Annotated in this window: 56 protein-coding genes and 1 tRNA gene (1 of these 57 running past the window's edge); 28 read left to right on the top strand and 29 right to left on the bottom strand. The window is 68.6% G+C overall.

Annotation, left to right across the window (positions count from 1 at the left end; translation table 11 throughout):
- Positions 1–394, top strand: the 3' portion of a protein-coding gene (locus IT40_RS02925; protein WP_036750348.1) for a copper chaperone PCu(A)C. It extends 53 nt beyond the left edge of the window; only the last 394 of its 447 coding nucleotides appear in the window; the start codon falls outside the window, past its left edge; its stop codon occupies positions 392–394.
- Here IT40_RS02925 and IT40_RS02920 read toward each other — a convergent pair.
- From IT40_RS02920 to IT40_RS28270, 3 genes are read right to left on the bottom strand one after another with little or no spacing between them, the layout of a single operon-like run.
- Entirely contained in the window at positions 391–1,032 is a 642-nt protein-coding gene (locus IT40_RS02920) for an arylesterase (RefSeq protein WP_052095691.1), read from the bottom strand. The two genes, IT40_RS02925 and IT40_RS02920, sit on opposite strands and share 4 nt — an antisense overlap.
- Positions 1,029–3,452, bottom strand: coding sequence for a heavy metal translocating P-type ATPase (locus IT40_RS02915; RefSeq protein WP_036750341.1), 2,424 nt, complete (start codon positions 3,450–3,452; stop codon positions 1,029–1,031). The genes IT40_RS02920 and IT40_RS02915 overlap by 4 nt, the downstream gene beginning before the upstream one ends.
- Before the next feature lie 36 nt (positions 3,453–3,488).
- Positions 3,489–3,743 (bottom strand): hypothetical protein, encoded by a 255-nt coding sequence (locus IT40_RS28270; protein WP_036750338.1) that lies wholly within the window; start codon positions 3,741–3,743, stop codon positions 3,489–3,491.
- Positions 3,744–3,880: 137 nt separating this feature from the next.
- On the opposite strand from IT40_RS28270, the gene IT40_RS02905 reads away from it, so the two are divergent.
- On the top strand, positions 3,881–4,465 hold the full coding sequence (locus IT40_RS02905) for a L,D-transpeptidase (RefSeq protein ID WP_072461056.1): 585 nt from the start codon (positions 3,881–3,883) through the stop codon (positions 4,463–4,465).
- Positions 4,466–5,563, top strand: coding sequence for a tRNA 2-selenouridine(34) synthase MnmH (gene mnmH, locus IT40_RS02900; protein ID WP_052095690.1), 1,098 nt, complete (start codon positions 4,466–4,468; stop codon positions 5,561–5,563).
- An 18-nt stretch (positions 5,564–5,581) separates the two neighbouring features.
- On the opposite strand, the gene IT40_RS02895 is transcribed toward mnmH, so the two are convergent.
- From IT40_RS02895 to IT40_RS02855, 9 genes are all read right to left on the bottom strand, one after another.
- Positions 5,582–6,385, bottom strand: a complete 804-nt coding sequence (locus IT40_RS02895; protein WP_036750335.1) for a purine-nucleoside phosphorylase — start codon at positions 6,383–6,385, stop codon at positions 5,582–5,584.
- A complete protein-coding gene (locus IT40_RS02890; RefSeq protein WP_036750333.1) occupies positions 6,369–7,334 on the bottom strand; it encodes an ABC transporter permease in 966 nt (321 codons plus the stop codon). Before IT40_RS02890 ends, IT40_RS02895 begins: the two co-directional genes overlap by 17 nt.
- On the bottom strand, positions 7,334–8,428 hold the full coding sequence (locus IT40_RS02885; RefSeq protein ID WP_036750330.1) for an ABC transporter permease: 1,095 nt from the start codon (positions 8,426–8,428) through the stop codon (positions 7,334–7,336). The genes IT40_RS02890 and IT40_RS02885 overlap by 1 nt, the downstream gene beginning before the upstream one ends.
- Positions 8,429–8,489: 61 nt before the next feature.
- On the bottom strand, positions 8,490–10,061 hold the full coding sequence (locus IT40_RS02880; RefSeq protein ID WP_036750328.1) for an ABC transporter ATP-binding protein: 1,572 nt from the start codon (positions 10,059–10,061) through the stop codon (positions 8,490–8,492).
- Positions 10,062–11,048, bottom strand: a complete 987-nt coding sequence (locus IT40_RS02875) for a BMP family lipoprotein (protein ID WP_036750325.1) — start codon at positions 11,046–11,048, stop codon at positions 10,062–10,064. It lies immediately after the preceding gene.
- Positions 11,049–11,139: 91 nt separating this feature from the next.
- On the bottom strand, positions 11,140–11,541 hold the full coding sequence (locus IT40_RS02870) for a GNAT family N-acetyltransferase (protein WP_036750322.1): 402 nt from the start codon (positions 11,539–11,541) through the stop codon (positions 11,140–11,142).
- Complete coding sequence (gene tsaB, locus IT40_RS02865; protein WP_036750319.1) at positions 11,538–12,131, bottom strand: tRNA (adenosine(37)-N6)-threonylcarbamoyltransferase complex dimerization subunit type 1 TsaB; 594 nt, start codon at positions 12,129–12,131, stop codon at positions 11,538–11,540. Before tsaB ends, IT40_RS02870 begins: the two co-directional genes overlap by 4 nt.
- Positions 12,124–12,678, bottom strand: a complete 555-nt coding sequence (locus tag IT40_RS02860; RefSeq protein ID WP_036750316.1) for a NifU family protein — start codon at positions 12,676–12,678, stop codon at positions 12,124–12,126. Before IT40_RS02860 ends, tsaB begins: the two co-directional genes overlap by 8 nt.
- Positions 12,679–12,865: 187 nt before the next feature.
- Entirely contained in the window at positions 12,866–13,321 is a 456-nt protein-coding gene (locus IT40_RS02855; protein WP_036750313.1) for a universal stress protein, read from the bottom strand.
- A gap of 157 nt (positions 13,322–13,478) precedes the next feature.
- Here IT40_RS02855 and IT40_RS02850 point away from each other — a divergent pair, with 157 nt between their 5' ends.
- The 3 genes from IT40_RS02850 (at position 13,479) to IT40_RS28265 (ending at position 16,066) form a co-directional block, all read left to right on the top strand.
- The gene (locus IT40_RS02850) at positions 13,479–14,228 is read left to right on the top strand and encodes a sugar transferase (RefSeq protein ID WP_083538983.1); all 750 of its coding nucleotides are present in this window, start codon (positions 13,479–13,481) and stop codon (positions 14,226–14,228) included.
- Between the two features lie 121 nt (positions 14,229–14,349).
- The gene (locus IT40_RS02845; protein WP_036750311.1) at positions 14,350–15,288 is read left to right on the top strand and encodes an NAD-dependent epimerase/dehydratase family protein; all 939 of its coding nucleotides are present in this window, start codon (positions 14,350–14,352) and stop codon (positions 15,286–15,288) included.
- Between the two features lie 547 nt (positions 15,289–15,835).
- Positions 15,836–16,066, top strand: a complete 231-nt coding sequence (locus IT40_RS28265; RefSeq protein ID WP_139293896.1) for a hypothetical protein — start codon at positions 15,836–15,838, stop codon at positions 16,064–16,066.
- Here IT40_RS28265 and truA read toward each other — a convergent pair.
- From truA to IT40_RS02830, 3 genes are all read right to left on the bottom strand, one after another.
- Positions 16,059–16,865 (bottom strand): tRNA pseudouridine(38-40) synthase TruA, encoded by an 807-nt coding sequence (gene truA / locus IT40_RS02840; RefSeq protein WP_036750310.1) that lies wholly within the window; start codon positions 16,863–16,865, stop codon positions 16,059–16,061. The two genes, IT40_RS28265 and truA, sit on opposite strands and share 8 nt — an antisense overlap.
- Before the next feature lie 2 nt (positions 16,866–16,867).
- Positions 16,868–17,851 (bottom strand): 5-bromo-4-chloroindolyl phosphate hydrolysis family protein, encoded by a 984-nt coding sequence (locus tag IT40_RS02835; protein WP_036750309.1) that lies wholly within the window; start codon positions 17,849–17,851, stop codon positions 16,868–16,870.
- 297 nt (positions 17,852–18,148) lie between these two features.
- Positions 18,149–18,222 (bottom strand) — tRNA-Gly (locus IT40_RS02830).
- Positions 18,223–18,308: 86 nt separating this feature from the next.
- Between IT40_RS02830 and IT40_RS02825 the strand changes: the two genes are divergently transcribed.
- The gene (locus IT40_RS02825; RefSeq protein ID WP_036750307.1) at positions 18,309–19,757 is read left to right on the top strand and encodes a TrkH family potassium uptake protein; all 1,449 of its coding nucleotides are present in this window, start codon (positions 18,309–18,311) and stop codon (positions 19,755–19,757) included.
- Here the strand turns inward: IT40_RS02825 and IT40_RS02820 are convergent.
- The gene (locus IT40_RS02820) at positions 19,754–21,034 is read right to left on the bottom strand and encodes a peptidoglycan-binding domain-containing protein (protein ID WP_244273986.1); all 1,281 of its coding nucleotides are present in this window, start codon (positions 21,032–21,034) and stop codon (positions 19,754–19,756) included. The two genes, IT40_RS02825 and IT40_RS02820, sit on opposite strands and share 4 nt — an antisense overlap.
- Before the next feature lie 86 nt (positions 21,035–21,120).
- Here IT40_RS02820 and IT40_RS02815 point away from each other — a divergent pair, with 86 nt between their 5' ends.
- From IT40_RS02815 to glmM, 8 genes are all read left to right on the top strand, one after another.
- On the top strand, positions 21,121–22,071 hold the full coding sequence (locus IT40_RS02815) for a glycine--tRNA ligase subunit alpha (RefSeq protein ID WP_036750389.1): 951 nt from the start codon (positions 21,121–21,123) through the stop codon (positions 22,069–22,071).
- Entirely contained in the window at positions 22,068–22,550 is a 483-nt protein-coding gene (locus IT40_RS02810) for a DUF6446 family protein (RefSeq protein WP_011746884.1), read from the top strand. The genes IT40_RS02815 and IT40_RS02810 overlap by 4 nt, the downstream gene beginning before the upstream one ends.
- Entirely contained in the window at positions 22,550–24,766 is a 2,217-nt protein-coding gene (glyS, locus tag IT40_RS02805) for a glycine--tRNA ligase subunit beta (RefSeq protein WP_036750304.1), read from the top strand. Before IT40_RS02810 ends, glyS begins: the two co-directional genes overlap by 1 nt.
- Before the next feature lie 160 nt (positions 24,767–24,926).
- Positions 24,927–27,488: a putative PEP-binding protein gene (locus IT40_RS02800; protein WP_036750302.1), complete on the top strand. Its 2,562-nt coding sequence runs from the start codon at positions 24,927–24,929 to the stop codon at positions 27,486–27,488.
- 308 nt (positions 27,489–27,796) lie between these two features.
- Entirely contained in the window at positions 27,797–28,255 is a 459-nt protein-coding gene (locus IT40_RS02795) for a cell wall hydrolase (protein WP_240540279.1), read from the top strand.
- Between the two features lie 91 nt (positions 28,256–28,346).
- Complete coding sequence (locus IT40_RS02790) at positions 28,347–29,129, top strand: dihydroneopterin aldolase (protein ID WP_036750297.1); 783 nt, start codon at positions 28,347–28,349, stop codon at positions 29,127–29,129.
- 45 nt (positions 29,130–29,174) lie between these two features.
- Entirely contained in the window at positions 29,175–30,137 is a 963-nt protein-coding gene (gene folP / locus IT40_RS02785) for a dihydropteroate synthase (RefSeq protein WP_036750295.1), read from the top strand.
- Positions 30,138–30,156: 19 nt separating this feature from the next.
- The gene (glmM, locus tag IT40_RS02780; protein WP_036750292.1) at positions 30,157–31,500 is read left to right on the top strand and encodes a phosphoglucosamine mutase; all 1,344 of its coding nucleotides are present in this window, start codon (positions 30,157–30,159) and stop codon (positions 31,498–31,500) included.
- Positions 31,501–31,680: 180 nt separating this feature from the next.
- Here glmM and IT40_RS02775 read toward each other — a convergent pair whose 3' ends face one another.
- Both IT40_RS02775 and dksA read right to left on the bottom strand, forming a co-directional pair.
- Positions 31,681–32,859, bottom strand: a complete 1,179-nt coding sequence (locus IT40_RS02775; protein ID WP_275600388.1) for an FAD-dependent oxidoreductase — start codon at positions 32,857–32,859, stop codon at positions 31,681–31,683.
- The gene (gene dksA / locus IT40_RS02770; RefSeq protein ID WP_036750287.1) at positions 32,846–33,268 is read right to left on the bottom strand and encodes an RNA polymerase-binding protein DksA; all 423 of its coding nucleotides are present in this window, start codon (positions 33,266–33,268) and stop codon (positions 32,846–32,848) included. Before dksA ends, IT40_RS02775 begins: the two co-directional genes overlap by 14 nt.
- Positions 33,269–33,429: 161 nt before the next feature.
- On the opposite strand from dksA, the gene IT40_RS02765 reads away from it, so the two are divergent.
- Both IT40_RS02765 and IT40_RS02760 read left to right on the top strand, forming a co-directional pair.
- Positions 33,430–34,269, top strand: a complete 840-nt coding sequence (locus IT40_RS02765) for an AAA family ATPase (protein WP_036750285.1) — start codon at positions 33,430–33,432, stop codon at positions 34,267–34,269.
- Positions 34,266–34,706 (top strand): GNAT family N-acetyltransferase, encoded by a 441-nt coding sequence (locus tag IT40_RS02760; protein WP_036750282.1) that lies wholly within the window; start codon positions 34,266–34,268, stop codon positions 34,704–34,706. The genes IT40_RS02765 and IT40_RS02760 overlap by 4 nt, the downstream gene beginning before the upstream one ends.
- Before the next feature lie 48 nt (positions 34,707–34,754).
- On the opposite strand, the gene IT40_RS02755 is transcribed toward IT40_RS02760, so the two are convergent.
- The 11 genes from IT40_RS02755 to mdh all read right to left on the bottom strand — a co-directional run bounded on the left by IT40_RS02755 (position 34,755) and on the right by mdh (position 46,952).
- Positions 34,755–35,249, bottom strand: a complete 495-nt coding sequence (locus tag IT40_RS02755; protein ID WP_036750279.1) for a lytic transglycosylase domain-containing protein — start codon at positions 35,247–35,249, stop codon at positions 34,755–34,757.
- Positions 35,250–35,396: 147 nt separating this feature from the next.
- Complete coding sequence (gene lpdA, locus IT40_RS02750; protein WP_036750277.1) at positions 35,397–36,791, bottom strand: dihydrolipoyl dehydrogenase; 1,395 nt, start codon at positions 36,789–36,791, stop codon at positions 35,397–35,399.
- Between the two features lie 50 nt (positions 36,792–36,841).
- Entirely contained in the window at positions 36,842–37,234 is a 393-nt protein-coding gene (locus IT40_RS02745) for an MAPEG family protein (RefSeq protein WP_036750274.1), read from the bottom strand.
- Complete coding sequence (locus tag IT40_RS02740; protein WP_036750271.1) at positions 37,234–37,491, bottom strand: hypothetical protein; 258 nt, start codon at positions 37,489–37,491, stop codon at positions 37,234–37,236. Before IT40_RS02740 ends, IT40_RS02745 begins: the two co-directional genes overlap by 1 nt.
- Before the next feature lie 144 nt (positions 37,492–37,635).
- Entirely contained in the window at positions 37,636–38,844 is a 1,209-nt protein-coding gene (gene odhB, locus IT40_RS02735) for a 2-oxoglutarate dehydrogenase complex dihydrolipoyllysine-residue succinyltransferase (RefSeq protein WP_036750268.1), read from the bottom strand.
- Position 38,845: 1 nt separating this feature from the next.
- Positions 38,846–41,812, bottom strand: coding sequence for a 2-oxoglutarate dehydrogenase E1 component (locus tag IT40_RS02730; protein ID WP_036750265.1), 2,967 nt, complete (start codon positions 41,810–41,812; stop codon positions 38,846–38,848).
- A 20-nt stretch (positions 41,813–41,832) separates the two neighbouring features.
- Positions 41,833–42,996: a glycosyltransferase family 2 protein gene (locus IT40_RS02725; protein ID WP_036750263.1), complete on the bottom strand. Its 1,164-nt coding sequence runs from the start codon at positions 42,994–42,996 to the stop codon at positions 41,833–41,835.
- Between the two features lie 179 nt (positions 42,997–43,175).
- On the bottom strand, positions 43,176–44,060 hold the full coding sequence (gene sucD / locus IT40_RS02720) for a succinate--CoA ligase subunit alpha (protein ID WP_036750260.1): 885 nt from the start codon (positions 44,058–44,060) through the stop codon (positions 43,176–43,178).
- On the bottom strand, positions 44,061–44,399 hold the full coding sequence (locus tag IT40_RS02715) for a hypothetical protein (protein WP_157034047.1): 339 nt from the start codon (positions 44,397–44,399) through the stop codon (positions 44,061–44,063). It lies immediately after the preceding gene.
- A gap of 31 nt (positions 44,400–44,430) precedes the next feature.
- Positions 44,431–45,624, bottom strand: a complete 1,194-nt coding sequence (sucC, locus tag IT40_RS02710) for an ADP-forming succinate--CoA ligase subunit beta (RefSeq protein WP_036750254.1) — start codon at positions 45,622–45,624, stop codon at positions 44,431–44,433.
- Positions 45,625–45,989: 365 nt separating this feature from the next.
- On the bottom strand, positions 45,990–46,952 hold the full coding sequence (gene mdh, locus IT40_RS02705; RefSeq protein ID WP_036750251.1) for a malate dehydrogenase: 963 nt from the start codon (positions 46,950–46,952) through the stop codon (positions 45,990–45,992).
- A 187-nt stretch (positions 46,953–47,139) separates the two neighbouring features.
- Between mdh and IT40_RS02700 the strand changes: the two genes are divergently transcribed.
- The 11 genes from IT40_RS02700 to IT40_RS02650 all read left to right on the top strand — a co-directional run bounded on the left by IT40_RS02700 (position 47,140) and on the right by IT40_RS02650 (position 55,098).
- On the top strand, positions 47,140–47,874 hold the full coding sequence (locus IT40_RS02700) for a sulfite exporter TauE/SafE family protein (RefSeq protein WP_036750248.1): 735 nt from the start codon (positions 47,140–47,142) through the stop codon (positions 47,872–47,874).
- Between the two features lie 80 nt (positions 47,875–47,954).
- Entirely contained in the window at positions 47,955–48,794 is an 840-nt protein-coding gene (locus IT40_RS02695) for an HpcH/HpaI aldolase/citrate lyase family protein (RefSeq protein WP_036750245.1), read from the top strand.
- 45 nt (positions 48,795–48,839) lie between these two features.
- Positions 48,840–49,382 carry an NnrU family protein gene (locus tag IT40_RS02690; RefSeq protein ID WP_036750242.1) on the top strand — a complete coding sequence of 181 codons (543 nt, stop codon included), beginning with the start codon at positions 48,840–48,842 and terminating at the stop codon, positions 49,380–49,382.
- Between the two features lies 1 nt (position 49,383).
- Positions 49,384–49,590 (top strand): DUF1737 domain-containing protein, encoded by a 207-nt coding sequence (locus tag IT40_RS02685; RefSeq protein WP_036750239.1) that lies wholly within the window; start codon positions 49,384–49,386, stop codon positions 49,588–49,590.
- A gap of 9 nt (positions 49,591–49,599) precedes the next feature.
- Positions 49,600–50,634 (top strand): MaoC family dehydratase, encoded by a 1,035-nt coding sequence (locus IT40_RS02680; RefSeq protein WP_036750237.1) that lies wholly within the window; start codon positions 49,600–49,602, stop codon positions 50,632–50,634.
- A gap of 313 nt (positions 50,635–50,947) precedes the next feature.
- Positions 50,948–51,340, top strand: a complete 393-nt coding sequence (gene sdhC, locus IT40_RS02675) for a succinate dehydrogenase, cytochrome b556 subunit (RefSeq protein WP_036750387.1) — start codon at positions 50,948–50,950, stop codon at positions 51,338–51,340.
- 15 nt (positions 51,341–51,355) lie between these two features.
- Positions 51,356–51,745 (top strand): succinate dehydrogenase, hydrophobic membrane anchor protein, encoded by a 390-nt coding sequence (gene sdhD, locus IT40_RS02670; protein WP_036750234.1) that lies wholly within the window; start codon positions 51,356–51,358, stop codon positions 51,743–51,745.
- Positions 51,746–51,754: 9 nt separating this feature from the next.
- Positions 51,755–53,557: a succinate dehydrogenase flavoprotein subunit gene (gene sdhA / locus IT40_RS02665; protein ID WP_036750231.1), complete on the top strand. Its 1,803-nt coding sequence runs from the start codon at positions 51,755–51,757 to the stop codon at positions 53,555–53,557.
- Entirely contained in the window at positions 53,557–53,922 is a 366-nt protein-coding gene (locus tag IT40_RS02660; RefSeq protein ID WP_036750228.1) for a hypothetical protein, read from the top strand. Before sdhA ends, IT40_RS02660 begins: the two co-directional genes overlap by 1 nt.
- Positions 53,922–54,248 carry a hypothetical protein gene (locus IT40_RS02655; protein WP_052095694.1) on the top strand — a complete coding sequence of 109 codons (327 nt, stop codon included), beginning with the start codon at positions 53,922–53,924 and terminating at the stop codon, positions 54,246–54,248. The genes IT40_RS02660 and IT40_RS02655 overlap by 1 nt, the downstream gene beginning before the upstream one ends.
- Positions 54,249–54,318: 70 nt before the next feature.
- Positions 54,319–55,098: a succinate dehydrogenase iron-sulfur subunit gene (locus IT40_RS02650; protein WP_036750226.1), complete on the top strand. Its 780-nt coding sequence runs from the start codon at positions 54,319–54,321 to the stop codon at positions 55,096–55,098.
- The last annotated feature ends 39 nt before the right edge of the window (positions 55,099–55,137 follow it).

The raw sequence follows: 55,137 nt of genomic DNA, 5'->3' as shown, positions 1-55,137 counted from the left end.
GGCCCAGGATGCGGCGCTGGTCGTCCGTGACGGCTATGCCCGCGCCGCCAATCCCCGTTCCGGCGCCGCCTTCATGGTGATCGAGAATCGCGGCACCGAGGCCTGCACGCTTTCCTCGGTCGCCTCGGACGCGGCCGAGCGCGTCGAATTGCATACCCATCGCGACGAGGGCGGCGTGATGCGGATGGTCAAGGCGGATCCGATCCGCATTCCCGCCGGCGAGTGGCACGAACTGGCGCGAGGCGGCGACCATGTGATGCTGATGGGGTTGAAGCAACCGCTTGCGGATGGCGACCAACTGGCGCTGACGCTGGATTTCGGCCCCTGCGGCAGGGTCGAAACCCGCCTGCCGGTGGATAACGGGCGCATGCCCGGACCCGCTGCGGGGCATTAGCGCCGGCCTTCGGCCTTTTCGATCAGCGCCTCGACCTTGGGGCCCAGCGATTGCACGATCAGCCCGACGCCTTCGGCCGAGGCATGCAGCCCGTCGGCTTGCAGCATGGTCCTGTAGCCTTCGTCCGGCAGGTCGAAAAGCGGCTGATACAGGTTCTCCATCAGCAGCGCGTCGTGCTGCGCGGCCATGCGTGGCCAGATCCCGGCCCAGTCGCGGCTGAGCGGCTCGTCATGGTCGGGCGAGGCGATGCCGACCAGCAGCAGCGGCCGGCCGGTCTTGCCGGCCTGGCCCAGGATCGAATCCAGGTTGTCCTCGACCATGGCGGGGGAAAAGCCCATCAGCAGGTCGTTGCCGCCCAGCTCGACGATCACCGCGTCGGGCTTGTGGCGGGCCAGCGAATAGCCGATCCGCACCCGCCCGCCGGCGGTGGTGTCGCCCGAAAGCCCGCCGTTCAGCACCAGCACGTCATGGCCGCGCGCCCTTAGCCAGTCCTGCAATTGCGGCACCAGCCCGTGCTTGCGCGGCAGGCCGTAGCCCTCGGTCAGACTGTCGCCGAAGGCCAGGATGCGCAGCGGCGTCGCCGTCGCCATCGGTGCGGCCGCAAGGGCCAGGATCAGGACAAGGGCTTTCAGCTTCATGCGGCACGCCTCAATCGCAACGCGTTACTGACCACGAAGACCGAGGACAGCGCCATCGCCCCGGCCCCCAGCATGGGTGACATCTGCGGCCCGCCAAAGGGCACCAGCGCCCCCATGGCCACGGGAATCAGGGCCACATTGTAACCGAAGGCCCAGAACAGATTCTGCCGGATATTGCGCATGACGCTGCGTGACAGGCGGATGGCCCGCGCCACGCCCATCGGATCGCCGCCGACCAGCACCACCTCGGCCGATTCGATGGCGACGTCGGTGCCGGTGCCGATGGCGATGCCGGTTTCGGCCGCGGCCAGCGCCGGGGCGTCGTTGATGCCGTCGCCGACAAAGACCGTGCCCGGCCCCATCTCGCGGATGGCGGCCAGCTTGCCTTCGGGCAGCACGCCCGCGGTCACGCGGTCGATGCCCAGCTTGCGGCCCACCGCCTCGGCCGTGGCCTGCACGTCGCCCGAGATCATCTCGGTTTGCAGGCCGAGCGCGTGCAGCTCGGCCACGGTCTGGGCCGCCTCGGGGCGGATCGGATCGGCCAGTGCCATGGCGGCGGCGTGCCGGCCGCCCACGGCCAGATGCACCGGGGTCGCGCCGTTCGCCGCCCAGCCCTCGGCCGCGGCGATCAGGGCGGGGGCGGCGGGAATGCCCGCCTCGGCCAGCGCGGCGGCATTGCCGATCAGCAGCGCGCGCCCCTCGACCCGCGCCGAAAGCCCGCGCCCGGCATTGGCCGCGACCGCCTCGGCCGGGGGCAGGTCCAGCCCCTTGTCCCGCGCGGCGCCGACGATGGCGGCGGCCAGCGGATGCTCGGAACGCGACTCGGCCGCGGCGGCAAGGCGCAGGGCGTCCAGGGGGGCGATGTCCTCGGCCTCGATGGCGGTCAGGGCGGGCGCGCCCTGGGTCAGCGTGCCGGTCTTGTCGAAGCCGACGATGCGCGCCTCGGCCAGCCTTTGCAGCGCATCGCCGCGCCGGAACAGCACGCCCAGCTCGGCCCCGCGCCCGGTGCCGACCATGATCGAGACCGGCACCGCCAACCCCATGGCGCAGGGGCAGGCGATGATCAGGACCGAGATCGCCGCAACTAGTGCCTGTCCCAGCGCGCCGGTGAAGATCATCCACAGCACGAAGGTCAGCAGCGCCAGCCCCATCACCAGCGGCACGAAGACCGCGGTGATGCGGTCGACCAGTGCCTGCACCGGCAGCTTGGTGGCCTGCGCGTCCTCGACCATGCGGATGATGCGGGCGAGCACCGTGTCGCCGCCCGTCGCGGTCACGCGATAGGCCAGCGCCGCATTGCCGTTCACCGTGCCGCCGGTCACGGGATCGCCGGGCTGCTTGGCGACGGGCACCGGCTCGCCCGTCAGCATGGATTCGTCCACCGCGCCGCTGCCCTCGGTCAGCACGCCGTCCACCGCCACCCGCTCGCCGGGGCGCAGATGCACGATGTCGCCGGGGCGCAGCTCGGCCACCGGGACTTCCACGATCTGGCCGCCGCGTTCCACATGGGCGCTGTCGGGCGCAAGTTCGATCAGCCGGCGGATGGCGTCGCCGGCCTGGCCCTTGGCGCGCGCCTCGAGCCAGCGGCCCAGCAGGATCAGCGTCACGATGACGGCGGCGGCCTCGAAATAGACATGGACCGAATCCGGCGGCAGCACGCCCGGCGCAAAGGTCGCCACCGTCGAATAGAGCCAGGCCGCCGAGGCGCCAAGCGCGACCAGGCTGTTCATCTCGGGCGTGCGGCGCATCAGCGCCGGAAAGCCGATGCGGAAGAACATCCGCCCCGGCCCGGCCAGGACCGCCGTGGTCAGCAGGAACTCCAGCACCCACAGCGTGCGCTGGCCAAGCGCCATGTGCAGCCAATGGTGGAAGGCCGGGAAGGCATGGCCGCCCATCTCGGCGACAAAGACCGGCAGGGTCAGCGCAAGGGCGATCAGGAAGTTGCGCTTCAGCGCCGCCGCGTCGCCGCCATGGTCGTGCATGTGATGGCCGGCCTCGGCCTGCACCTGCGCCGGATAGCCCTTGGCGGTCACGGTGTCGGCCAGCGCCTGCGGCGCGACGGCGGGGGAATGGCGGATGGTGGCGCTGGCGGTGGCCAGGTTCACCTGCGCCGAATCCACGCCGGGCAGCGCGGCCAGCGCCTTTTCGACCCGGCCCACGCAAGAGGCGCAGCTCATGCCCTCGATCGCCAGGCGGGTTTCAAGCGGCTCGGCCGGGTAGCCGGCGCTTGCCAGCGCCTCGACGGCGCGGGGCAGGGCCTCGGGCGCGGCCAGGCGGAAATGCGCCCGGCCGGTGGCCAGGTTGACCCGCGGCTCCTCGACCCCCGGCACGGCGGCCAGCGCCTTTTCGACGCGGGTCACGCAAGAGGCGCAGCTCATGCCCGAGACGGTCAGCTCGGCATCGTTTGGGTGATGTTTCATCGTTTTGTCCTGTCAGAATGGCGGAAAAGACGCGATTCAGACAGGATGGGGCGGGGCCTGCGGATGTTGCGGCACGTGGTTCAGGCCGGGCTGCCGGGGCGGCCCCTCGCCCGGCGTGGGGCGCCAGCGCAGCGGGTGGCCGTCGCCCGCCAGCACGGGGCGGGCCAGGCGCGGACGGGCCGCGACATGGCAGCGGCAACCGCGACCGCCCCGGCCCCGGCACAGATGCGGGGCGCGCGTGGGCGCGCGGCGCGGCGGGCGGCGGATGGAGGCACAGGTCGCGCAGGTCATGGCGGGGCGGTCCTTTCCCGATGCAAGCTAGGCACGTTTGCCGCGCGTTTCAACCGCGTCACGGCGCTTTGAGTTGATCCCGGACGCCCAAGCGGTTAGGCGCATGGTCAAGAAACGCAAGGATTCAGGACGGACAGATGAACCGCAGACAGATGCTGATGGCCGCCTTGCCGCTGGTGGCCGCGCCTTCGCTGGTTTTCGCACAGGGACAGGCGCAGCCGGCGGCGCTGACCACCCAGGCCGAGCCCAAGCGCGACCCCTATGCCCCGACCGAGGTCTCGATCCGCAACGATTTCGAGGTCGGCAGCATCGTCGTCGTCTCGAAGGACTTCTTCCTCTACCACGTCGTCGCGCCGGGCCGGGCGGTGCGCTATGGCGTCGCCGTCGGCAAGGCCGAGCTGGTCTGGAAGGGCCGCGCCACCGTCGGGCGCAAGACCGAATGGCCCAGCTGGACGCCGACGCCGGCGATGATCAAGCGCAATCCCGGCCAATATGCCCGCTGGGCCGACGGCATGCCGGGCGGCCCCGGCAACCCGCTGGGCGCGCGGGCGCTGTATCTTTACGACGCCAAGGGCAACGACACCTCGATCCGCATCCACGGCACGACCGAGCCCAATTCGATCGGCCGCGCCGTCTCGAACGGTTGCATCCGCATGCGCAACGAGGCGGTGATGGACCTGTTCGAGCAGGTGCCGATCGGAACCCCCGTCTACGTCTACTAGGTGGACATCCGCCTGACATCGCTGTCGGACCCGGCGCTGTCCGGGTTCGATACCGTCATCGATACGCGCTCTCCCTCGGAATATGCCGAGGATCACCTGCCGGGCGCGATCAACCTGCCGGTGCTGTCCGACGAAGAGCGCGCGCAGGTCGGCACGATCTACAAGCAGGTCTCGCCCTTCGACGCCCGCAAGCTGGGCGGCGCCATGGTCGCCGCCAATGCCGCGCGCCATATCGCCGGGCCGCTGGCGGGGCTGGGCGGCGGCTGGCGGCCGCTGGTCTATTGCTGGCGCGGCGGCCAGCGCTCGGGCGCCTTTGCCGGCATCCTGTCGCAGATCGGCTGGCGCGTCGGGCGGCTCGAGGGCGGCTACAAGGCCTGGCGGGCGCTGGTGGTGGCGCGCGTGGCCGCGCCCGTCGCCGCGCCGGTGCTGGTGCTGGACGGCAATACCGGCAGCGCCAAGACCGAGATCCTGGCGCGCCTTGCCGCGCGCGGCCATCAGGTCGTCGACCTGGAGGGGCTGGCGAACCACCGCGGCAGCCTGTTCGGCGCCATGCCGGGCGGCCAGCCGTCGCAGAAGCGCTTCGAAAGCCGCCTTGCCATGGCGCTGGAGGCGCTGGACCCCGCCCGGCCGCTGCTGGTCGAGGCCGAAAGCTCGCGCATCGGCGATCTGAACCTGCCGCGCGGCATCTGGCAGGCGATCACCGCGGCGCCGCGCATCCGCCTGGCCGTGCCGGTCGAGGCCCGCGCCGCCTATACCGCCCGCGCCTATGCCGAGACCTGCGCCGACCCCGAGGCGGTGGCACGGATCGTGGGCCTGTTGCGCCCGCTGCACCCGGCCGACCGGATCGAGGGCTGGCTGCGCATGATCGACGTGGCCGACTGGGGTGGATTGGCCGAGGGGCTGATGCGCGACCACTACGACCCGCGCTATGAAAAGCACCGCGCGCGTCATGACGACGGGCGCGGGCCGGTGGTGGCGCTGGACGGGCTGGAAGACCTGGAAGCCGCCGCTTCGGCGGTCGAGCCGGCGCTGGCCGGGCTTGACCCTGCCACGCCGGCGCCGGTGGCGCGGCCGGCGGCCTCCGGCGGGGATATTTGAACACGAAAGAAGCCGGGGTCAGGTGCCCTGGGCGAGAAAGCGGCGCAGGATGCGTTCCAGCTTGGCCGCGCCCAGGGGGGCCATGGCCTTGGTGTGTTCATGGCTGATCGATTCGTCCGAGAGCCCTGCGCCCATATTGGTGATGACCGAGACGGCGGCGCAGCGCAGGCCGAGGAAGCGCGCCAGGATCACCTCGGGCACGGTGGACATGCCGACCGCATCGGCGCCCAGGATGCGGGCGGCGCGGATTTCGGCCGGGGTTTCGAACGAAGGCCCCGAGAACCAGCAATAGACCCCCTCGGGCAGCGCGATCCCCTCGGCCTCGGCGGCGGCTTTCAGCCCGGCGCGGATGCCTGGGTCATGGGCTTCGGTCATCGGCACGAAGCGCGCCTCGGAAGGCTCGCCGATCAGCGGGTTGGTGCCGGCGAAGGCGATGTGGTCCGACAGCAGCATCAGCGAGCCCGGCGGCATCGCGGCGCGCAGGCTGCCGGCCGCATTGGTCAGGATCAACCGTTCTGTGCCGAGCGCCTTGAGCACCTCGAGCGCGGGGCGCATGACATCGGCGCGGCCGGATTCGTAGTAATGCGCCCGCCCGCCGAGGACCGCGACGCGCCGGCCCTCCAGCGCTCCGACGACCAGTTGCGGCACATGGCCCGACACCCCGGCATGGGGAAAGCCCGGCAGGTCGGAATAGGGAATGGCCACGCCCTCGACCGCTGCCGCCAGATGCCCGAGGCCGGAGCCGAGGACCAGCCCGTATTCCGGTGGCGCCGCGCCGGCGCGGTCGCGGATCAGGCGGGCGAGTTCAGCGTTCCTTGACATAGGGCTCTCCTCCCGCACGCGGCGGTATGGCGCGGCCGACGAAACCGGCCAGGATGACGACGGTCAGGATATAGGGCAGGGCGTTCATGAACATCGAAGGCACGGTGACGAAACCCAGATCCAGGTTCGGAAAACGGTTCGCCACCGCCTCGAGCAGGCCGAAGAGGAAGGTCGCCCCCAGCGCCCCCCAGGGCCGCCACTTGGCAAAGATCAGCGCCGCCAGCGCGATGAAGCCGCGCCCGGCGGTCATTTCCTTGACGAAACCGGCCGAGATGCCGGTGGCGAGATAGGCCCCGGCGATGCCGCAAAGCACCCCGCAGATCATCACCGCGGCAAAGCGCAGCCGGACGACCGAGACGCCGGCGGTATCGACCGAGGCCGGGTTCTCGCCCACGGCGCGCAGCCGCAAGCCGAAGCGGGTGCGGTAAAGCACCCACCAGGTCAGCGGCACCATGGCGAAGGCGACATAGACCAGGACGGTGTGGCCCGAGACCAGCTCGGCATAGATCGGACCGATCACCGGCACCGGGCGCAGGCTGTCGGCGAAGGGCAGGGTGATCTCGCCGAAGCGCGCCGCGCCGGAAAGCGAGGGCGTGCGCCCGCCCAGCCCGAAGATCTTCTGTCCCAGCAGCACCGTCAGCCCCGAGGCGAGGAAGTTGATCGCCACGCCCGAGATCAGCTGGTTGCCGCGAAAGCCGATCGAGGCCACCCCGTGCAGCCCGGCCATGGCTGCCGCGCCGGCGATGCCCGCCAGCAGCCCCAGCCAGGCGCTGCCGGTGGCATAGGCGACCGAGGCCGAGGCGAAGGCCGCCATCAGCATCTTGCCCTCGAGCCCGATGTCGAAGACCCCTGCGCGTTCCGAATAAAGCCCGGCCAGGCAGGCCAGCAGCAGGGGCGTCATCAGCCGCACCGCCGAATCGAGGATCTGGATCAGCGTCGCGAAATCCATCACGCCCCCTTCCGGCGCAGCGCCGCGAACAGCCGCTCCAGCGGCATGCGCACCATGTTGTCGAGCGCCCCGGTGAACAGGATCACCAGCGCCTGGATGACCACGATCAGCTCGCGCGGGATCGAGGTCCACAGCGCCAGCTCGCCCCCGCCCTGGTAGAGGAAACCGAAGAGCAGCGCCGCCAGCAGCACGCCAAGGGGATGGTTGCGCCCCATCAGCGCCACGGCGATGCCGATGAAGCCGGCGCCCTCGACCGCGTTCAGCACCAGCCGCTCGGCCTCGCCCATGACGTTGTTCACCGCCATCAGCCCGGCCAGCGCGCCCGAGACCAGCATGGCCAGCACGGTGATGCGCACGGGCGAGATGCCGGCGTAAAGCGCGGCGGGCTCGGACTTGCCGAAGGCGCGGATCTCATAGCCCAGCCGCGTGCGCCAGATCAGCAGCCAGACCAGCAGGCAGGCGGCGATGGCCAGAAAGAAGGTGACGTTGGCGGGTGTGTTGCGGCCCCATTCGACGCCCAGCCCCAGCGCCATCTCGGAAAGTTTCGGCAGATGCGCCGCCTCGGGGAAACGGGCCGAGGCCGGATCCATGCTGCCCACCGGCCGCAGCACGTTCACCAGCATATAGTTCAGGGCCGCGGCGGCGATGAAGTTGAACATGATGGTGGTGATGACGATATGGCTGCCGCGCCGGGCCTGCAACCAGGCCGGGACCAGCGCCCAAAGCGCGCCGAACAGCGCTGCCCCCATGGCCGCCGCCGGCAGCGCCAGGGCCCAATGCGGCCAGGGCAGCGCCAGCACCACCAGCGCCACGCCCAAGCCCCCCATGGCGGCCTGCCCCTCGCCGCCGATGTTGAACAGCCCCGCATGATAGGCAACCATCACCGCCAGGCCGGTAAAGACGAAATTCGTCGTGTAATACAGGGTGAAGCCCCAGCCATAGCTGGACCCCAGCGCGCCCTGCACCATCACCTTCAGCGCCTCGGCCGGGCTTTCGCCGATGGCCAGGATCACCAGCGCCGAGATGGCAAAGGCCAGCACCAGCGAGATCAGCGGCGTCAGGATCACATCCGCCCATTTCGGCATTCGCTCCATCAGCCCGCCTCTCCCGGCTTTCTCCGTTTTCCAAATACCCCCGCCGGAGGCATGCGACGCCTCATCCCGCACCGCCGCCGGCATCGGCGCGCGCCGGTTCCACCCCGGCCATCAGGCAGCCCAGGTCGCCGGTCGTCGCCTCGGCGGGCAGCCGCTCGCCCATGATGTGGCCGTCGAACATCACCAGGATGCGGTCGGACAGCGCCATGATCTCGTCCAGTTCGACCGAGACCAGCAGCACCGCGCGGCCGGCGTCGCGCAAGGCGACGATGCGCTTGTGGATGAATTCGATGGCGCCGATGTCCACCCCGCGCGTCGGTTGGCCGATCAGCAGCAGCTCGGGGTTGCGCTCGACCTCGCGCGCCACCACGATCTTCTGCTGGTTGCCGCCCGAGAAGCTTTTTGCCGCAAGGTCCGGGTTCGGCGGGCGGATGTCGAAACGCTGGATCTTGCCCATCGCATCGGCGCGGATGGCGGCATTGTCCATCAACGGGCCGCGCTGGAACTCCGGCGCATGGTGATAGCCGAAGGCGATGTTTTCCCAGGCGGTGAAATCCATGATCAGCCCCTCGGCCTGCCGGTCCTCGGGGACATGGCCGATGCCGGCGCGGCGGCGGGCGCGGCCGTCGGCCCCCGGACCCTGCAGCGGCAGGGGCCGGCCGCCAAGCCGGATCTCGCCCTGCAGCCGTGCCCCCGCCTCGGGAAAGCCGCCCAGGATCTCCAGCAGCTGCGTCTGGCCGTTGCCGGCGACGCCGGCGATGCCCAGGATCTCGCCGGCGCGGATCTCCAGGTCGATGCCGCGCAGCCGCTCGACGCCCTCGGCATCGACCATGCGCAGGCCCCGCACTTCCAGGACCGGGGCGCCGGGCCGGGCGGGGGGCTTGTCCACCCGCAGCAGCACCTTGCGGCCCACCATCAGCTCGGCCAGCTCGGCCGGGCCGGTCTCGGCGGTCCTGACCGAGGCCACCATCTCGCCCCGCCGCATGACCGAGACATTGTCGGTGATCTCCATGATCTCGCGCAGCTTGTGGGTGATCAGGATGATGGTCTTGCCCTCGTCCTTGAGCCCGCGCAGGATGCGAAACAGGTGGTCGGCCTCGGCGGGGGTCAGCACGCCCGTCGGCTCGTCCAGGATCAGGATGTCGGCCCGGCGATACAGCGCCTTCAGGATCTCGACCCGCTGCTGGTGGCCGACCGACAGCTCCTCGACCAGCGCGTCGGGATCGACCTGCAACCCGTATTCGGCTGCCAGCCGCTTCAGCTCGCCGCGCGCCCGCGACAGCGAGGGGCGCAGCAGGCGGCCGTCCTCGGCACCCAGGACCACGTTTTCCAGCACGGTGAAGTTCTGCACCAGCTTGAAATGCTGGAACACCATGCCGATGCCGGCGCGGATCGCGGCCTGGCTGTCGGCGATGGCGACGGGCTTGCCGCCGACCAGGATCTCCCCCGCATCCGGGCGATAGAAGCCGTAGAGGATCGACATCAGCGTCGACTTGCCGGCGCCGTTCTCGCCGATGATGCCGTGGATGGTGCCGCGCGGCACCACCAGGTCGATGTCCCTGTTGGCCTGCACCGGCCCGAAAGCCTTGGAGATCCCACGCAATTCGATCGCCGGGGCGGGCGTGGCCGTCATTCACTGCACCGGGCAGGTGTTGTCGGCCATGTAGTCGTGAACCGTGATCTCGCCCGCCTCGATGGCCTTGGCGGCGGTATCGATGGCGCCGGCGATCTCGTCCGAGATCAGCGGCTTGTTGTTCTCGTCCATGGCCAGCGACACCCCGCCCGAGGCCAGGTCCATGACCCTCACGCCCGGCTCGACCTCGGTCCCGGCCTTGAAGGCCTCGTAGACGGAATTGTCCACGCCCTTGACCATCGAGGTCAGCACCTTGCCCGGATGCAGGTGGTTCTGGTTGCTGTCCACGCCGATCGACAGCACGCCGGCATCCGCCGCCGCCTGCAGCACGCCGATGCCGGTGCCGCCCGCCGCGGCATAGACCACGTCCGCGCCTTGCGAGACCTGCGCCTTCAGCAACTCGCTGCCCTTCACCGGGTCGTTCCAGGCCGCCGGCGTGGTGCCGGTATAGTTGATGATCAGCGTGCCGTCCGGCCGGGTGGCCTTGAAGCCCTGGGCATAGCCGCATTCGAACTTGTGGATCAGCGGGATGTCCATGCCGCCGATGAAGCCGACCGTGCCCGATTTCGACGCCAGCGCCGCCGCCACGCCGGCCAGATACGAGCCCTGCTCTTCGGTAAAGACCACGGATTGCACGTTGGGCTGCTCGACCACCATGTCGATGATGACGAATTTCGTGTCGGGATAGTCCGGCGCGATCTTGGCCAGCACCTCGCCAAAGGCAAAGCCGGTCATCACGATGGGATTGGCCCCGGATTGGGCCAGCCGGCGCAGGGCCTGTTCGCGCTGCGCCTCGGACTGCATCTCCAGTTCCTTGTAGGTGCCGCCGGTCTCGGCCTTCCAGCGCTCGGCGCCGTTATAGGCGGCCTCGTTGAAGGATTTGTCGAACTTGCCGCCGAGGTCGAAGATCAGCGCCGGATCGGCCAGGGCCGCGACGGGCAGCAGGGTCAGGCAGGCGCCGGCGAGCAGGGATTTCATCAGGGACATGTCGGACCTCAGGACGGTTTGCGGGCGAGTCGGCCCAGGATTGTCGGATTAGGGCGCATGGGCCGGAATCCGTCAACAATCTTGTCTGGGGTCAGAGCGCCTGCCGCATCAGCACCGCATCCAGTCCGGGGGCGTAATAATTCCGCCGCTTTCCAAGGGTTTCCCAGCCTGCGCCGGCATAAAGCGCGATGGCGGCCGCGTTGTCCGCGGCGACTTCCAGGAAGGCTTCGCGCGCGCCCCGCGCCTGTGACGTCGCGGCGAATTCGGCCAGCAGCGCCGAGGCCAGCCCGCGGCGGCGCGCCTCGGGGGCGATGGCCAGCGTCAGCAGCTCGGCCTCGTCGGCGATGGCACGGCCCAGCAGGAAGCCCTGCGGCCGGGTCAGCAGGAAATTCGGCGGGCCGGCCAGCAGCGCCTGGAACTCGGCCGCCGTCCAGGGCCGCGGATGCGCGGCAAAGCAGCGGCCATGCAGCGCTGCCAGATCCTCGGGCGTCATGACAGGATCAGCGGGCCGCGGTCGCGCGCCGGCGCGGCATCGGCCGGGCGCAGATAGATCGGCGCCGGGCGCGGCAGGTCCGGCTGGTCGCGCCGTGCGGCGGCGATGCGGGCGATGGCTTCGGCCAGCGGCATGGCCGCGGACAGCGGCGCGGGGCCGGGCGGCAATTCATGCGCGGGGGCCTGTTGCGGCCGGGTGGCGGCGCCGGTGCCGAAATCCTGCCAGATCACCTCGCCCATGCGCGAGGGCACGGCGACGCGGCAGGGGCGGGGCAGGCCATGCGCGGCCGCCTCGGTCACGCTGACGCCGACGGCGGGGATGCCCAGCGACAGCGCCAGCCCGCGCGCCGCCGCCACCGATATGCGGATGCCGGTGAAATTGCCCGGCCCGATGCCGCAGCCGATGACGGAAAGGTCGCGCCAGCCGACGCCCGCCTCGGCCAGCACCTGGCCAAGCAGCGGAAACAGCCGCTCGGCCTGGCCGCGGGCCATGTCCTCATGGCGCTGGACCAGCAGGCGGTCGCCTTGCAGCAAAGCGGCCGCGCAATGCGCGGCCGATGTGTCGAAGCCCAGCGAGAGCGGCTCAGCCAACGGGACGGACCTCGGTCACTTCCGGGATGTAGTGGCGCAGCAGGTTCTCGATCCCCATCTTCAGCGTCAGCGTGGACGAGGGGCAGCCGGCGCAGGCGCCTTGCATGTGCAGGTAGACCACGCCGCGGTCGAAGCCGTGGAAGGTGATATCGCCGCCGTCCTGCGCCACGGCCGGGCGCACGCGGGTATCCAGCAGCTCCTTGATCTGGCTGACGATTTCCGCATCCGGTCCGTCCTGGTCGTTATGGCCGCCGGCGGATGCGCCCTCGATGGCCGGGGCGCCGGACTGGTAATGCTCCATGATCGCGCCCAGGACCGAGGGCTTCAGGTGGTCCCAGACCGCGTCGTCGGCCTTGGTCACGGTCACGAAATCCGAGCCGAGGAAGACCCCGGTCACGCCCGGCACGGCAAAGATGCGGCGCGCCAGCGGGCTGGTGGCCGCGGCTTCGGCTGCGGGGAAATCGGCGGTGCCGCTGCCCAGGACGGTTTCGCCCGGCAGGAATTTCAGCGTCGCGGGGTTCGGGGTGGTTTCGGTCTGGATGAACATGGCGCGGGGCTCCTTTGAGGCGGATATGGGGATCGAAGGGCGGACAAGTCAAGTCGGAGGCCGCCCCCATCCCCGACGGGCGGCCTTGAAAATGCGGCGCAAACCATCGGCGCATGACCCAGAGCCGCGGCCGGGGGGCGGCGGCGGCATTCGCCAGGTGCCGCGACCATCCGCCGCAGCGGGCGGCTCAGGTGATCTGTTCCAGCCGCTCGCGCGAGATGTCGCCGGGCACGATGGTGACGGGGCAGGGCAGGTTCGCCACCTCGCGCATCAGCCGCGTGACCAGCGGCCCCGGCCCCGCGCTTTCGGTCGAGGCGGCCAGCACCACCACGCCGATCTCGGGGTCGTCGTGGATCTGGGCCAGAAGCTCGGCGCCCGGCTCGCCCTCGCGCACCACCAGCTCGGGCTCGATGCCGGGGCGGTCGCGCATCCATTTGGCGAAGACCTCGTAATGCGCCTCGATCCGCTCATAGGCTTCGGCGCGCATCACGTCGGCGACGCCCATGCCGTGCTGGATGGCCGTGGTGGGGATGACCGCCAGCACCTGCACCCCGCCTCCGGTCTTTGCCGCGCGCAGGGCGGCATAGCGGATGGCGTTCAGGCATTCGCGGGAATCGTCCAGAACCACCAGAAATTTCCGCATGAATCCCGCCCCGGTTGCCTTGGAATGAGCAAAGACTGGCCGAAAGGACACGCTTGCGCAAGTCCGGCACAGTTTTCGCCCTTGCGCTCATTCAAAATTAACGAGTGCTATGGTAGGCGGGAGAAGTAGCCACAGCGCCAAAACGCGGGACGGAATTGTGACGATTCACCAGGACTGGGAAAAAGCCGATATCGCACGGCTCGCCACAGTGGCCCAAGCCGAGATGTCGTGGTTCAAGGACCAGGCGCATGCGCCCGCCATGGCCACCATGCCCCTGTCGAAGCGGGTCTTCGACATCACCCTGGCGCTGGTGGCCCTGGTGCCGCTGTCCATCGTCATGGCGGTCTTTGCCCTGATCCTGCTGGTCTTGCAGGGGCGGCCGATCTTTTATGCGGCGCCGCGGATGGCGGCGCCGGGGCGGACCTTCACCCATCTCAAGTTCCGCACCATGCTGTGCCAGCAGGACGATTTCGGCGTCACCGGCGCGCACAAGGCCTGGCGCATCACGCCGCTCGGCCATTTCATGCGCCGCACCCGCATCGACGAATTGCCGCAGCTGTTCAACATCCTCAAGGGCGACATGAGCTTTGTCGGCCCGCGCCCGACCATCCGCGAATATGTCGAACGCTATCCCGCGGTCTATGGCCAGGTGCTGAAAAGCCGGCCCGGCGTCACCGGGCTGGCGACGCTGATCTATCACCGGCACGAGGACCGCATCCTGCGCCGCTGCAAGAGCGCCGAGGCAACCGAGGCCGCCTATGCCCGGCGCTGCCTGCCGACCAAGCTCAAGATCGACCTGATCTACCAGAAGAACCGGACGCTGGCGCTGGACCTTTGGATCATCTGGCGCACCGTGCTGATCGTGCTTTACAAGGACGAGCGGCCTCGCCGCCGCGGCCGCAAGTAAGGCCCCGGCGATTTTTCCGATGCGCGCGGATCCCCCGCCCCCGCCGGGCGTTATGGCGGTATATCCATCCTAGGCCTACAGGATTCTGACGCCACCGGCGCGGAAACGGAAAGGGAAATGCTTGCAGCGTAAGGCTCTCGTCACCGGAGGGGCAGGGTTCATCGGCAGCCACCTCGTCGACCGGCTGCTGGCCGGCGGAGAGGAGGTCGTCGTCCTGGACGATCTCTCCAGCGGCAGGATGGACAATCTGCCCGCGGAGGTGCGGCTGGTCCGGGGCGACGTCTGCGATGCCGATCTGGTCGGCAGGCTGCTGGCCGGGGTGGACTGCATCTTTCACCTTGCCGCGCGGGTTTCGGTGCAGCTTTGCATCACCGACTGGATGGCCGCGCATCGCGTCAACCTGGGCGGCACCATGGCCGTGCTGCACGCCGCGCACCGGGCCGGCAATATTCCCGTGGTCCATGCCTCGTCCGCGGCGGTCTATGGCAACCGCGCCGGCGCCACCTGCCGCGAAAGTGACCTGCCCCTGCCGATTTCGCCCTATGCCGCCGACAAGCTGGCCGCCGAGCATCAGGCCGGCGCCATGGCGGCGGTGAACGGCCTTTCTTCGGTCGGGCTGCGGTTCTTCAACGTCTATGGCCCGCGCCAGGACGCGGCCTCGCCCTATGCCGGGGTGATTTCGCGATTCTGCGCCAACCGGCTGGCGGACCGGCCGCATGTGATCTTTGGCGACGGGCAGCAGAGCCGGGATTTCATCTATGTCGCCGATGTGGTGGAGGGCCTGCTTTGCGCCCGCGACCTGGCCGGGAGGGCGCCGGGCGCCCAGGTCTTCAACCTCTGCACCGGGGTCGAAACCACGCTGCTGGATCTGGTGCGCCAGATCGACGGGGTCGCGGGGCGGGGGGCCAGCGCCATCGAACACGCGCCGGCGCGCCCCGGCGACATCCGCGCCTCTTGCGGCTGTCCGCAGGCCGCGCGCGACCGGCTGGGCTTCGTCGCCGCCACGGACATGCGATCGGGGCTGGACATGCTTTGGGACAGGCTGGGTCCGGCCGGCTAGAGGGCATCTGCATCTGGGGATGCCCACCTTGCCCGAACTCTGTTTCAGGATCGAGAACCGGGGCGATCTTGAGCAGGCGAGCCCTGATCGATGGGCAATGGGGGCGAATTGGACCACCTCTGCCGGGCAAGGCGGGTGATCGGGGCGGCAGCGGGACCGACAACCGGCTCCCGCATCGACGCGGTTCTGCGGCTGGCGCGTCGCGTGTCGCGACCTGCCGCCGGAGCCGGGGCGCTGGAGGGGTGCTTGCCCCGATTCCGCCGCGGGCCTCGCGCCAGGGTGTGGGGTTGTCTTTTCAAGGAGTTGAGAGCCGATCTCCGTCGATCGATGCCCCGATCTCAAGGGTCCATGCCGATGCGATCTCGCAGATGGTGCCGCGGCGGGCTGACCACGAGAGTTCATGCCGCGGTGGATGCACCCTGCCCGGCAAGGTTCCCAGTGACGCCTAGCCATGGCGCCGGTAGCCCGCAGGCCAAGGGATTGCTCTGCGGCCTGGCCGGCCCCTGCCAAGCCATCGCCGATGCCGGATGCGGCAGGGATTTGCCGGATGCGGCAGGGATTCCTGCGCCGGTTCATTTTTGGCGATCTGCGCGCCACCGCAGCCGGGCTGGAAGGCACCCCCCCGGCCGGAGTCTCCGTAAGAAGCGCCGCACGGTGGCATGTTTTCTTAAACCGGATCAAACCCTTCCGCCGCATCGCGCCCCGCTGCGAGGAAACCGTCGCCTCGTCAAAGGCATTCCCCGACAGCGCCGGCGCAATCGCATGGTTTCCTAAATGAAGGCGCCGGCTTGGTTCAGCGCCTCGGGGAAGGGCGGGGTGCCATAGCCGACCCCGGTCAGGTAAAGCCCCTGCGGCGGGCAGACCGGCCCGCAGGCGGCGCGGTCGCGGGCGGCCAGCGCCTCGGCCACGCGTCCGGGCGGCCAGGCGCCGGCGCCGACCCGCTCCAGCGTGCCGACGATCGAGCGCACCTGGTTGTGCAGGAAGGACCGCGCCCGCAGGGTAAAGCGGTATTCGCGGCCCTGCGGGATCGGGGTTTCCTGGATGGTCAGCTCGTCCAGCGTCTTCACCGGGCTCTGCGCCTGGCACATGGTCGAGCGGAAGGTGGTGAAGTCGTGCCGGCCCAGCAGATGCGCCGCGCCCGCGCGCATGGCGGCCAGGTCCAGGGGGTGCTGCACCTGCCAGGCGCGGCCGCGGTCATGGGTCAGCGGCGCGCGGCGCGCGACCAGCCGGAACAGGTAGCGCCGCTCATGCGCCGAGAAGCGGGCGTGAAAGTCGTCCGCCACCCGCGCCGCGGCCAGCACGGCGACGGGGGCGGGCTTCAGGTGCCAGTTCAGCGCCTCGGACAGCCGGAAGGGATCCCAGTCGCGCTGCAGGTCGGCATGCGCGACCTGGCCGGTGGCATGGACCCCGGCATCGGTGCGCCCCGCCGCGGCGATCCGCGCCCCGGCCGTGAAACCGGGATCGAGCCGGCCGAGCGCCGCCTCGATGGCGCCCTGCACGCTGGGCCGGTCGGCCTGGGCCTGCCAGCCGGCAAAGGGGCTGCCGTCATATTCGATCAACAGGGCGAAACGGGGCATGGCTAGCGGCGCGGCTTGTCGGATTCGCGCGGGATCAGCAGGTCGTCGAGCGTCATCGAGCGCGGCAATTCGGCGGGCTCGGCCGGCTCGGCGGGCGCGGGCCGGGGCCGCACGCCTTCCCGTGCCAGCCGGTCGCGCAGCACGCCGATCTCGATGTCCAGGTCGCTGCGGCCGCCTTCCAGCAGCTTGGCGCTGCGGGCGGCGAACTCGGTTTCCAGGTCGTCCAGCAGCGTCTCGTAATCCTGGCGCGCGCGCGGGTCGCGGGTCTGGGCGTAGAGGTCGGCGAACTTGACCGTCGCGTCGCGCGCGCCTTGCAGGTAGACGCTGAGATAGCGGCGCAGGGCGGCGATGGTGTCGGGATTGTCCTCGACATGGGCGAAGAGTTCGCGCGCGGTGGCGGCGAACATGCCGACACGGGCCTCGAGCCGGCGGTCGCCGCTGCGCAGGATGGCGTCCTGCATGGCCTTCAGATGCGCCTCGCCCTCGGCGACGATGCGTTGGGCGCGGTCCTGGCGGACGCCGTCGATGCCCTCCATGCCCTTGTCGCGCATCGGGTCGCCGCCGAAGGCGAGCCAGTGCAGCATGGCCCCGGCGACGCCGATCACCCCGGCGCCGGCCTCGGCGCCCGGCACATAGGCGCCCAGGGCAAGGCCGAGCCCGGTCAGGATGCCGCCGAAGAGCTTGCGCGGGATCGCCGGGCGGCGGGCGATGCGGCGGGCGTCATAGGCGGCCTCGGCCTGCAGCCCCTGGCGTGTCATCCACATGCCCGAGGCGATGGTGCCGAAGGCGATCAGATGCAGGGCGAGCCCGGCCGGATCCTGCCAGAAGGCGCTGATGAGAAAGGGGGCCGCCATGATCGTGACCCAGCGCGTTCGCGATTCCAGCGGATGCCGGATCTCGCCCGGTGCGGGGCGCGCGGGCGGGCGCGGGCCGGTGCCGTCCGGCCGGGGCTGCGGCGAGAAGCGGCCGCCGAAACGCCTTGCCATCGCCGCGCCCTCAGCCCGCGCCCAGGAAGGAGGCATAGAGCGTCAGGCCCATCAGCAGAAAGAAGGACAGGCGCTGCATGGCTTTCCGGGACATGGGCTTCCTTTCGGCGCGTCGGGCAATGTTGCCCGCAGGATATAGGGCCTTGCGGGCGGGAACGGAAGGGCGCGGCGGTCGGGGGGCTCTGCCCCCCGCGCCTCATGCGCCCCTCGATGGGGCGCGTGAGGCGCTCCCCCCGGAGTATTTGGAAAACGGAGAAAGCCGGTTTCGGGCGGGCGGTGCGGCATGCGGGGAAGGGGTGGAGCGGGTGATGGGAATCGAACCCACGTATTCAGCTTGGAAGGCTGCTGCTCTACCATTGAGCTACACCCGCGTCGCGCCTTTCTATAGGGGGTGGCGCGGGTTCGTGCAAGCGTCGCGCGCTTGACGCCTGCGGGGCGGCGGGGCAAGCAGGGCGGCATGATCGATATCCGTCCCGTGGCCAATATCGTCGGCAAGGTCGTCGTCACGCTGGGGACGGCGATGGCGCTGCCCATGCTGGTCGATTGGTGGCATGGCGACCCGCATTGGCTGATCTTCCTGGAATGCGGCATCCTGACCATGCTGGCCGGCGGGCTGGTGGCGCTGTCCACGCGGCAAAAGGACAAGTCGCTGACCATCCAGCAGGTGTTCCTGCTGACCGCGATGCTGTGGCTGGTGGTGCCGGTGGCCGGTGCGCTGCCCTTCATGCTGGGCGCGCCGCAGGCCGGCTTCACCGACGCCTATTTCGAGGCCATGTCGGGCGTCACCACCACCGGCACCACCGCATTCCCCGATCTCGACAACCTGCCCAAGGGCACCAACCTGTGGCGGGCCTTCCTGAACTGGGCGGGGGGGCTGGGGAGCATCGTCGTCGCCATGATCTTCCTGCCGGTGATGAAGGTCGGCGGCATGCAGTTCTTTCGCTCGGAAGGCTTCGACACGCTGGGCAAGATCCTGCCCCGCGCCTTCGACATCGCGCGCGAGATGACCGGGGTCTACATCGCCATGACCGCAAGCTGCATGGTGGTCTATATCCTGCTGGGCATGAAGGGCTTCGATGCGCTGGTGCTGGCGCTGTCCACCTGTTCCACAGGGGGCTTTTCCAATTACGACGCCAGTTTCGCGCCCTTCATCGGGCCGGCGGAATATGCCGCCGCCTTCTTCATGATCCTGGCCTCGATCCCCTTTATCCGCATGGTGCAGCTGATCCGCGGCTCGGCCGAGCCGATCTGGCGCGACATCCAGGTCCGCGCCTATCTGCGCTGGACCTTCTATGCCATCGCGCTGGTGGTGCTTTACCGGCTGTTGTGGCTCGAGGCGAAGAACCCCTTCGACGTGATCCGCGAGACCACCTTCAACGTCGTCTCGACCTTTTCGGGCACCGGCTTCGCCTCGACCGACGTGACGCAATGGGGGCATTTCCCCTTTGTCGTGCTGATCGTGGTTGGGCTGATCGGCGGCTGTACCGGCTCGACCTCGTGTTCGGTCAAGGTGTTCCGCTATCTGGTGCTGTTCCAGGCGGTCAGGGCGCAGCTCAAGCGCATGCAGTCGCCGCACCGGGTGTTTCCGCTGCTTTATGGCGGCCGCCCGCTGGAAGAGGACGTGGTCGATTCGGTGATGGCCTTCTTTACCCTGTTCATTCTCAGCTTCGGCCTGCTGATCGTCGGGCTGGCGCTGACCGGGCTGCATCCGCGCACGGCGCTGACCGCGGCCTGGACCGCCATCGCCAATGTCGGCGTGGTCTGGGGGCCGGAGCTGACGCCCGAGGGGGCGGTGACGAATTTCCCCACCGCCTCGAAATGGCTGATGATCTGGGGGATGTATCTGGGCCGGCTGGAGCTGATCTCGGTGCTGGTGCTGCTGCTGCCGCGGTTCTGGCGCGGCTAGTCCTGCGCGATCGCCGGGGCGATGGCGGGCGCCTCGGGCCGGGCCTCGGTGGCGCCGGGGGCGAAGCGGGCCAGGTTGTCCGATATCTCGGCCGCCAGCCGGTGCTGGTCCTCGGGGTCCGAGATCGGCCAGATCAGCACGAAGCCCTGCACCCGGCCGTCGACCACCCGGCCTTCGGCATGGCCGATATGGGTCTGGTTGCGCCCGTCCAGCGTGACGCTGCCGCGTTCCACCTTGCGCTCGGGCGCCGGCACCCAGCCGAGCGCGGTGACGAGGCCGGCGAGGTCCAGCATCTCTTGCTGGCCGCCGGGCTGCGAGAACAGGATCAGCGCCGCGCCCGAGCCGTCCTTGGGCCCATAGATCGACAGCGCGCGCTCGGCCCGGTCGAATTGCAGCTTCTCCATCGGCGCGGGCAGCATCAGGCCGGTATGGGCGTCGCGCAGCTCGGCCAGGCCCATCTCGGCCCGCCAGGCTTCGCGGCGGCGGATCAGCTCGGCCATGGCGGTCGCGGTATCGGGCGAGGCGCGCAGGCGCACGATTTCCTCGGCGATGGCGGCGCGGGTCTTGGGGCCGTCCTTGCCGTCGATGCCCCCGTCGTAATGGCCGGCCCAACGCAGGGCGCGCTGGATCTCCTCCAGCGGCGGCATGGGCACGGGGGCCGCATCCGGGGCAGGGGGGGCGCCCAGGTCCGGCACCTTGCCGATGATCGCGATCTCGCCCATCTCCTCGCCTGGCGCGAGGAAGGCGTCCTTGGGCACCGCGCCCGCATCCCGGAACGCTTGAAGCCAGGCGGTGCCGGTCGCCCGGTCCATCGGGCCAAAGCCGATGGCCAGCCGGCCGCCCGGCAGGGTCCACAGCCCGGCCTCGGGCAGGGTCTCGCGCCATTTCGCCAGCAATTCCTCGGCCCGCGCGCGGTCGGGGGTGGATTCGAGGCGCAGGGAGAACTGCTCGGGCGCGGCGTCGCCGATCCGGGTCAGCTCGCGCCCCTCGGCGGCGGCCAGGAAGCTGTCGCCCGGCACCTTGCGCTGCTGCTTCAGCTGTTCCAGCCGTGCAGCCGCCTCTTCGCGCGGCATCGGGCCAAGCGCGATGCCGACCCAGCCGTCGGCCAGCGGGAAGGTCACGACATCGGGGAACTCCGCGCCCCAGTTCCGGGCGGTGGCGGCCGCGGCTTCCGTGCCGCGCTTGGCCTCGATGCGGATCACCACGTCCTCGGCCTGCGCCGCAAAGCCCAGAGACAGCGGCAGAGCCGCACCGATGACGAATGCAAAGCGCCGCATGGGCATGTCCCTCTCATTGACCCTGCGCCGCCCTCTGCCTAGAAGGCGGCAGACATTTCCTGCCAGTTATGCCGAAGGAAGCCCCGATGACCAGCCCAAAGGACAATCAGACGGCGAAACCCGTCTGCTTCCAGGACGTGATCCTGCGCCTGCAATCCTATTGGGCCGCACAGGGCTGCGCGGTGCTGCAACCCTATGACATGGAGGTCGGCGCCGGCACCTTCCACCCGGCGACCACGCTGCGCAGCCTTGGCGCCCGGCCCTGGGCCGCGGCCTATGTCCAGCCCTCGCGCCGGCCGACCGACGGCCGCTATGGCGAGAACCCGAACCGGTTGCAGCACTACTACCAGTATCAGGTCATCATCAAACCCTCGCCGCCGAACCTGCAGGAGCTTTACCTGGGCAGCCTTGCCGCCATCGGCCTGGACCCGATGATCCACGACGTGCGCTTCGTCGAGGACGACTGGGAAAGCCCGACGCTGGGCGCCTGGGGCCTGGGCTGGGAGGTCTGGTGCGACGGCATGGAGGTCAGCCAGTTCACCTATTTCCAGCAGGTCGGCGGGCATGACTGCCGCCCGGTCTCGGGCGAGCTGACCTACGGGCTGGAGCGGCTGGCAATGTATGTGCTGGGGGTCGAGCATGTGATGGACATGCCCTTCAACCCGCCCGGCAGCCCGATCCCGCTGAGCTATGGCGACGTCTTCCGCCAGGCCGAGCGCGAATATTCCCGCTGGAACTTCGAACAGGCCGATACGGACATGCTGCTGCAGCATTTCAAGGATGCCGAGGCGGAATGCGACCGCATCCTGGCCGCCGCGGACACGGACGGCGCCGGGCGGCGCATCCCGATGGCGCATCCGGCCTATGACCAGGCGATCAAGGCCAGCCACCTGTTCAACCTGCTCGATGCGCGCGGCGTGATCTCGGTCACGGAGCGCCAGGCCTATATCGGCCGCGTCCGCGCGCTGGCGAAACGCTGCGCCGACCTGTTCGTGACCACCGAGGCGGCTGGCGCGGTAGGGGGAGAGGCGGCATGAGTTCGGGCAAGATCGTCGCCTCGATGCTGGTGCTGGTGGCCGTCATGGCCGGCCTGGCCGTCTGGTATCTGCAGGTCTATGGCTTCTACGACCAGGTGGACGAGATCAGCGGCGCGCAGGACATCGTCGTCACCGATGCGCAGGGCGCGACACATCCGGTCGCGGTCGCGGATTTCAAGGCCATCGACGCCACAAGCTCGCCCATCCGCTATCGCGCCTGCTTCACGCTGGACCCGGCCGAACTGGCCGATGCCGCGCCCTATGCCGGTGCGACGCCGCTGAACGGGCCGGGCTGGTTCAAGTGCTATTCCGCCAGGGCGCTGACCGCCGACCTGGAATCGGGCGCGGCCCGCGCCGTGCTGGGCCAGGCCGAGATCCGCCCCGACGTGGACCGGGTGATCGTGGTCTATCCCGACGGCCGCGCCTTTGCCTGGCACCAATTCAACGACAAGACCCCCGAACGCGGAGTGATGGACTGATGCCCGACCTTCTGATCGAGCTTTTCTCGGAGGAGATCCCGGCGCGGATGCAGGCCCGCGCCCGCGAGGATCTGAAGAAGCGCGTCACCGACGGGCTGGTCGAGGCGGGCCTGACCTATCGCTCGGCCGGCGCCTTCTCGACCCCGCGCCGGCTGGTGCTGGCCGTCGAGGGGCTGACCGCGGAAAGCCCGACCACGCGCGAGGAACGCAAGGGCCCCCGCACCGACGCGCCCCAGGCGGCGCTGGAGGGCTTCCTGCGCTCGACCGGCCTGACCCGCGAGCAGTTGGAGGCACGCGACGACAAGAAGGGCCAGGTCTGGTTCGCGGTGGTCGCCAAGCCCGGCCGCCCCGCCGCCGAGATCGTGGCCGAGGTGCTGGAGCGCACGATCCGCGATTTCCCCTGGCCCAAGTCGATGCGCTGGGGCGCGGGATCCCTGCGCTGGGTACGGCCGCTGCATTCGATCATCTGCCTGCTCTCGGACGAATCCGGCGCCAGCGTGGTGCCGCTGGAGATCGAGGGCATCCGCGCCGGTGCCACCACCCGCGGCCACCGCTTCATGGCGCCGGATCAGATCACCGTCTCGGGCTTCGAGGACTACGCCGCCAAGCTGCGCCGCGCCCGCGTCATGCTGGACCCCGCCGAACGCGAGGCGGCGATCCGGCAGGAGGCGGCGAACCTCGCCTTCGCCCGCGGCTGGGAGATCGTGCCGGACGAGGGCCTGCTCTCCGAGGTCGCGGGCCTGGTCGAATGGCCGGTGGCCCTGATGGGCGCCATCGAGGACCGTTTCCTGTCCCTGCCGCCCGAGGTGCTGCAGACCTCGATGAAGGAACACCAGAAGTTCTTCTCGGCCCGCAATCCCAAGACCGGCCGCATCGAGGGCTTCGTCACCGTGGCGAATATCGAAACCCCCGACCATGGCGAGACGATCCTGAAAGGCAACCAGCGCGTGCTGGCGGCGCGGCTGTCGGACGCGGCCTTCTTCTGGGACAACGACCTGCGCGAGGCGAAAGCGGGCATGCAGGACTGGGCCGAGGGGCTGCGTTCGGTGACGTTCCAGAGCAAGCTCGGTAGCCAGGCCGACCGCATCGCCCGCATCGCGGCGCTGGCGCGCGAGATCGCGCCGCTGGTCGGTGCCGACCCGGACCAGGCGGAGCAGGCGGCCAGGGTGGCCAAGCTCGACCTGCGCTCGGCCATGGTGGGCGAGTTCCCGGAACTGCAGGGCACGATGGGTCGCTATTACGCGCTGGCGGCCGGCCTGCCCGAGCCGGTGGCCGACGCCGCCCGCGACCATTACTCGCCGCTCGGCCCCTCGGACGCGGTGCCCTCGGCGCCGGTGTCGGTGGCGGTGGCGCTGGCCGACAAGCTCGACACGCTGACCGGCTTCTGGGCCATCGACGAAAAGCCCACCGGCTCGAAAGACCCCTTCGCGCTGCGCCGCGCCGCGCTGGGGGTGATCCGGCTGGTGCTGGTGAACGGGGTGAGGGTATCACTTTCTAAGTTGTTCCATACTTTCGGTGAAGTCCACCTCGACTTTTTCTTCTTTAGGCAACGCGATGAATTTGCTGAAAGCGAGAACTCGCTGATTGCTGCTGGTTTTGATAAACCGAACTACGATCAGAAACTTAAGGCGTTCGAAAAGACACAATCTCCTGAAGGGGCACGGTTTATTGCTGCGCTTGTTGCAATGGAATCCGACCTCCTCGCCTTCTTCCACGACCGCCTGAAAGTCCACCTGCGCGACCAGGGCATCCGCCACGACATCATCGACGCGGTGCTGAACATGCCCGGCAGCGACGACCTCGTGCTTCTGGTCAACCGCGCCACCGCGCTGAACGACGTGCTCCAGACCGCGGACGGCACCAACCTGCTGCAGGGGCTCAAGCGCGCCGGCAACATCCTCGCCCAGGCCGAGGAGAAGGACGGCGTCGAATACAGCTTCGGCGCCGATCCGAAATTCGCCGAGACCGACGAGGAACGCAGCCTGTTCGCCGCCCTCGACAAGGCGGAACCGGCGATCCGCGAGGCGGTGCGGCTCGAGGATTTCCAGGCCGCGACCCAGGGCATCGCCAGCCTGCGCGCGCCCATCGACGCCTTCTTCGAGGCGGTGCAGATCAACACCGACAACCAGATCACCCGCCGCAACCGGCTGAACCTGCTCTCGCGCATCCGCGAGGCCGGCCGGCTGGTCGCGGATTTCGGCCGGATCGAGGGCTGACCCCCTTTTCTTCGTTGCAAAAATACTCCGGGGGGAGCGCCTCCGGCGCCCCGTCGAGGGGCGCAGGAGGCGCGGGGGGCAGAGCCCCCCGGCCCGCCGCACCACCTGCTGTTCTTCGCACTTGCAGCAATGCGCCGGCCATGCCTAATGTGACGGCATCATGACCGCGCTGACCGACCCAGGTGCCATCGTCGAAATCACCCCCTCGGCGGGGATCCAGACCGCACGCCACGGCTGGCGCGCGAAATGCCTGCAGCGCCTGATCCGCATGGAACTGCCTGTGCCGACCAGCTTCGCGCTGTCGGCCGAGGCGGTGCGCGCCATCGCCGCCGGCCAGATGCCCGACCGCGCCCGCCTTGCCGCCATCATCGAGCGCGCCGACGGGCTGGTCAGCGTGCGGCCCTCGGCGATGAACCCGGCCTGGGGCGGGCCGGGCACGGTGCTGAACGTGGGCATCAACCACGAATGCCACGCCCGGCTGGTGAAAAGCCGCGGCCAGGCGGCGGCGGATGCGATCTACCTGGGCTTCGTGCAATCCTATGCCATCCATGTCGCAAGGCTGGACCCCGACATGTTCTCGGACAGCGAGGGCGGGCTTGCTGCCGCCCTGCGCGCCTATGAGGACGAGACCGACGAGGAATTCCCCAAGGATCCGACCCGCCAGCTGGCCGAGGTGCTGCGCAGCATGGCGCGCGCCTGGGACGGGCCGACCGCGCGGCTTTTGCGCCAGGCCAAGGGCGCGCCGGCCAATGCGCCGCTGGGGCTGGTGGTGCAGGACATGGCGCTGGCCATCGGGCCGGGCGTCACCGGTTCGGGCACCATCCAGTTCATCGACAGCGTGACCGGCGCGCCGCGCCTGACCGGCCGGTTCCGCGGCCAGACCCAGGGCCGCTCCAAGGGCGAGGGGGCGGAAACGCTCTACCTGACCCGCGACCCGCGCGGCCCCTCGCTGGAAGAGGCCGCGCCCGAGGTCTTTGCCGACCTGGTCCGCTTCGGCGTCGCCGCCCGCGAACGCCTGCGCGAAGAGATGCAGATCGAATTCGTCGTCTCGGACAGCCGGCTTGCGATCATCGACGCGGTGCGGGTCAGCCGCAGCTCGCGCGCCAGCGTGCGCATCGCCGTGGCGCTGGCCCGCGACGGCATCATCCCGGCCGAAGAGGCGGTGATGCGGGTCGAGCCGCGGGCCCTGTCGGACCTGCTGCACCACCAGGTCGATCCGCGCGCGCCCCGCGACGTGATCGCCCGCGGCATCAATGCCAGCCCCGGCGCCGCCACCGGGCGCATGGTCTTTACCGCCGCCGCCGCCCAGGCCTCCGAGGCGCGGGGCGAGCGCTGCGTGCTGGTGCGCCGCGAGACCGTGCCCGAGGACATCCGCGGCATGCATGCCGCCGTCGCCGTGCTGACCGAGCGCGGCGGCATGACCAGCCATGCCGCGGTGATCGCCCGCGGCATCGGCCTGCCCTGCATCGTCGGCGCCAGCGGCATCTCGATCGACACCCGCGCCCGCACCATGCTGGTCGGCGGAAGGCTGTTCCACGAGGGCGAGGAGATCACCATCGACGGCACCTCGGGTGAGGTGCTGGCCGGCGCCGCCGAGATGCTGGAGCCGGCGCTGGACGAAAGCTTCACCCAGCTTCTGGAATGGGCCGACGCGCATTGCCGCATCAGGATCCGCGCCAATGCCGACACGCCCGAGGACGCCCGCACCGCCCGCATGTTCAACGCCCAGGGCATCGGCCTGTGCCGCACCGAGCACATGTTCTTCGACGACGAGCGCCTGCCGGCCATGCGCGAGATGATCTTCGCCGGCAAGCCCGAGGACCGGCGCCTGTCGCTGGAACGCCTCTTGCCGATGCAGCGCAGCGATTTCGCGGCGCTGTTCGAGATCATGGCCGGGCTGCCCGTCACCATCCGCCTGTTCGACCCGCCGCTGCACGAATTTTTGCCACATGACCGCGAAGGCATGCGGGAACTTGCCGAATCGCTGGACCTGCCCTTGTCGGACGTGACCCGCCGGGTCGAGGCGCTGTCGGAATTCAACCCGATGCTGGGCATGCGCGGCGTGCGGCTGGGCATCACCGTGCCCGAGATCTATGACATGCAGGCCCGCGCCATCTTCGAGGCCACCATCGAGGCCAGCCACAACGGCGACCCGGTGGTGCCCGAGATCATGATCCCGCTGGTCAGCGCCCGGCGCGAGGTCGAGCTGGTCAAGAACCGCATCGACGCGGTCGCCGCCGCCGTCAGGAACGAGACGCGCAAGGATTTCACCTATCGCCTGGGCGTGATGGTCGAGACGCCGCGCGCCGCGCTGCGCGCCGGCGACATCGCGGAACATTCGGCCTTCTTGTCCTTTGGCACCAACGACTTGACGCAGATGACCTATGGGCTGTCGCGCGACGATGCCGGCCGCTTCATGGGCACCTATGTCAACCAGGGCGTCTATTCCGAGGATCCGTTCCACATCCTCGACCGCGACGGGGTGGGCGAACTGGTCGCCATCGGCACCGAGCGCGCCCGCAGCCACAAGCCCGATATCACCATTTCGGTCTGCGGCGAACATGGCGGCAACCCCGAATCCATCGCCTTCTGCCTGCGGGCCGGGGTGAACTACGTTTCCTGCTCGCCCTTCCGGGTGCCGGTGGCGCGGCTCGCCGCGGCGCAGGAATCGATTCTCATGGGCCGGGAAGAGGCGGAATCGGCGGCCGGGACGGAGTCCTAGGACCAGCCGGTTTTGGCCGGAATCTGCCCGTTGGCCATTTTGTCGTCGGCGGGTTTCCGCCAAAATCGTTTGATTTCAAGCGAATCGCGTCCCTCACGTCCATGTGGGCTGGATCGGCCCGCCCTGTTTCGGGCCTTTAACGCCAGACCGCCGCCCACGGGGCACCCCTCGGGCGGACCTTCCGACGAACCAGACCGGGCCGGGCCCGGACCGAAAACAGGACCAACATGTCGATTAGCAAGTCATGGCTGGCGCGCGTTTCCGTGTGTGTGGCTGTCGCCCTTTCCCCTGTCGCAACCACTCCGGCCATGGCCGACGGCAAGCACCAGGTCGCTTATGAAACCAAGTCCGGCCGCGCGACGCGCCAGGCGACCGTCCAGATCAATCCCGCCGATCTGCAATGCCTGTCCGAGGCGCTGTATTTCGAGGCCCGCGGCGAGGGCGTGCAGGGCCAGCAGGCCGTGGCCGAGGTGATCCTGAACCGCGTCGATCATCCGCGGTTTCCCAAGACCGTCTGCGGCGTGGTGAACCAGCGCGGCCAGTTCACCTATAACAAGAACGCCCGCATCCGCGAAAAGGGCACCTACGCCAGGGTGCAACGGGTGGCCATGGCGGCCCTGGCCGGTGCGCCGCGCACCCTGACCAACGGCGCGACCTATTTCCACGCCCGCGGCGTCAGCCCCTCCTGGTCCAAGCGGTTCGAGCGCACGATTCGGATCGGCAGCCATACCTTCTACCGTTCGGATCGCCGGCTGGCCTCGAACTGAGGCGGCGACCCAGGGCGGCGACGCAAATCTGCCATGCCATGCGCGGCCCTGTCCCTTGCGGCGGGGCCGTTTTCCTGAAAACACGGGCGGCATGGACCAGCCTGACCGTATCCACCTGCGCGACTATATCCTTTCGGCCGAGATCGGCGCGTTCCAGACCGAACGCGGCCAGCCGCAGCGCCTGCGCTTCAACATCGACGTGGAACTGGCGACCCATGTCGTCGGCGTCAACGACGAGGTGGACCGGATCCTTTCCTATGACATCCTGACCGGCGCCGTGGCGGCCGGGCTGGCGGATCGCCGCTATGACCTGCTCGAGACGCTGGCCGAGAAGATCGCGGCGCAGATCCTGGCGCATCCGCGCGCGGCGCAGGTCTCGGTCACGGTCGAGAAGCTGGACCGCATCCCCGGCGCGCTGGGGGTGACGCTGGTGCGCCGCCAGGCGCGGGTCGAGGCCGACCAGGTCCGGGCGCCGATCCGGGTGGTCTTTCACGGCCGCGACCTGGCCCTGCCCGAGGGCGCGGTGGCGCTGGTTCCCGATGCGCCGGGCCTGCCGCTGCCGCAGGGCGGCAACCTGCGCGAGATCGCGCTGCTGGCGCTGGACCAGGCCGCCTGGGCCTTGGCCGGCCGCCTGGGGCTGACCGTGGCCGACAGCCGCACCGAGCTGGACTGGGCCGCGACCGAAGGCCGCGCCGTGGTCTGGGCGCCCGCGCGCATGGTGCGCGACGTGGCCGGGCTGGCGGCCGAGCCGCAGGCGCTGGCGCTGTGGCTGGCCGAGCGGCTGGGGGCAAGCCGCCTCGACTGGGCGCTGCCCGAGGGCGCCGCCCAGCCGGCGGTGCCGGCAGGTTTTTGCATTCCGACCGCACGTCTTTGATCTTCGTGCTTGAATCGGCCGTGCGCCGGCGTAGAGACGCAAGGCATGACCGATTACTTCCGCCCCATTCCATCTGAGACGGGCCGCTGGCAGCTGGCCGGCGGCTGGGTGCGTTTCTCGCAATGCGAGCTTTTGCGCCGTGGCGAGGCGCCGCGCGTGGTGGACAGCGCCCCGGATGCGGTGCTGGCGGCGCTGACCGCGCCCCGCGCGCCGCTGCTGGGCCTGTCCCTGGACCGGCCGCGCATCATGGGCATCGTCAATGCCACGCCCGACAGCTTCTCGGACGGTGGCGCCTATGACGGGGCCGAGCAGGCGCGGTTGCTGGCCGCACAGGGGGCCGAGATCCTGGACATCGGCGGCGAATCGACCCGGCCCGGCGCGCGCGAGGTGCCGGCGGCCGAGGAAATCGCCCGCCTCGCCCCCGCCATCGTCGCGGGCCGTGGCCTGGCGGCGATCTCGGTCGATACCCGCAAGGCCGAGGTGGCGCGGGCCGCCATCGCAGCCGGGGCGGGGCTGGTCAACGATGTCTCGGGCTTCGACTTCGACCCGGCCATGGCCGGGACGGTGGCCGCGGCGGGCGTGCCGGTCTGCCTGATGCACGCCCAGGGCATCCCCGAGACGATGCAGGACAACCCGAGCTATGGCGACGTGCTGCTGGACGTCTATGACGCGCTGGCCGAGCGCATCGCGCGGGCCGAGGCGGCGGGCATCCCGCGCGACAGGATCGTGATCGATCCGGGCATTGGTTTCGGCAAGACGCAAGAGCATAATCTGGCCATCCTGCGGCGGATCTCGGTCTATCACGGGCTGGGCTGCGCCGTGCTGCTGGGCGTGTCGCGCAAGCGGTTCATCGGCGGCATCGGCGGGGCCGAGCGGCCGGCGGACCGGGTGCCGGGGACGCTGGCGGTGACACTCTACGGGATCGCGCAGGGCATACAGATCCACCGCGTCCATGACGTGGCGGAAACAAGGCAGGGCCTCGCCCTTTGGCGGGCCGTGACCATATAGACAAGATGAGCGGGGCAAGATGAGCAGGAAACTTTTCGGCACCGACGGCGTGCGGGGCCGCGCCAATACCCATCCGATGACGGCCGAGATGGCGCTGCGCCTGGGTGCCGCCGCCGGCCGCTATTTCCGCCGCAACGGCGAGGATCACCACCGCGTCGTCATCGGCAAGGACACGCGCCTGTCGGGCTACATGCTGGAAAACGCGCTGACGGCGGGGCTGACCTCGACCGGCATGAACGTGCTGCTCCTGGGCCCGGTGCCGACGCCGGCGGTGGGCTATCTGACGCGGTCCATGCGGGCGGATGTCGGCATCATGATCTCGGCCAGCCACAACCCGGCGCAGGACAACGGCATCAAATTCTTCGGCCCCGACGGGTTCAAGCTGTCCGACGAGGCCGAGGCCGAGATCGAATCCATCGTCGCGGGCGAGATCGTCCCGGCCCAGCCGCAGAACATCGGCCGCGCCAAGCGCATCGACGACGGGCGCGGGCGCTATGTCGAATATGCCAAGACCACCTTCCCCTCGGGCCAGCGGCTGGAGGGGCTGAAGGTGGTGGTGGATTGCGCCAACGGCGCCGCCTATCGCGCCGCGCCGGACGTGCTGTGGGAACTGGGCGCCGAGGTGATCCCGCTGGGGGTTTCCCCGAACGGGCACAATATCAACGACGGGCTGGGCTCGACCCATCCCGAGGCCTGCGCCCGCGCGGTGCTGGAACATGGCGCCGACATGGGCATCAGCCTGGACGGCGATGCCGACCGGGTGATGATCGTGGATGAAAAGGGCCAGGTGGCGGATGGCGACCAGATCATGGCGCTGCTGGCCGACCGCTGGGCGGCGCAGGGCCGGCTGCGCGGCGGCGCGCTGGTGGCGACGGTGATGTCGAACCTGGGGCTGGAACGCTTCCTGCAAACCCGCGGGCTGCGGCTGGAGCGCACCGCCGTCGGCGACCGCTACGTGGTCGAGCGGATGCGCGGCGCAGGCTTCAACCTGGGCGGCGAGCAGTCGGGCCATATCGTGATGACCGACTACGCCACCACCGGCGACGGGCTGATCGCCAGCCTGCAATTCCTGGCGGCGCTGGCGGACAGCGGCCGGCGCGCCTCGGAGCTGGTGGCGCAGTTCGAGCCGGTGCCGCAACTCCTGAAGAACGTGCGCTACGCCCAGGGCGCCGATCCGCTGTCCCAGGATAGCGTCCAGGCCGAGATCGCGCGGGCCGAGGCGCGGCTGAACGGCTGCGGCCGGGTGCTGATCCGCAAGTCCGGCACCGAGCCCTTGATCCGGGTCATGGCCGAGGCCGAGGACGAGACGGTGCTGCGCGAGGTGGTCGAGAACATCGTCGCGGCGGTCGAGAGGGCCACCTGACCGTCTGCGCCATCGCGTTGGTGGCGGCGTCGGCGGGAGTATTTGAGAAACCGTGAAACAGGCCTGGGCGCGCCATGGGGGCGCGGCCCGGCATTTTCTCTGTTCCCCAAATACCCATGCGACCGTGCCGGCGTCGCTGCCGTATGGGTATTTGGGGAACAGAGAAGTTCGGGTGCCCGGCTAGAGGGCTGTCGGGTCGTGGTCGTAGAGCCAGGCGAAGCGCTCGATCAGCCGTGTCGGGGCGAGGCGCGAGACGGCGCGCAGCCCGGCATGGGCGACCGCGCGGGTCGGGCCGCGCAGGTGGTAGTTGCGGGCATTGGCATTGGCCGCCTCGACGATGCGTCGGCAGCGCGGCTGGCGCAGCGTCTGGAACCGCGCCAGCGCGGCTTCCTGGTCCGGGCCCGCGTCGAGGCAGGCAGCCAGCACCCAGGCATCCTCGATCGCCATGACCGCACCCTGCGCCATGAAGGGCAGGGTGGGATGGGCCGCGTCGCCGATCAGCGCCCGCCGGCCGTCCTGCCAATGCGCGGCGACCGGGTGGCGGAAGAGGCCCCAGATGCCGACCTGCTCGACCCGGTCCAGCCAGCCGGGCACCGGGCCGCCGAAGCGGGCGAAGGCGGCGCGCAGCTCGGAGGGCTCGCCAGGGATGGACCAGCCTTCCTCCTGCCAGTCCGGCCGTTCGACCACGGCGACGATATTGCGCTGGCCCTGGCCCAGCGGATAGCTGACCAGGTGCCGGCCCGGTCCCATGAAGACCTGCGCCACCGGCGCGGCATTGGGTTCGGCCGGGATCAGCGCGCGCCAGGCGGTCTGGCCGGTGAAGAAGGGGGTCTCGGGGCCGTTCAGCACCGCGCGCAGGCGGCTTTTCACCCCGTCCGCACCGATCAGCAGCGGCACCTCGGGCAGTTCGGCGACGTCATGGCCCAGTTCGATGCGGGCGCCGGCTTCTCGCGCGGCCTCTTCCAGCAGGGCGACCAGCCGCGCGCGATGCACGAGGCGGAACGGATCTCCGGGGCGATGCCGCGCCAGGTCCAGCCGCGCCACCATGCGGCCGGTCGAATCGCGCAGCTCGACCCGTTCGGAGGGCAGCGAGATCGCCCGGAACCGCGATTCGAGCCCCAGCGCCGCAAGGACCCGGCAGGCATTGGGCGAGATCTGCAAGCCTGCGCCCACCTCGCGCAGGGCGCCGGCGCGTTCCAGCACCGTGACCTCTGCCCCGCGCTGCGCCAGGGCGCAGGCCGCGGTCAGGCCGGCCACGCCTGCGCCGATGATGGTGACGGGGTGATGCTTCAGGCCGGACATGGCGCCCTTGGCTGCGAAAGCGGCCCCCGAAGGGGCCGGCGGGTCAGTCGTCGCGATGCACGCGCTCGCGCCGTTCGTGGCGTTCCTGCGCTTCCAGCGTCATGGTGGCGATGGGGCGCGCGTCCAGCCGTTTGAGGCTGATCGGCTCGCCGGTCATTTCGCAATAGCCGTATTCGCCGGTCTCGATGCGGCGCAGGGCCGCGTCGATCTTGGTCACCAGCTTGCGCTGGCGGTCGCGGGTGCGCAGTTCCAGCGAGCGGTCGGTTTCCTCGGAGGCGCGGTCGGCCAGGTCCGGCACGTTGCGGGCGCTGTCCTGAAGACCTTCCAGCGTTTCCGCGGATTGGTCCAGAAGTTCCTGCTTCCATGCGATCAGCTTGCGGCGGAAATACTCCAGTTGCCGTTCATTCATGAAAGGTTCGTCTTCGGCGGGGCGATAATCTTCGGGCAGAAAGGTCTGGGCTTTCATCGTTCCTCCGGGAGCCGGGCGACTGGATGCCCGATCCTTGGCGCCCGCATAAAGTATGGCAGACCAATTGTCACTAGCCCATTCCGACAGGTTTTCCTCGGCGGCTTGCGAAGCCGGCGGGTGCTGGCTAGGGTCGCGCAGATTGCGCAAAGGACAGGCGAATGCAGTTTTCATCGACCGAAACCTATGTGGCTCCTGCCGACCTGGCCATGGCCGTGAACGCGGCGATCACGCTGGAACGCCCGCTGCTGGTCAAGGGCGAGCCGGGCACCGGCAAGACCGAACTGGCGCGCCAGGTCGCGGCCAGCCTGGACCTGCCCATCGTCGAATGGAACGTGAAATCGACCACCCGCGCGCAGCAGGGACTTTACGAATACGACGCCGTGTCGCGGCTGCGCGACAGCCAGCTGGGCGAGGCGCGGGTTCACGACATTGCGAACTACATCCGCAAAGGCAAGCTGTGGCAGGCCTTCGAGGCGCCCGGCAAGGTGGTGCTGCTGATCGACGAGATCGACAAGGCCGACATCGAGTTTCCGAACGACCTGCTGCAGGAACTCGACCGCATGGAGTTCCATGTCTACGAGACCGGCGAGATGGTGCGGGCGCGGCACCGGCCCGTTGTCATCATCACCTCGAACAACGAAAAGGAGCTGCCGGACGCCTTCCTGCGCCGCTGCTTCTTCCACTACATCCGCTTTCCCGACGCCGAGACGCTGAAGCGCATCGTCGAGGTGCATTATCCGGGACTGAAGCCGCGGCTGCTCGATGAGGCGCTGAGCCAGTTCCTGGAGCTGCGCGAGGTGCAGGGGCTGAAGAAGAAGCCCTCGACCAGCGAACTCCTGGACTGGCTCAAGCTGATCCTGGCCGAGGATCTGGCGCCCGAGGATCTGCGCCGCCCCGCCGGCGAGATGCTGCCCAAGCTGCATGGCGCGCTGCTGAAGAACGAGCAGGACGTGGCGCTGTTCGAGCGGCTGGCCTTCATGGCGCGGCGGCAGCGATGATCCGCGCCCTGCGTCCCGAGGACCGCAAGGGCTGGCAGCGGCTTTATGAGGGCTACCAGGTCTTCTACGGTTTCGCGGACCGGCCGCCCTCGTTTTACGACCGCGCCTTTGGCAGGCTGATGGCGCGCGATCCGCGCGATTTTCACGGGCTGGTGGCCGAGGCGGACGGCCGGCTGCTGGGCCTGACGCATTACGTCTTTCACCCGAACCTGTGGCGCGACGAGGGGGTCTGCTATCTGCAGGATCTGTTCACCGCCCCCGAGGCCCGCGGCCGCGGCATCGCCCGCGCCCTGATCGAAGGCGTCTATGCCGAGGCCGACCGCGCCGGCATCCCCGCCGTCTACTGGCTGACGGCCGAGGACAATTATCCGGGGCGGATGCTCTATGACCGGGTGGGGCAGAAGTCGCCCTTCATTCGCTACAACCGCAAGCTGTAATGCAAGGGGCGGCCCGAAGGCCGCCCCCGCGATCTTCTGTCCCTCGCCTCAGCGCAGGCCGGTGGCTTGCAGCAGGCCCTTGCGCTTGGCCTCGTAGTAATAGCCGCGGGAATACCATTTCACCGCGGCGTCCTTGTTGCCGTCAGCGACCATATAGGCGCCGCGGAGGTATTTGACGCCGTATTTCAGGTTCGTCTCGGCATCCAGCAGCCCGGCGGGCTGGCCGCGATAGCCCATGCCGCGCGCGGTGGCGGGCAGGATCTGCATCAGCCCGTAATAGGGGCCGTTGCGGGCGCCCGGCCGATGGGTCGATTCGCGGATGATGACGCGATGCACCAGGTCCACCGGCACGTCGTATTCCGCGGCGTATTTGTTGATCAGCCGGCGCAGTTCCGGCGTCTCGTTGGGGTGCAGCGCGGCGACCTGGGCCGCCGAGGCGCGGGGTTCGACCAGATAGCGGCGGTCGGGATCGACCCGGTTGTCGCCGCAGGCGCCGACGGCCAGCGTGCCGGCCAGCGCCAACAGTCCGATAATGGATTTCATGACTGCCCCTTGTCTTTTCATTGACCAAGGGATTAGCCGCAGCTGCCAGAGTCGGGGAAATCAAAAGAAAGGACCGCCCGGTTCAGGGGCGGTCCATCGGCGGAAACCCGCCGCAACGCAGCGGCGGTTTCGGTGGCGATCCGCCGATCAGGCGTGGATCGCGCCGTCGCCGCAGGCCAGGGCGGCCTCGCGCACCGCTTCCGAGCAGGTCGGATGCGCGTGGCAGGTCAGCGCGATGTCCTGGGCCGAGGCGCCGAATTCCATCGCCACGCAGACCTCGTGGATCATCTCGCCGGCGTTCGGGCCGATGATGTGGCAGCCCAGCACCCGGTCGGTCTCGGCATCGGCGATCATCTTGACGAAGCCCTCGGCCTGGAACAGGGCCTTGGCGCGGGCATTGCCCATGAAGGGGAACTTGCCGACCTTGACCTTGCGGCCGCTTTCCTTGGCGGCTTCCTCGGTCAGGCCGACCGAGGCGACCTCGGGCGTGGTATAGATCACGCCGGGGATCACGTCGTAGTTCACATGGCCATGCTTGCCGGCGATGACCTCGGCCACCGCCATGCCCTCGTCCTCGGCCTTGTGGGCCAGCATCGGGCCGGGCACCGCGTCGCCGATGGCATAGATGCCCTTGACGCTGGTCTGCCAATGCTCGTCGATCTGGACGAAGCCGCGGTCAGTCAGCGCGACGCCGACCTTGTCGAGGCCAAGCCCCGCGACATAGGGGCGGCGGCCGGTGGCGACCAGCACGCATTCGGCCTTGATCTCATGCTCGCTGTCGTCCTTGCGCAGCTTGTATGTGACCTCGGCCTTGCCCTTTTCGACCTCGACCTCGGACACCGCGGCGCCGAGGACGAATTTCAGCCCCTGCTTCGCCAGGATCTTCTGGAACTGCTTTTGCACCTCGCCGTCCATGCCGGGGGTGATGGCGTCCAGGAACTCGACCACCGTCACCTCGGCCCCCAGGCGGGCATAGGCCGAGCCCAGCTCCAGCCCGATCACCCCGGCGCCGATCACCACCATCGACTTGGGAATCTTGGGCAGGGACAGGGCGCCGGTCGAATCGACCACCACGCCGGCGGCGTTGTCGACCTCGACCCCCTTCAGGCTGGCCGGTTCCGAGCCCGAGGCGATGACGATGTTCTTCGTCTCATGGATCTGGTCGCCGACCTTGACCTTGCCGGGCGCCTCGATGCTGGCCCAGCCCTTGAGCCAGTCGATCTTGTTCTTCTTGAACAGGAACTCGATGCCCTTGGTGTTGCCGGCGACCGTTTCGGCCTTGTAGCCCTGCATCTTTTCCCAATCGACCTTGGGCTTGGCGCCCATCAGGCCCATCTTTTCGAAGTTCTCGTGGGTTTCGTGCAGCATGTGGCTGGCATGCAGCAGCGCCTTGGAGGGGATGCAGCCGACGTTCAGGCAGGTTCCGCCCAGCGTCTCGCGCCCCTCGACGCAGGCGACCTTCAGGCCCAGCTGGGCGGCGCGGATCGCACAGACATAGCCGCCGGGACCGGCGCCGATCACGATCAGGTCATAGGTGGACATTCAGGTCTCCTTGCAGTTCGCGGCGCCTTTCGCGGTGCCGCCCGTTCGATTCAGGTGAATAAGGCGATCAGGATCATCGTCAGCGTGGCGACGAACCCCACCCCCCAGATGACCGAGCGCCAGGGCGACCAGCCATAGGCATAGGCGGGAACATAAAGCAGCCGCGCCAGCAGGTAGCTCCAGGCGCAAAGCACGGTCAGGGCCGAGCCGGCATCCGAAAGCACCACCAGCACGACGGCGATGGTAAAGAGGATCAGCCCCTCGAAATGGTTGTCCACGGCGCGGCGCAGCCGGCCGGTCAGGGCGGAAAACTCGGGCTGGCGGTCGCGCGGGCTGGCGTTCCACTTCGCGCCGACATCGCGGTTCATCGAGGCGGCGGCCAGGCCGATCTGCACGGCTTGCAGCAGCGCGGCCAGCGCCAGGGCGGTGGTCTCGGCGGCCATCAGGCGGTCTCGACGAAATGGAATGCGGTGGCCGAGACGCCGGCCTGGCTGTTGAAGACGCCCGCGGCGCCTTCCAGGTAAGCCTTGGCGGCGGCCGCGTCCCCGACCTGGAACAGCGCCCAGGCGCTCTGGTCGCTTTCGCGCCACAGTTGCAGCAGCGACAGGCCGTTATTGCCGCGATCCTCGGCGTCCGCGTCGAAGGCGGCGCGGAAGCGGGCGTAATCGGCGATGCTGTAATGGGCGATCATCTGGGTCATGGAAGACTCCTCCGTTTCGGCCCGGCTTCCCGTCGGGATGAGCGGCAAGGCGGCCCCGTGCGGGTCAACGGGAACAGGCCGGAAAGAGTTGCGCGGCGCCTTGGGCTGGCCGGGGGCGGGCCTGCCGCCCCCGGAAGGCAGCGATCACAGATCCATCAGCAGGCGGCGCGGATCCTCCAGCGCTTCCTTGACGCGGACCAGGAAGGTCACGGCGCCCTTGCCGTCGACGATGCGGTGGTCGTAGCTCAGCGCCAGATACATCATCGGCCGGATAACGATCTGCCCGTCCACCACCACGGGGCGGTCCTGGATCTTGTGCATGCCCAGGATGCCCGATTGCGGCGGGTTCAGGATCGGCGAGGACATCAGCGAGCCATAGACGCCGCCGTTCGAGATGGTGAAGGTGCCGCCCTGCATTTCCGCCATGGTCAGCTTGCCGTCGCGGGCGCGCAGGCCCAGCTCGGCGATTTCCTTCTCGATCCGGGCGAAGCTCTTCTGGTCGGCGTCGCGCACCACCGGGACCACCAGGCCGTTCGGCGTGCCCACCGCCACACCCATGTGGACGAAGTTCTTGTAGACCACGTCGCCGCCGTCGATTTCGGCATTGACCTCGGGCACTTCCTTCAGCGCGTGGCAGCAGGCCTTCACGAAGAAGGACATGAAGCCCAGCTTGGCCTTGTGCTTCTTCTCGAACTGATCCTTGTAGGTGTTGCGCAGGTCCATGATGCCCTTCATGTCCACCTCGTTATAGGTGGTCAGCATCGCGGCGGTGTTCTGCGCGTCCTTGAGCCGGCGGGCGATGGTGGCGCGCAGGCGGGTCATCTTGACGCGTGCCTCGCGGGCGGCGGCCTCGGCGGAACTCGGCGCGCGCGGCGCCTGGGCGGGGGCCGGCACCTCGACCGAGACCTTGTCGGTCTCAAGCTCGCACAGCATCTCATCCTGCGCGACCGCGTCGCCGACCTTCTTGAACCAGGTCGCGACCGTCGCTTCGGTCACGCTTTCGCCCAGGGTGGGCACCATCACGTCGACGGATTTTCCGCTCATCTTCCTCTGTCCTTCCTGAGCCTTCGTGCCCGCATCAGCCTTGGGCAACATTTCTTCCGGGCCGGCATCGCCCTGTTCCATGATCTGCGCGAGCAGCGCGTTCGGCGCGACCACCGTGCCCTCGGGCGCGACGATCTCGGCCAGCTTGCCGGCGACGGGCGAGGGCACCTCGACCGTCACCTTGTCGGTTTCCAGCTCGCACAGCATTTCATCCACGGCGACGCGGTCGCCCGGTTTCTTGAACCAGGTGGCCACCGTCGCCTCGGATACCGATTCCCCAAGCGTGGGGACGCGTAGTTCCACTGCCATGTCAGGCCCCGATGGTGATCGCTTCGTGGACCAGGGCCTCCTGCTCGGCCTTGTGGCGCGAGGCAAGCCCGGTGGCCGGCGAGGCCGCGGCATGGCGGCCGACATAGCGCGGCCGGCCGTGCTTGGCGCCGATGCGCGACAGCACCCATTCGATATTGGGCTCGACGAAGCTCCAGCCGCCCTGGTTCTTGGGCTCTTCCTGGCACCAGACGATCTCGGCATCCTTGAAGCGTTCCAACTCCTTGGACATGCTCTGGGCCGGGAAGGGATAGAACTGCTCCAGCCGCAGGATATGCACATCCTCGGCACCGGCGGCGTCGCGGGCCTGCGCGAGGTCGTAATAGACCTTGCCCGAGCAGATCACCACGCGGCGGATCTTGTCGTCGGGGGCCAGCTTGAACTCGGACTTGCCGCGGTCGGCATCGTCCACCAGCACGCGGTTGAAGGTCGAGCCGGCCAGGAACTCGTCCGCCGTGGACACCGCCAGCGGGTGGCGCAGCAGCGATTTCGGCGTCATCAGCACCAGCGGCTTGCGGAAGGGCCGCTTCAGCTGCCGGCGCAGGATGTGGAAATAGTTCGCCGGCGTGGTGCAGTTCGCCACGATCCAGTTGTCCTCGGCGCACATCTGCAGCCAGCGCTCCAGCCGGGCCGAGCTGTGTTCCGGGCCCTGGCCCTCATAGCCATGCGGCATCAGCATGACGAGGCCGGACATGCGCAGCCATTTCTTTTCGCCCGAGGTGATGAACTGGTCGAACATGATCTGGGCGCCGTTGGCGAAATCGCCGAACTGGGCCTCCCACATGACCAGGCTGTTCGGCTCGGCCAGCGAATAGCCGTATTCGAAGCCCAGCACCGCATATTCCGACAGCATCGAGTCGATGGCCTCGTAGCGCGCCTGCCCGCCGCGGATGTGGTTCAGCGGGTAGTAGCGTTCCTCGGTCGCCTGGTCGACGAAGGCCGAATGGCGCTGCGAGAAGGTGCCGCGGGTCGAATCCTGCCCGGCGAGGCGCACCGGATGCCCCTCCAGCAACAGCGAGCCGAAGGCCAGCGCCTCGCCCGTGGCCCAGTCGAAGCCCTGGCCGGTCTCGAACATCTGCTTCTTGGATTCCAGCAGGCGGCCGACGGTCCTGTGCAGGTCGAACCCTTCGGGCACGCGGGTCAGCGCGCCGCCGATCTCGGCCATGGTCTCGGGCGCGATGCCGGTCTGGCCCAGGTTCTCCTCGGCATGCTCGGCCTCGAGCCCCGACCATTTGCCGTCCAGCCAGTCGGCCTTGTTCGGCTTGAAGTTCTTGCCGACCTCGAACTCCTCGTTCAGATGGGCCTGGAAGGCGGCCTTCATCTCCTCGATCTCGCCCTCGGGGACCAGGCCGTCGGCGACCAGCCGCTCGGTATAGCGTTGCAGCGTGGTCTTCTGGCCCTTGATCTTCTTGTACATCACCGGGTTGGTGAACATCGGCTCGTCGCCTTCGTTGTGACCGAAGCGGCGATAGCAGAAGATGTCGATGACCACGTCCTTGTGGAATTTCTGCCGGAACTCGGTCGCGACCTTGGCGGCATGGACCACCGCCTCGGGGTCGTCGCCGTTGACGTGGAAGATCGGCGCCTCGACCATCAGCGCGATGTCGGTCGGATAGGGCGAGGTGCGGCTGAAATGCGGCGCGGTGGTGAAGCCGATCTGGTTGTTCACCACGATATGGATGCAGCCGCCGGTGCGGTGGCCCTTGATGCCGGAAAGCTGGAAGCATTCCGCCACGATGCCCTGGCCGGCAAAGGCCGCGTCGCCATGCAGCAGGATCGGCAGCACCGCCGTGCGATAGGTCTGGTCGGACAGCTGGTCCTGCTTGGCGCGGACCTTGCCCAGCACCACCGGGTTCACCGCCTCGAGGTGCGAGGGGTTCGCGGTCAGCGACAGGTGGACGGTGTTGTCGTCGAAGGTGCGGTCCGACGAGGCGCCGAGGTGATATTTCACGTCGCCCGAGCCGTCCACGTCGTCGGGCTTGTAGCTGCCGCCCTGGAATTCGTGGAAGATGGCGCGATAGGGCTTGCCCATCACGTTGGCCAGGACCGACAGGCGGCCGCGGTGCGGCATGCCGATCACCACGTCCTTGACGCCAAGCGCGCCGCCGCGCTTGATGATCTGCTCCATCGCCGGGATCAGCGCCTCGCCGCCGTCAAGGCCGAAGCGCTTGGTGCCCATATACTTGACATGCAGGAACTTCTCGAAGCCCTCGGCCTCGACCAGCTTGTTGAGGATGGCGCGGCGCCCCTCGCGGGTGAAGGCGATCTCCTTGCCGTAGCCCTCGATCCGCTCCTTGAGCCAGCCGGCCTCCTCGGGGTTCGAGATATGCATGAACTGCAGCGCGAATGTGCCGCAATAGGTGCGGCTCATCAGGTCGACGATCTGGCGGATCGTGGCGATCTGCAGGCCAAGCACGTTGTCGATGAAGATCGGCCGGTCCAGGTCGGCCTCGGTGAAGCCGTAGGTCTTGGGGTCCAGCTCGCCATGGTCGGGGATCTCGCGCATGCCCAGCGGATCCAGGTCGGCATGCAGGTGGCCGCGGATGCGGAAGGCGCGGATCAGCATGATGGCGCGGACGCTGTCCAGCACGGCGCGCTTGAGCTGCTCGTCGGTCAGGTTCACGCCCTTTTCGCCGGCCTTGGCGGCGATCTTGTCCAGCGCCGCCTTGGCCTCGGACTTGGGCAGCATCGGCCATTCGCCGGTCAGCGCCGCGGTGGTGTCGTCGGCGGGCACCGGCGGCCAGTCGGCGCGCTGCCAGCTTGCGCCCTTGGCCTCGCGGGTGACGACGGTCTCCTCGTCGCCCAGGCTGCGGAAGAAGGCGTCCCACGCCTGATCCACCGCCGCCGGGTTCTGGGCCCATTGGCCGTAAAGCTGCTCGACATAGGCCGCGTTATGGCCCTGCAGGAAGCTCGAATCGTGGAAGGCCGAGTTTGGGGATTGATCGTTCATTGGCTTGCCTCCGGGAAATCCTATCCGTTCGCGCCTTGATCAGGGGCGGTCGCATTGTTCGGGCCATGTCCGGGGGTGGTCCCGGCCATCAGCCTGGTCTGAAGATCCTGATACCATGCCGGCAGCCCGGCGCGCGGCTGGCGCAGCAGGGCGGGCAGGTTGCGGCCGGCCAGCAGGGCACCGCGGAATTGCGGCAGATCCCAGCGGCCTCCGGCGATGTCCTTGGGCAGTTCGGCCAGCGTCATGCGCAGGTACCACAGCGCATAGCGGGCCAGGTCGCGGCCCTGCCGCTCGGAATTGCGGCGGACGAAATAGGCGATGTTGAGCATGGCCAGCATGGTGCTGATCCGGCGCCGGTCGCGGCCTGCCGCTGCCTCGAAATGGTGGATATGCGCATCCGGCGCGATGGCCAGCATCCCGTGCCGGCCAAAGCGATAGCTGGCGTCCAGATCCTCGGCGATCGAACTGCCGGCCAACCCTTCGTCGAAGGGTTCGCGCAGCGCCAGGTGGCGGCGCAGGGTCATCGCGAAGCCGACGATGAAATCGACGCGCAGCAGCCCCTGTGGCAGGGTGGTGTCGCCCTGCCAGCGCCGCTCGGGGCGGTCGTAGCCCAGGAAGCGCTGCTCGGCCGGGATCATCAGCAGGTGGTGCAGGGCAAGGTCGATGCCGCGCTGCACCGGCCCCGCCCGGCCCCTGGCCAGCGCGCCGGCGCGGTTGGTCTGCTTGCGTTCGTCCCCGGCCTCCGCGCCGGCCAGCGGCGCATTGCGGGCCGAGATGGCGACGATCCGGCCCTGCGTGTCGGCGCGGTAATGCGCCATGATCTGCGCGGCGCAATCCGAATGCAGCAGCGCGTCGTCGTCGATCATGAACAGGATGTCGGCACGGGCCAGCGCGACGGCCTGGTTGCGCTGCACGGTCAGCGATTTGCGCCGGGCCGGCACATAGGTCAGCGGACAGCCGCCGGCCGCGGCGATCACCGCCTCGACCCCTTCACGGTTCTGCGCCCAGTCGGCGCTGGCATCGACGATGACGATCTCGGCCGGCCGCTCGGTCGAGGCCAGCGCGGCACGCACGCAATCGCAAAGCAGCTTGCCGCGCTGATAGGTCGAGACGCAAAGCGCCCAGTCCTGCGCCGCCACGGGCGAGGCGGGGCGTTCCGCCGGCGGTTGGGGCTGCGGGATCATGCCGCGCCTCGGCTGCGCAGCGGGGCAGGGCCGCAGGCCGGGCAGGGCGCTGCCCCGGCGGTTCTGGCGACGATCTGGCGACGACGGCGGTCCAATCTGGCACCTGCTGGTAAGGTCTGGCGCGGCCCCTGGTAAAGGTAGGCAGGGGCCGCGCCCAAGTCAAAAGCCTTGCGGCAAAGTTACCGGCCGAGCGCTTTCAGCACCGCCTCGCCCAGGCCCGCGGGGCTGTCGGCGACGATGATCCCGGCCGATTTCATGGCCTCGATCTTGGATTCCGCGTCGCCCTTGCCGCCCGAGACGATGGCGCCGGCATGGCCCATGCGGCGGCCCTTCGGCGCGGTGCGCCCGGCGATGAAGCCGGCGGTCGGCTTCCACTTGCCCTTGCGCTTCTGCTCGGCCAGGAATTCGGCGGCCTCTTCCTCGGCGGAACCGCCGATCTCGCCGATCATGATGATCGATTCGGTTTCGGGGTCGTCCAGGAACATGCGCAGCACGTCGATATGCTCCATGCCCTTGATCGGGTCGCCGCCGATGCCGACCGCGGTGGACTGGCCCAGGCCGACGTCGGTGGTCTGCTTCACCGCCTCATAGGTCAGCGTGCCCGAGCGCGACACGACGCCCACCGACCCGCGCGAGAAGATCGAGCCCGGCATGATGCCGATCTTGCATTCGCCCGGCGTCAGGATGCCGGGGCAGTTCGGGCCGATCAGCGTGGACTTGCTGTCGATCAGCGCGCGCTTGACCCGCATCATGTCGAGGACCGGGATGCCCTCGGTGATGGCGACGATCAGCGGGATCTCGGCGTCGATGGCTTCCAGGATCGAATCGGCCGCGAAGGGCGGCGGGACATAGATCACGGACGCATTGGCGCCGGTTTTCTCCACGGCCTCGTGGACCGAGTTGAAGACCGGCAGGTCCAGATGCGTCGTGCCGCCCTTGCCGGGGGTCACGCCGCCGACCATCTGCGTGCCATAGGCGATCGCCTGTTCGGTGTGGAACGTGCCTTGCGAGCCGGTGATGCCCTGGCAGATGACTTTGGTGTCTTTGTTGACGAGAACGGCCACTTAAGCCTCCTGATTTCTGCGCCGCATCAAGAACAGGGCGCGAACTGTGAGAATGCTGCAAAGGAACGCCGTGACGGGGCCGACGACTCGCGAACTCAGATAGGCAAGCCAGCCCATCGGCCCGTCACAGGCGAAGCGCATCGAACCCTCGCCGCATCCTTCGGCGCAGGCGGGCGGCGTGTAGATCGGATCTGCCGAACAAGCGATTTCGATGTCGATGATCGCGTAAATCAGCAGTCCCACGCCGAACATACCCGCAACAGCCACGGCGACGGACGAGCGGCTGAGGGCCGCCAGTCGAAGCACGCAATACACACAAAGCGTGTAAATGACGGCCATCACCGTGAGGATTGCAGCGAGAGAGAGCACCTCAGCCCTTTACCGCCTTGACGATCTTCTGCGCGGCATCCGACAGGTCGTCGGCCGCGATCACGTTCAGGCCCGACTCGCCGATGATCTGCTTGCCCAGCTCCACGTTGGTGCCTTCCAGGCGCACGACCAGCGGGACTTGCAGCCCGACCTCTTTCACCGCGGCGATGATGCCTTCCGCGATGATGTCGCAGCGCATGATGCCGCCGAAGATGTTGACCAGGATCCCTTTGACGTTCGGGTCCGAGGTGATGATCTTGAACGCCTCGGTCACTTTCTCCTTGGTGGCGCCGCCGCCGACGTCGAGGAAGTTCGCGGGCTCGGCGCCGAACAGCTTGATGATGTCCATCGTCGCCATCGCCAGGCCGGCGCCGTTGACCATGCAGCCGATCTCGCCGTCCAGCGCGATATAGTTCAGGTCGAATTTCGAGGCGGCGAGTTCCTTGGGGTCTTCCTCGGTCTCGTCGCGCAGCGCCAGGATGTCGGGCTGGCGATAAAGGGCGTTGTTGTCGAAGCCCATCTTCGCGTCCAGCGCCTTGAGGTTGCCGTCCTTCATCACGATCAGCGGGTTGATCTCCAGCATCTCCATGTCCTTCTCGATGAACATGCGATACAGGTTCTTGACCAGCGCCACGCATTGCTTGACCTGCGGGCCCGAAAGACCCAGGGCAAAGGCCACGCGGCGGCCGTGGAAATCCGAAAGCCCCGAGGCCGGATCGACGCTGAAGGTCACGATCTTTTCCGGGGTCGAGGCGGCGACTTCCTCGATGTCCATGCCGCCTTCGGTCGAGGCGACGAAGCTGACGCGCGAGGTGCCGCGGTCGACCAGAAGCGCCAGATACAGCTCGCGCTCGATGTCGCTGCCGTCCTCGATATAGATGCGGTTGACCTGCTTGCCGGTCTCGCCCGTCTGGTGGGTGACGAGGGTGCGGCCCAGCATCTGGCGGGTCAGCTCCTCGGCCTCTTCCACCGATTTGGCCAGGCGGACGCCGCCTTTTTCACCGGCTTCCTTTTCCTTGAAGTGACCCTTGCCACGGCCGCCGGCGTGGATCTGGGCCTTGACGACCCAGAGCGGCCCGTCGAGTTCCCCCGCCGCCGCCTTGGCCTCGTCGGCCTTCATCACCACCCGCCCGTCCGAGACCGGCGCGCCGTATTGGCGCAGCAACGCCTTGGCCTGGTATTCATGGATGTTCATCGTCTTCCCCCGCAGTTGTCGGTTGGCGGGGCTTGTGCCACATTCCAAGCCGGCGCCAAAGCCCCATGAAGGGCGAAATCCCTAAAACTGGCGGTAATCCGCCTTTTGTGATCACAGTTTTCGAGGCTGTGATCGCAAATCCCCGGCTGCCGGGACGGCGGGGCGGGAATCCCCGGCCTGGGCCGGCGCTTTCGCGTCCCGGATCAAGGCGCGCCGGGGTCAGGCAGGGCCCAGGAGGTCCGCACGGCCAGCGGTTCGTCCGCCGGGGCGCTGGCCCGCCTTATCCTGCGCGGGCCGTGCGTCCGCGCCATGAAAAAGCCCCGCCGCAGCCGGCGGGGCCTGTCCTTGCCGTCGCTGGCCGGCGATCAGGCCAGGGTGGCGTCGATGCCCTTGCAGGCCGCGACCAGCCCCTTCACCGCATCCACGGACTTGTCGAACATCGCCTGTTCGTCCTTGTCCAGGGTGATGTCGATGACGCGCTCGATACCGCCGGCGCCGATCACGGTCGGCACGCCGACATAGAGCCCGTCCAGCCCATAGGCGCCCTTCACATAGGCGGCGCAGGGCAGCACGCGCTTCTGGTCCTTGAGATAGGCTTCCGCCATCTCGATGGCCGAGGTCGCGGGCGCATAGAAGGCCGAGCCGGTTTTCAGCAGGCCGACGATCTCGGCGCCGCCGTCGCGGGTGCGCTGCACGATGGCGTCCAGCTTGTCCTGGGTGGTCCAGCCCATCTTGACCAGGTCGGGCAGCGGGATGCCGGCCACGGTCGAATAGCGGGTCAGGGGCACCATGGTGTCGCCATGGCCGCCCAGCACGAAGGCGGTCACGTCGCGCATCGAGACGCCGAATTCCAGCGACAGGAAGTGGCGGAAGCGGGCCGAATCGAGCACGCCGGCCATGCCGACGACCTTTTCATGCGGCAGGCCGCTGAACTCGCGCAGCGCCCAGACCATGGCGTCCAGCGGGTTGGTGATGCAGATCACGAAGGCGTTCGGGGCGTGCTGCTTGATGCCCTCGCCCACGGATTTCATGACCTTGAGGTTGATGCCCAGCAGGTCGTCGCGGCTCATGCCCGGCTTGCGGGGCACGCCGGCGGTGACGATGCACACATCGGCGCCGGCGATGTCGGCATAATCGTTGGCGCCCTTCATGACGGCGTCGAAACCCTCGGACGGGCCCGATTGCGCGATGTCGAGCGCCTTGCCCTGGGGCGTGCCCTCGGCGATGTCGAACAGGACGACGTCGCCCAGCTCCTTCATCGCGGCCAGATGCGCCAGCGTGCCGCCGATCTGTCCCGCACCGATGAGTGCGATCTTGGGTCGGGCCATGTTAACCTCCGATTTCCATGATGGTTCGCGCGGTGGCCTAGTCCCTCGGGATGAGAATCGCAAGCCTTGGCTGCGGGTCCGGCGCGAAAACCGCTGTTGTCAACCGCTAACATGGAAAAGGCGGCGGCGTATTGCCGCGGTTGCGCCGCTGGATTACTCGGGAGGGGCGGGACACGGGGGCGCGCGGATGGAGATGCTGGGCTGGGTGCTGGCGGTGATCGCCGCCTTTTCGATCGGGCTGGCCAAGGGAGGGCTGTCCATGGTCGGCACCATCTCGGTGCCGCTGCTGGCGCTGGTCATGTCGCCGGTGCAGGCGGCGGGGATCCTGCTGCCGGTCTATATCATCTCGGACATCGGCGGGCTGATCGCCTTTCGCCGCGATTTCGACGCGCGGGTGCTGCGGACTCTGGTGCCGGGCGCGATCACCGGCATCGCCCTGGGCTGGGCCACCGCGCATCACGTCGACGACGCGCAGGTCGGGCTGATCGTCGGCGTGATCGGCCTGGCCTTTGCGCTGAACGCCCTGCTGCGCAGCCGGGTCAGCGCCAGCGCCCGGCCGCCGCGCTGGGGGGCGGGCAGCTTCTGGGGCACGATCTCGGGCTATACCAGCTTCGTGTCGCATTCCGGGGCGGCGCCCTATCAGGTCTATGCCCAGCCCCTGCGCATGACGCCGATGACCTATGCCGGCACCACGACGATCTTCTTTGCCATCTGCAATGCGGTGAAGCTGATTCCCTATGCCATGCTGGGCCAGCTGTCGGCGCATAACCTGTCGGTGGCCACCGTGCTGATGGTGCCCGGCGTGCTGGGCGTGCTGGCGGGACTGTGGCTGGTGCGGCGGATGTCTGCGCAGGTCTTCTATGGCTTCATCACCTGGGCGCTGATGCTGGTTTCGGCCAAGCTGATCTGGGACGGGATCTGATGCCGCAGTGCGGCAAATCGGTGCTTGCGATTCGCTTCCTTTCGGGGCAGGTTCGCGCAAGATTATTACGCGAGGCCCCGATGACCCGTCCCTATCGTTCCGTCCTCTATATTCCGGCCGCCAATGTGCGGGCCATGGAAAAGGCCCAGGCGCTGGCCGCCGATGCGATCATCTTCGATCTCGAGGATGCGGTGGCGCCCGCCGAGAAGGTGGCGGCGCGGGACTTGCTGGCCAAGGCGCTGCAGGCCGATTACGGCGGCCGGGTGCGGATCGTGCGCATCAACGGCATGGACACCGAATGGGGCGAGGGCGACGCCCGCGCCTTTGCCTCGGGCGCCGATGCGGTGCTGGTGCCCAAGGTCAGCCGCGGCGCCGACCTGGACCGGGTGGCGGCGCTGGTGCCCGACACGCCGCTCTGGGCGATGATGGAGACGGCCGAGGGCATGCTGAACGCCGCCGAGATCGCCGCCCATCCTCGCCTGCAGGGCATGGTGATGGGCACCAACGACCTGGCCAAGGAGCTGAACAGCCGCTTTCGCGCCGACCGGCTGCCGATGATGGCGGGGCTGGGCCTGTGCCTGCTGGCCGCGCGGGCGCATGGCCGGGTCATCGTGGACGGCGTGTTCAACGCCTTCAAGGACGAAGAGGGGTTGCGCGCCGAATGCGAGCAGGGCCGCGACATGGGCTTCGACGGCAAGACCCTGATCCACCCGGCGCAGCTGGCCATTGCCAACGAGGTCTTTGCGCCGTCGGAAGCCGAGGTCGATCTGGCCCGCCGCCAGATCGAGGCCTTCGACGAGGCGCAGGCCCAGGGCAAGGGCGTCGCGGTGGTGGACGGCAGGATCGTCGAGAACCTGCATGTCGAGATCGCCCGCGTCACTTTGGCCAAGGCCGCGGCGATTGCCGCGCTGGCAGGGTGATGGCAAAGTAAGCGCCATTTACATCCAGCGAAAGGACAAAGCCAGATGTTGATCCTGATCCTTGGCGTGGCGCTTTGGTGGGCGGCGCATCTTCTCAAGCGGCTGGCACCGGGGCTGCGCGACCGGCTGGGCCGGGGCGGCGTGGCGGGGGCGCTGGCGGTCTCGGTGGTGCTGATGGTGATCGGCTATCGCATGGCGGACGGTCCCCATTGGTGGGGCGCGACCGCACCGCTGAAGGGCGTCAACAACCTGCTGGTGCTGCTGGGCTTCTATCTTTTCGCCGTCGCCGGCATGAAGACCCGCCTGGCCCGCCATATCCGCCACCCGCAGCTGACCGGCTTTGCGCTCTGGGCCCTTGCGCATCTGCTGCCCAATGGCGACCTGCCCAGTTTCGTGCTGTTCGGCGGGCTGCTGCTCTGGTCGCTGGTCGAGATGGCCGTGATCAACCGCGCGCAGCCGGGCTGGACCCCGCCCGCCGGGCCGTTCCCGGTCCGCAAGGAGGCGATGGCCGCGGTCGGCACCGTGGTCCTGTTCGGGGTCGTGGCGCTGGTCCACGCCTGGCTGGGCTATAACCCCTTTGGAGGCTGACATGCCCAAGATCTATCGCCTGCTGACCGAGGACGACACCTCGGCCTTCTGCCACAAGGTCAGCGAGGCGTTGTCGAAGGGCTGGGAGCTGCATGGCGACCCCGCCTATGCCTTCGACGCGGCGCGCGGCGTGATGCGCTGCGCCCAGGCGGTCACCAAGCAGATCGAGGCGGATTATCACCCGGACATGAAACTGGGCCAGCAATAGGAAACCACCATGAGCAAGACCAATCCGGGCCGCTTCTTCGAGGATTACCGCGTCTGCCAGGTGATCCGCCACGCCGTGCCCCGCACCGTGGCCGAGGGCGAGCGCGCGCTTTACCATGCGCTCTACCCGGCGCGGCACGCGCTTTATTCCTCGGACGAGTTCGCGGCCGCCTCGGGTCTGGACGGCAGCCCGCTGGACGACCTGATCGCCTTTCACATCGTCTTCGGCAAGTCGGTCCCCGACATCAGCCTGAACGCGGTGGCGAACCTGGGCTATGCCGAGGGCCGCTGGCTGAAGCCGGTCTGGCCGGGCGACACGCTGCGCTCCGAATCCGAGGTGATCGGGCTCAAGGAGAACTCCAACGGCAAGTCCGGCGTGGTCTGGGTACGCACCCGCGGCCTGAACCAGATGGACGAGGTGGTGCTGGACTATGTGCGCTGGGTCATGGTGCGCAAGGGCGACGACGCGGCGCCGGCGCCCGAGCCGGTGGTGCCGGAACTGGCGAAATCGGTCGCGCCCTCCGATCTGGTGCTGCCCGAGGGGCTGGATTTCCTGCAATACGACTTCGGCCTGGCCGGCGAGCCGCACCGCTGGGGCGACTATGAGGTCGGCGAGGTCATCGATCATGTGGACGGCGTCACCATCGAGGAGGCCGAGCATATGCTGGCCACCCGGCTGTGGCAGAACACCGCCAAGGTGCATTTCGACGCCACCTTCCGCGAGGACGGCAAGCGGCTGATCTATGGCGGCCATGTCATCAGCATGGCCCGCGCGCTCAGCTTCAACGGGCTGGCCAATGCGCAGATGATCGTGGCGCTGAACGGCGGGGCCCATGCCAATCCCTGCTTTGCCGGCGACACCATCCGCGCCTGGTCCGAGGTGCTGGACAAGGCCGACACCCATGCGCCGGGCGTCGGCGCGATCCGGCTGCGGCTGGTGGCGCACAAGGGCGCGGCCGGTGATCACGCCCTGCGCGGCGAGGATGGAAAATATGCCCCGCAGGTGCTGCTGGACCTGGATTACTGGGCCTTGATGCCGAAATGACCGCCCCGCGCCACGGCGCAGCCGGCCCGCGAATCGCCGCCGCGCCGGGGTTGAACATGACCGAATCCCTCGGTTATCCGGGGAAATCCGGCGAGTCCGTCCTGATACCGCAATCATTCGAAAGGGTCGGAGCCTGCCCGTGATCACAGCTGGCGTTTGCGTGATCACAAAAACGGAAAATCTGTCGCATATCCGCCTTACGTCTGGCATCCACCCGTGACAGATGCGACAAGGCGGCTAAAAGCAAACCCAATTTCGGCCAGCCCTCGCCGCCAGCCGTCGCGTGCGGGGCCTGAACGCAGGAGAGCGCATCATGGCTGACGTCAACCGGGGCAACCGGCCATTGTCACCGCATTTGCAGGTCTATCGCCTGCCCATCGCCGCAATCACCTCGATCATGACCCGCATCACCGGGCACGCGCTGGTCGCCGGGATCGTGCTGATCACCTGGTGGCTGGTCGCCGCCGTCACCTCGCCGGGCGCCTTCGCCTGCGCGGACTGGGTGATGCGGTCCTGGCTGGGCTTCATCATCCTGACCGGCTCGATGTGGTCGCTGTGGTATCACCTGCTCGCCGGGCTGCGCCACCTGGCCTATGACGCCGGCTACGGGCTGGAGATCGAGGAAGCGCGCAAATCCAGCCAGGCGCTGATCGCGGGTTCGGTCGTCCTGGCCGTGCTGACGCTGATCATCTTCTTCGCGTTCTGAGGAAAGGGCAGGATCATGCGTTACATCACCCCCCGCAAAGCTGCCGAAGGCCTGGGCTCGGCGCACGAGGGCACCCAGCACCACTGGGCCATGACCGTCTCGGCCGTCGCGCTGACCGTGCTGACGCCGCTGTTCATGATCGTGGTCGCCCGCGCCATCGGCCTGTCGCAGGAACAGCTGCTGGCCTATTTCGGCCGGCCCTTCCCGGCGCTCATCACCGCTCTGTTCGTGATCGTGGGCATGGTCCACTTCATCAAGGGCACGCGGATCATGATCGACGACTATTTCCAGGGTGGCGTGCGCAAGGCCGCCATCATCTTTTCCGTGATCTTCGGCTGGGCGGTCATCGCCGCCGCCGTCTATGCGCTGGCCCGGATGGGCCTTGGCGCGATCGTCGTCCTCTGAGGTTCCGCCATGGCTGCTTACAAATACGAAACGCACGAATATGATGTCGTGGTCGTCGGTGCCGGTGGCGCGGGCCTGCGCGCGACGCTGGGCATGGCCGAACAGGGCCTGCGCACCGCCTGCGTGACCAAGGTCTTCCCGACCCGCTCGCACACGGTCGCGGCGCAGGGCGGCATCGCCGCCAGCCTGTCGAACATGGGTCCGGACAACTGGCAGTGGCACATGTATGACACCGTCAAGGGCTCGGACTGGCTGGGCGACACCGACGCCATGGAATACCTGGCGCGCGAGGCCCCCAAGGCGGTCTACGAGCTGGAGCACTACGGCGTGCCCTTCAGCCGGACCGAGGAGGGCAAGATCTACCAGCGCCCCTTCGGCGGCCACACCACCGAATTCGGCGAAGGCCCGCCGGTGCAGCGCACCTGCGCCGCCGCCGACCGCACCGGCCATGCCATCCTGCACACGCTCTATGGCCGGTCGCTGAAGGAAAAGGCCGAGTTCTTCATCGAATATTTCGCGCTGGACCTGATCATCACCGACGGCGCCTGCACCGGCGTGGTGTGCTGGAAGCTGGATGACGGCTCGATCCACGTCTTCAACGCCAAGATGGTGGTGCTGGCGACCGGCGGCTATGGCCGTGCCTATTTCAGCGCCACCTCGGCCCATACCTGCACCGGCGACGGCGGCGGCATGGTGGCCCGTGCCGGCCTGCCGCTTCAGGACATGGAATTCGTGCAGTTCCACCCGACCGGCATCTACGGCTCGGGCTGCCTGATCACCGAGGGCGCGCGCGGCGAGGGCGGCTACCTGACCAACAGCGAGGGCGAGCGCTTCATGGAGCGTTACGCGCCGACCTACAAGGATCTGGCCAGCCGCGACGTGGTCTCGCGCTGCATCACCATCGAGATCCGCGAGGGCCGCGGCGTCGGCCCGCACAAGGATCACATGTTCCTGAACCTGATGCACCTGCCGCCGGAAAGCCTGGCCGAGCGGCTGCCGGGCATCTCGGAATCCGCCAAGATCTTCGCCGGCGTGGACGTGACGCGCGAGCCGATCCCGATCCTGCCGACGGTGCATTACAACATGGGCGGCATCCCCACCAACTACTGGGGCGAGGTGCTGGACCCGACCGCCGAAAGCCCGGACCGGGTCTTCCCCGGCCTGATGGCGGTGGGCGAGGCCGGCTGTGCCTCGGTCCATGGCGCGAACCGGCTGGGATCGAACTCGCTGATCGACCTGGTGGTCTTTGGCCGCGCCGCCGCCATCCGCGCCGGGCAGGTGATCGACCGCAAGGCGGCGATCCCCATCACCAACAAGGAACAGGTGGACAAGGCGCTGGACCGCTTCGACCGCATCCGCAACGCCAACGGCTCGGTGCCGACCGCCGAGCTGCGGCTTGAGATGCAGCGCACCATGCAGGCCGATGCCGCGGTGTTCCGCACCGACAAGACCCTGGCCGAGGGCGTCGAGAAGATGCAGGCGATCGCGGCCAAGATGGACGACCTGAAGGTCACCGACCGCAGCCTGATCTGGAACAGCGACCTGATGGAGACGCTGGAGCTGACCAACCTGATGCCCAACGCGCTGGCGACCATCGTCGGCGCCGAGGCGCGCAAGGAAAGCCGCGGCGCCCATGCCCATGAAGACTACCCCGAGCGGGATGATGCCAACTGGCGCAAGCACTCGCTTGCCTGGGTCGAAGGCAACGATGTTAAACTGGCCTATCGGCCCGTTCATCTTGAACCCCTGACTACCCAGGACGAGGGCGGGATCGACCTGAAAAAGATCGCACCCAAAGCGAGGGTTTATTGATGCGTCTTCCCCTGATCCTGCCCATGGCCCTGACCGCCGCCGCGCTGACCCTTTCGGGCTGCGTGGTCCAGAACCCCGGCATGGCGCCGGCGCCGCTGCCGCCGGTCGCGGCCCCCGCGCCGGATGCGGCGATGCGGTCCTCGGCCCGCGTCATCGTCAACCGCGAGATGGCCCGGCGCCTGCCCGGCGCCAATGTCGCGCCCTATACCGATTGCGTGATGCAGAACGCCACCACGGCGGAACTGTCCAGCATCGCCGCTGCCGGCGCGGCCGGGGCGGGAGATGCGGTGGCCGCCATCGTCGGCCGTCCGTCCACCACGCAATGCATCGCCAGCGCCGCGGCGGCGGCCAAGCAGGCCGCCTGATGGCCGGGCGCGGCGCGCTTGGCCTGCGCCTTGCCCCGGCGCTTCTGGGGCTGGCGGCCTGCGCGCCCGCGCCGGTGCAGATCCCGGTCGCAGAGGCCGAGCGCGTCTGCATGGTCCAGGCGCTCGACGCCCGCGCGCCGCGCACCCAGGTCGGCATCGGCGTCGGCTCGCACGGCTATCGCGGCGGCTTCGTCAGCGTCGACCTGTCCTCGGACCAGATCCTGGGGCGCGATCCGTCCCAGGTCTTCGACCAATGCGTCCAGCGCCGCTCGGGGCAGAAGCCCACGCGGCCGCTTTACGAACAGCCGGGCTGGAGGGTGCATTGACGCCCTCTGCCCAAGCCACCGCATGACGGCCTAGTCGCAAGACGACGGTCTGACCACCAGGAGTTACCCAATGGTCCAACTTACCCTTCCCAAGAACAGCCGCATGCGGGTCGGCAAGACCTGGCCGAAACCCGAAGGCGCGACGAACGTCCGCCGCTTCAACATCTACCGCTGGGATCCCGATACCGGCGAGAACCCGCGCATCGACACCTATTTCGTCGACATGGACAAATGCGGGCCGATGGTGCTGGACGCGCTGATCAAGATCAAGAACGAGATCGACCCGACGCTGACCTTCCGCCGCTCCTGCCGCGAGGGGATCTGCGGCTCCTGCGCGATGAACATCGACGGCGGCAACCATCTTGCCTGCATCTACGGCATGGACGAGATCAAGGGCGACGTGAACATCTATCCGCTGCCGCACATGCCGGTGGTCAAGGATCTGATCCCCGACCTGACGCATTTCTATGCCCAGCACGCCTCGGTGAACCCCTATCTCATCACCGAGACGCCGACCCCCGACAAGGAATGGCGCCAGTCGATCGAGGATCGCAAGAAGCTGGACGGGCTTTACGAATGCGTGATGTGCGCCAGCTGCTCGACCGCCTGCCCGAGCTATTGGTGGAACGGCGACCGCTACCTGGGCCCGGCGGCCCTGCTGCACGCCTATCGCTGGATCATCGATTCGCGCGACGAGGCCACGGGCGAACGCCTGGATGCGCTGGAAGACCCGTTCAAGCTGTATCGCTGCCATACGATCATGAACTGCACCAATACCTGTCCCAAGGGGCTGAACCCGGCCAAGGCCATCGCCTCGATCAAGCACATGATGGTGGACCGTATCGTTTGATTTGCACGGCCGTCATGGCCGGTATGCCGTGATATACCG

This window comes from Paracoccus versutus, from assembly GCF_000763885.1.
GTDB lineage: Bacteria > Pseudomonadota > Alphaproteobacteria > Rhodobacterales > Rhodobacteraceae > Paracoccus > Paracoccus versutus.
The sequence above is the reverse complement of the archived record's forward strand: the minus strand, read 5'-3'. Positions and strand labels throughout refer to the sequence as shown.

Coding starts and splice junctions, on each gene's coding strand:
- IT40_RS02920 (WP_052095691.1), bottom strand. CDS start 1,032: ATGAAGCTGAAAGCCCTTGTCCTGATCCTGGCCCTTGCGGCCGCACCG.
- IT40_RS02915 (WP_036750341.1), bottom strand. CDS start 3,452: ATGAAACATCACCCAAACGATGCCGAGCTGACCGTCTCGGGCATGAGC.
- IT40_RS28270 (WP_036750338.1), bottom strand. CDS start 3,743: ATGACCTGCGCGACCTGTGCCTCCATCCGCCGCCCGCCGCGCCGCGCG.
- IT40_RS02905 (WP_072461056.1), top strand. CDS start 3,881: ATGAACCGCAGACAGATGCTGATGGCCGCCTTGCCGCTGGTGGCCGCG.
- IT40_RS02895 (WP_036750335.1), bottom strand. CDS start 6,385: ATGTCAAGGAACGCTGAACTCGCCCGCCTGATCCGCGACCGCGCCGGC.
- IT40_RS02890 (WP_036750333.1), bottom strand. CDS start 7,334: ATGGATTTCGCGACGCTGATCCAGATCCTCGATTCGGCGGTGCGGCTG.
- IT40_RS02885 (WP_036750330.1), bottom strand. CDS start 8,428: ATGGAGCGAATGCCGAAATGGGCGGATGTGATCCTGACGCCGCTGATC.
- IT40_RS02880 (WP_036750328.1), bottom strand. CDS start 10,061: ATGACGGCCACGCCCGCCCCGGCGATCGAATTGCGTGGGATCTCCAAG.
- IT40_RS02875 (WP_036750325.1), bottom strand. CDS start 11,048: ATGTCCCTGATGAAATCCCTGCTCGCCGGCGCCTGCCTGACCCTGCTG.
- IT40_RS02870 (WP_036750322.1), bottom strand. CDS start 11,541: ATGACGCCCGAGGATCTGGCAGCGCTGCATGGCCGCTGCTTTGCCGCG.
- IT40_RS02860 (WP_036750316.1), bottom strand. CDS start 12,678: ATGTTCATCCAGACCGAAACCACCCCGAACCCCGCGACGCTGAAATTC.
- IT40_RS02855 (WP_036750313.1), bottom strand. CDS start 13,321: ATGCGGAAATTTCTGGTGGTTCTGGACGATTCCCGCGAATGCCTGAAC.
- IT40_RS28265 (WP_139293896.1), top strand. CDS start 15,836: ATGCGGCAGGGATTCCTGCGCCGGTTCATTTTTGGCGATCTGCGCGCC.
- truA (WP_036750310.1), bottom strand. CDS start 16,865: ATGCCCCGTTTCGCCCTGTTGATCGAATATGACGGCAGCCCCTTTGCC.
- IT40_RS02835 (WP_036750309.1), bottom strand. CDS start 17,851: ATGGCAAGGCGTTTCGGCGGCCGCTTCTCGCCGCAGCCCCGGCCGGAC.
- IT40_RS02825 (WP_036750307.1), top strand. CDS start 18,309: ATGATCGATATCCGTCCCGTGGCCAATATCGTCGGCAAGGTCGTCGTC.
- IT40_RS02820 (WP_244273986.1), bottom strand. CDS start 21,034: ATGCGGCGCTTTGCATTCGTCATCGGTGCGGCTCTGCCGCTGTCTCTG.
- IT40_RS02815 (WP_036750389.1), top strand. CDS start 21,121: ATGACCAGCCCAAAGGACAATCAGACGGCGAAACCCGTCTGCTTCCAG.
- IT40_RS02810 (WP_011746884.1), top strand. CDS start 22,068: ATGAGTTCGGGCAAGATCGTCGCCTCGATGCTGGTGCTGGTGGCCGTC.
- glyS (WP_036750304.1), top strand. CDS start 22,550: ATGCCCGACCTTCTGATCGAGCTTTTCTCGGAGGAGATCCCGGCGCGG.
- IT40_RS02800 (WP_036750302.1), top strand. CDS start 24,927: ATGACCGCGCTGACCGACCCAGGTGCCATCGTCGAAATCACCCCCTCG.
- IT40_RS02795 (WP_240540279.1), top strand. CDS start 27,797: ATGGCCGACGGCAAGCACCAGGTCGCTTATGAAACCAAGTCCGGCCGC.
- IT40_RS02790 (WP_036750297.1), top strand. CDS start 28,347: ATGGACCAGCCTGACCGTATCCACCTGCGCGACTATATCCTTTCGGCC.
- folP (WP_036750295.1), top strand. CDS start 29,175: ATGACCGATTACTTCCGCCCCATTCCATCTGAGACGGGCCGCTGGCAG.
- glmM (WP_036750292.1), top strand. CDS start 30,157: ATGAGCAGGAAACTTTTCGGCACCGACGGCGTGCGGGGCCGCGCCAAT.
- dksA (WP_036750287.1), bottom strand. CDS start 33,268: ATGAAAGCCCAGACCTTTCTGCCCGAAGATTATCGCCCCGCCGAAGAC.
- IT40_RS02765 (WP_036750285.1), top strand. CDS start 33,430: ATGCAGTTTTCATCGACCGAAACCTATGTGGCTCCTGCCGACCTGGCC.
- IT40_RS02760 (WP_036750282.1), top strand. CDS start 34,266: ATGATCCGCGCCCTGCGTCCCGAGGACCGCAAGGGCTGGCAGCGGCTT.
- IT40_RS02755 (WP_036750279.1), bottom strand. CDS start 35,249: ATGAAATCCATTATCGGACTGTTGGCGCTGGCCGGCACGCTGGCCGTC.
- lpdA (WP_036750277.1), bottom strand. CDS start 36,791: ATGTCCACCTATGACCTGATCGTGATCGGCGCCGGTCCCGGCGGCTAT.
- IT40_RS02745 (WP_036750274.1), bottom strand. CDS start 37,234: ATGGCCGCCGAGACCACCGCCCTGGCGCTGGCCGCGCTGCTGCAAGCC.
- IT40_RS02740 (WP_036750271.1), bottom strand. CDS start 37,491: ATGACCCAGATGATCGCCCATTACAGCATCGCCGATTACGCCCGCTTC.
- odhB (WP_036750268.1), bottom strand. CDS start 38,844: ATGGCAGTGGAACTACGCGTCCCCACGCTTGGGGAATCGGTATCCGAG.
- IT40_RS02730 (WP_036750265.1), bottom strand. CDS start 41,812: ATGAACGATCAATCCCCAAACTCGGCCTTCCACGATTCGAGCTTCCTG.
- IT40_RS02725 (WP_036750263.1), bottom strand. CDS start 42,996: ATGATCCCGCAGCCCCAACCGCCGGCGGAACGCCCCGCCTCGCCCGTG.
- IT40_RS02715 (WP_157034047.1), bottom strand. CDS start 44,399: ATGGCCGTCATTTACACGCTTTGTGTGTATTGCGTGCTTCGACTGGCG.
- sucC (WP_036750254.1), bottom strand. CDS start 45,624: ATGAACATCCATGAATACCAGGCCAAGGCGTTGCTGCGCCAATACGGC.
- mdh (WP_036750251.1), bottom strand. CDS start 46,952: ATGGCCCGACCCAAGATCGCACTCATCGGTGCGGGACAGATCGGCGGC.
- IT40_RS02700 (WP_036750248.1), top strand. CDS start 47,140: ATGGAGATGCTGGGCTGGGTGCTGGCGGTGATCGCCGCCTTTTCGATC.
- IT40_RS02695 (WP_036750245.1), top strand. CDS start 47,955: ATGACCCGTCCCTATCGTTCCGTCCTCTATATTCCGGCCGCCAATGTG.
- IT40_RS02690 (WP_036750242.1), top strand. CDS start 48,840: ATGTTGATCCTGATCCTTGGCGTGGCGCTTTGGTGGGCGGCGCATCTT.
- IT40_RS02685 (WP_036750239.1), top strand. CDS start 49,384: ATGCCCAAGATCTATCGCCTGCTGACCGAGGACGACACCTCGGCCTTC.
- IT40_RS02680 (WP_036750237.1), top strand. CDS start 49,600: ATGAGCAAGACCAATCCGGGCCGCTTCTTCGAGGATTACCGCGTCTGC.
- sdhC (WP_036750387.1), top strand. CDS start 50,948: ATGGCTGACGTCAACCGGGGCAACCGGCCATTGTCACCGCATTTGCAG.
- sdhD (WP_036750234.1), top strand. CDS start 51,356: ATGCGTTACATCACCCCCCGCAAAGCTGCCGAAGGCCTGGGCTCGGCG.
- sdhA (WP_036750231.1), top strand. CDS start 51,755: ATGGCTGCTTACAAATACGAAACGCACGAATATGATGTCGTGGTCGTC.
- IT40_RS02660 (WP_036750228.1), top strand. CDS start 53,557: ATGCGTCTTCCCCTGATCCTGCCCATGGCCCTGACCGCCGCCGCGCTG.
- IT40_RS02655 (WP_052095694.1), top strand. CDS start 53,922: ATGGCCGGGCGCGGCGCGCTTGGCCTGCGCCTTGCCCCGGCGCTTCTG.
- IT40_RS02650 (WP_036750226.1), top strand. CDS start 54,319: ATGGTCCAACTTACCCTTCCCAAGAACAGCCGCATGCGGGTCGGCAAG.